This window comes from Virgibacillus sp. 7505, assembly GCF_002272135.1.
In the GTDB taxonomy this organism is placed as follows: Bacteria; Bacillota; Bacilli; order Bacillales; family Amphibacillaceae; genus Terribacillus.
Genome location: NZ_NPBF01000018.1, coordinates 115344 through 172189, shown reverse-complemented (window position 1 = coordinate 172189; position 56846 = coordinate 115344). Strand labels below are relative to the sequence as shown.

General features: G+C 44.5%; 68 protein-coding genes and 1 riboswitch (2 of these 69 cut by a window edge). Of the genes, 6 read left to right on the top strand and 62 right to left on the bottom strand.

Annotated features, from left to right (window positions below; genetic code table 11):
• The 4 genes in view from bshA to CHH91_RS06665 are tightly spaced (at most 10 nt apart) and all read right to left on the bottom strand, a layout consistent with a single transcriptional unit that may run on beyond the window.
• Positions 1–103, bottom strand: partial view of an N-acetyl-alpha-D-glucosaminyl L-malate synthase BshA gene (bshA, locus tag CHH91_RS06680; protein ID WP_095222677.1) — the start only. 1025 nt of this gene lie to the left of the window's left edge; 103 of the gene's 1128 nt are visible here — the first part of the coding sequence; its start codon is at positions 101–103; the stop codon falls past the left edge of the window.
• Positions 100–513 (bottom strand): methylglyoxal synthase, encoded by a 414-nt coding sequence (mgsA, locus tag CHH91_RS06675; RefSeq protein ID WP_093728366.1) that lies wholly within the window; start codon positions 511–513, stop codon positions 100–102. The genes bshA and mgsA overlap by 4 nt, the downstream gene beginning before the upstream one ends.
• Positions 514–523: 10 nt before the next feature.
• Positions 524–1330, bottom strand: coding sequence for a 4-hydroxy-tetrahydrodipicolinate reductase (dapB, locus tag CHH91_RS06670; protein ID WP_095222676.1), 807 nt, complete (start codon positions 1328–1330; stop codon positions 524–526).
• Positions 1323–1673, bottom strand: a complete 351-nt coding sequence (locus tag CHH91_RS06665; protein ID WP_095222675.1) for a nucleotide pyrophosphohydrolase — start codon at positions 1671–1673, stop codon at positions 1323–1325. Before CHH91_RS06665 ends, dapB begins: the two co-directional genes overlap by 8 nt.
• A gap of 144 nt (positions 1674–1817) precedes the next feature.
• On the opposite strand from CHH91_RS06665, the gene CHH91_RS06660 reads away from it, so the two are divergent.
• Complete coding sequence (locus CHH91_RS06660; protein WP_095222674.1) at positions 1818–2690, top strand: YitT family protein; 873 nt, start codon at positions 1818–1820, stop codon at positions 2688–2690.
• A gap of 143 nt (positions 2691–2833) precedes the next feature.
• Here CHH91_RS06660 and CHH91_RS06655 read toward each other — a convergent pair whose 3' ends face one another.
• Positions 2834–3373, bottom strand: a complete 540-nt coding sequence (locus CHH91_RS06655) for a hypothetical protein (RefSeq protein ID WP_095222673.1) — start codon at positions 3371–3373, stop codon at positions 2834–2836.
• A 468-nt stretch (positions 3374–3841) separates the two neighbouring features.
• Here CHH91_RS06655 and CHH91_RS06650 point away from each other — a divergent pair, with 468 nt between their 5' ends.
• Positions 3842–4366, top strand: coding sequence for a type 1 glutamine amidotransferase domain-containing protein (locus CHH91_RS06650; protein WP_095222672.1), 525 nt, complete (start codon positions 3842–3844; stop codon positions 4364–4366).
• Between the two features lie 27 nt (positions 4367–4393).
• On the opposite strand, the gene CHH91_RS06645 is transcribed toward CHH91_RS06650, so the two are convergent.
• The 12 genes from CHH91_RS06645 to CHH91_RS06590 all read right to left on the bottom strand — a co-directional run bounded on the left by CHH91_RS06645 (position 4394) and on the right by CHH91_RS06590 (position 14776).
• Complete coding sequence (locus tag CHH91_RS06645; protein ID WP_095222671.1) at positions 4394–5080, bottom strand: zinc metallopeptidase; 687 nt, start codon at positions 5078–5080, stop codon at positions 4394–4396.
• A 66-nt stretch (positions 5081–5146) separates the two neighbouring features.
• Entirely contained in the window at positions 5147–5467 is a 321-nt protein-coding gene (locus CHH91_RS06640) for a sporulation protein YpjB (protein ID WP_095222670.1), read from the bottom strand.
• A 70-nt stretch (positions 5468–5537) separates the two neighbouring features.
• Positions 5538–6122, bottom strand: coding sequence for a lipoprotein heptaprenylglyceryl N-acetyltransferase LhaT (lhaT, locus tag CHH91_RS06635; protein ID WP_095222669.1), 585 nt, complete (start codon positions 6120–6122; stop codon positions 5538–5540).
• A gap of 152 nt (positions 6123–6274) precedes the next feature.
• Positions 6275–6844 (bottom strand): ReoY family proteolytic degradation factor, encoded by a 570-nt coding sequence (locus CHH91_RS06630; RefSeq protein WP_095222668.1) that lies wholly within the window; start codon positions 6842–6844, stop codon positions 6275–6277.
• 44 nt (positions 6845–6888) lie between these two features.
• The gene (locus CHH91_RS06625; protein WP_095222667.1) at positions 6889–8142 is read right to left on the bottom strand and encodes a tetratricopeptide repeat protein; all 1254 of its coding nucleotides are present in this window, start codon (positions 8140–8142) and stop codon (positions 6889–6891) included.
• A gap of 120 nt (positions 8143–8262) precedes the next feature.
• Positions 8263–9552 carry a 3-phosphoshikimate 1-carboxyvinyltransferase gene (gene aroA, locus CHH91_RS06620; protein WP_095222808.1) on the bottom strand — a complete coding sequence of 430 codons (1290 nt, stop codon included), beginning with the start codon at positions 9550–9552 and terminating at the stop codon, positions 8263–8265.
• Between the two features lie 11 nt (positions 9553–9563).
• Positions 9564–10661, bottom strand: a complete 1098-nt coding sequence (locus CHH91_RS06615; protein WP_095222666.1) for a prephenate dehydrogenase — start codon at positions 10659–10661, stop codon at positions 9564–9566.
• 1 nt (position 10662) lies between these two features.
• Entirely contained in the window at positions 10663–11763 is a 1101-nt protein-coding gene (gene hisC / locus CHH91_RS06610) for a histidinol-phosphate transaminase (protein WP_095222665.1), read from the bottom strand.
• Entirely contained in the window at positions 11760–12134 is a 375-nt protein-coding gene (aroH, locus tag CHH91_RS06605) for a chorismate mutase (protein ID WP_095222664.1), read from the bottom strand. Before aroH ends, hisC begins: the two co-directional genes overlap by 4 nt.
• A complete protein-coding gene (gene aroB / locus CHH91_RS06600; RefSeq protein WP_095222663.1) occupies positions 12131–13210 on the bottom strand; it encodes a 3-dehydroquinate synthase in 1080 nt (359 codons plus the stop codon). The genes aroH and aroB overlap by 4 nt, the downstream gene beginning before the upstream one ends.
• Positions 13210–14376 carry a chorismate synthase gene (gene aroC, locus CHH91_RS06595; protein ID WP_095222662.1) on the bottom strand — a complete coding sequence of 389 codons (1167 nt, stop codon included), beginning with the start codon at positions 14374–14376 and terminating at the stop codon, positions 13210–13212. Before aroC ends, aroB begins: the two co-directional genes overlap by 1 nt.
• Before the next feature lie 106 nt (positions 14377–14482).
• Positions 14483–14776: a MerR family transcriptional regulator gene (locus tag CHH91_RS06590; RefSeq protein ID WP_095222661.1), complete on the bottom strand. Its 294-nt coding sequence runs from the start codon at positions 14774–14776 to the stop codon at positions 14483–14485.
• Between the two features lie 116 nt (positions 14777–14892).
• Between CHH91_RS06590 and CHH91_RS06585 the strand changes: the two genes are divergently transcribed.
• Complete coding sequence (locus CHH91_RS06585; RefSeq protein WP_095222660.1) at positions 14893–15126, top strand: DUF2798 domain-containing protein; 234 nt, start codon at positions 14893–14895, stop codon at positions 15124–15126.
• 21 nt (positions 15127–15147) lie between these two features.
• Here the strand turns inward: CHH91_RS06585 and CHH91_RS06580 are convergent, their stop codons facing one another.
• The 25 genes from CHH91_RS06580 to CHH91_RS06460 all read right to left on the bottom strand — a co-directional run bounded on the left by CHH91_RS06580 (position 15148) and on the right by CHH91_RS06460 (position 38564).
• Positions 15148–15930, bottom strand: a complete 783-nt coding sequence (locus tag CHH91_RS06580; protein WP_286160706.1) for a CheR family methyltransferase — start codon at positions 15928–15930, stop codon at positions 15148–15150.
• Between the two features lie 107 nt (positions 15931–16037).
• Positions 16038–16487: a nucleoside-diphosphate kinase gene (gene ndk / locus CHH91_RS06575; protein ID WP_095222659.1), complete on the bottom strand. Its 450-nt coding sequence runs from the start codon at positions 16485–16487 to the stop codon at positions 16038–16040.
• Between the two features lie 64 nt (positions 16488–16551).
• Positions 16552–17523, bottom strand: a complete 972-nt coding sequence (gene hepT / locus CHH91_RS06570) for a heptaprenyl diphosphate synthase component II (protein WP_095222658.1) — start codon at positions 17521–17523, stop codon at positions 16552–16554.
• Between the two features lie 35 nt (positions 17524–17558).
• Complete coding sequence (gene menG / locus CHH91_RS06565; RefSeq protein WP_095222657.1) at positions 17559–18278, bottom strand: demethylmenaquinone methyltransferase; 720 nt, start codon at positions 18276–18278, stop codon at positions 17559–17561.
• A gap of 2 nt (positions 18279–18280) precedes the next feature.
• Positions 18281–19063 carry a heptaprenyl diphosphate synthase component 1 gene (locus CHH91_RS06560; protein WP_176465703.1) on the bottom strand — a complete coding sequence of 261 codons (783 nt, stop codon included), beginning with the start codon at positions 19061–19063 and terminating at the stop codon, positions 18281–18283.
• A gap of 150 nt (positions 19064–19213) precedes the next feature.
• Entirely contained in the window at positions 19214–19486 is a 273-nt protein-coding gene (locus tag CHH91_RS06555) for an HU family DNA-binding protein (RefSeq protein WP_095222655.1), read from the bottom strand.
• A gap of 227 nt (positions 19487–19713) precedes the next feature.
• Positions 19714–21192 (bottom strand): stage IV sporulation protein A, encoded by a 1479-nt coding sequence (gene spoIVA / locus CHH91_RS06550; protein WP_095217924.1) that lies wholly within the window; start codon positions 21190–21192, stop codon positions 19714–19716.
• A gap of 338 nt (positions 21193–21530) precedes the next feature.
• On the bottom strand, positions 21531–21797 hold the full coding sequence (locus CHH91_RS06545) for a stage VI sporulation protein F (RefSeq protein ID WP_411213864.1): 267 nt from the start codon (positions 21795–21797) through the stop codon (positions 21531–21533).
• A 51-nt stretch (positions 21798–21848) separates the two neighbouring features.
• A complete protein-coding gene (locus CHH91_RS06540; RefSeq protein WP_095222653.1) occupies positions 21849–22886 on the bottom strand; it encodes an NAD(P)H-dependent glycerol-3-phosphate dehydrogenase in 1038 nt (345 codons plus the stop codon).
• 21 nt (positions 22887–22907) lie between these two features.
• Positions 22908–24218: a ribosome biogenesis GTPase Der gene (gene der / locus CHH91_RS06535; RefSeq protein WP_095222652.1), complete on the bottom strand. Its 1311-nt coding sequence runs from the start codon at positions 24216–24218 to the stop codon at positions 22908–22910.
• Between the two features lie 105 nt (positions 24219–24323).
• Positions 24324–24911: a YphA family membrane protein gene (locus tag CHH91_RS06530; protein WP_095222651.1), complete on the bottom strand. Its 588-nt coding sequence runs from the start codon at positions 24909–24911 to the stop codon at positions 24324–24326.
• Between the two features lie 109 nt (positions 24912–25020).
• Complete coding sequence (gene rpsA / locus CHH91_RS06525; protein WP_095222650.1) at positions 25021–26166, bottom strand: 30S ribosomal protein S1; 1146 nt, start codon at positions 26164–26166, stop codon at positions 25021–25023.
• A 108-nt stretch (positions 26167–26274) separates the two neighbouring features.
• Complete coding sequence (locus CHH91_RS06520) at positions 26275–26859, bottom strand: lysophospholipid acyltransferase family protein (RefSeq protein WP_095222649.1); 585 nt, start codon at positions 26857–26859, stop codon at positions 26275–26277.
• A gap of 12 nt (positions 26860–26871) precedes the next feature.
• On the bottom strand, positions 26872–27549 hold the full coding sequence (cmk, locus tag CHH91_RS06515) for a (d)CMP kinase (RefSeq protein ID WP_095222648.1): 678 nt from the start codon (positions 27547–27549) through the stop codon (positions 26872–26874).
• Between the two features lie 84 nt (positions 27550–27633).
• The gene (locus tag CHH91_RS06510; RefSeq protein WP_176465702.1) at positions 27634–28308 is read right to left on the bottom strand and encodes a flagellar brake protein; all 675 of its coding nucleotides are present in this window, start codon (positions 28306–28308) and stop codon (positions 27634–27636) included.
• Between the two features lie 85 nt (positions 28309–28393).
• On the bottom strand, positions 28394–29743 hold the full coding sequence (gene ypeB, locus CHH91_RS06505) for a germination protein YpeB (RefSeq protein WP_095222646.1): 1350 nt from the start codon (positions 29741–29743) through the stop codon (positions 28394–28396).
• A gap of 15 nt (positions 29744–29758) precedes the next feature.
• Entirely contained in the window at positions 29759–30592 is an 834-nt protein-coding gene (gene sleB, locus CHH91_RS06500; protein ID WP_095222645.1) for a spore cortex-lytic enzyme, read from the bottom strand.
• Positions 30593–30700: 108 nt separating this feature from the next.
• A complete protein-coding gene (gene prsW, locus CHH91_RS06495; protein ID WP_095222644.1) occupies positions 30701–31369 on the bottom strand; it encodes a glutamic-type intramembrane protease PrsW in 669 nt (222 codons plus the stop codon).
• Positions 31370–31469: 100 nt separating this feature from the next.
• Positions 31470–32432, bottom strand: a complete 963-nt coding sequence (locus CHH91_RS06490) for an asparaginase (protein WP_095222643.1) — start codon at positions 32430–32432, stop codon at positions 31470–31472.
• Positions 32433–32446: 14 nt separating this feature from the next.
• Positions 32447–33424, bottom strand: coding sequence for a YpdA family putative bacillithiol disulfide reductase (locus CHH91_RS06485; RefSeq protein ID WP_095222642.1), 978 nt, complete (start codon positions 33422–33424; stop codon positions 32447–32449).
• 88 nt (positions 33425–33512) lie between these two features.
• Complete coding sequence (locus CHH91_RS06480; protein ID WP_095222641.1) at positions 33513–34787, bottom strand: Glu/Leu/Phe/Val family dehydrogenase; 1275 nt, start codon at positions 34785–34787, stop codon at positions 33513–33515.
• A 159-nt stretch (positions 34788–34946) separates the two neighbouring features.
• On the bottom strand, positions 34947–35528 hold the full coding sequence (locus tag CHH91_RS06475; protein WP_095222640.1) for a genetic competence negative regulator: 582 nt from the start codon (positions 35526–35528) through the stop codon (positions 34947–34949).
• Positions 35529–35722: 194 nt separating this feature from the next.
• A complete protein-coding gene (locus tag CHH91_RS06470; protein WP_095222639.1) occupies positions 35723–36022 on the bottom strand; it encodes a hypothetical protein in 300 nt (99 codons plus the stop codon).
• A 26-nt stretch (positions 36023–36048) separates the two neighbouring features.
• Entirely contained in the window at positions 36049–37569 is a 1521-nt protein-coding gene (locus CHH91_RS06465) for a RecQ family ATP-dependent DNA helicase (RefSeq protein ID WP_095222638.1), read from the bottom strand.
• Positions 37566–38564, bottom strand: a complete 999-nt coding sequence (locus CHH91_RS06460; RefSeq protein WP_176465701.1) for a YpbB family protein — start codon at positions 38562–38564, stop codon at positions 37566–37568. The genes CHH91_RS06465 and CHH91_RS06460 overlap by 4 nt, the downstream gene beginning before the upstream one ends.
• A 101-nt stretch (positions 38565–38665) precedes the next feature.
• On the opposite strand from CHH91_RS06460, the gene CHH91_RS06455 reads away from it, so the two are divergent.
• Positions 38666–38914 carry a ferredoxin gene (locus CHH91_RS06455; RefSeq protein WP_095222807.1) on the top strand — a complete coding sequence of 83 codons (249 nt, stop codon included), beginning with the start codon at positions 38666–38668 and terminating at the stop codon, positions 38912–38914.
• A 14-nt stretch (positions 38915–38928) separates the two neighbouring features.
• Here CHH91_RS06455 and CHH91_RS06450 read toward each other — a convergent pair whose 3' ends face one another.
• From CHH91_RS06450 to CHH91_RS06385, 14 genes are all read right to left on the bottom strand, one after another.
• Positions 38929–39459, bottom strand: coding sequence for an ECF transporter S component (locus CHH91_RS06450; RefSeq protein WP_095222636.1), 531 nt, complete (start codon positions 39457–39459; stop codon positions 38929–38931).
• A complete protein-coding gene (locus tag CHH91_RS06445) occupies positions 39459–39848 on the bottom strand; it encodes a DUF4430 domain-containing protein (protein ID WP_095222635.1) in 390 nt (129 codons plus the stop codon). The genes CHH91_RS06450 and CHH91_RS06445 overlap by 1 nt, the downstream gene beginning before the upstream one ends.
• A gap of 74 nt (positions 39849–39922) precedes the next feature.
• Positions 39923–40101: riboswitch (cobalamin riboswitch) on the bottom strand.
• A gap of 14 nt (positions 40102–40115) precedes the next feature.
• Complete coding sequence (locus tag CHH91_RS06440) at positions 40116–41876, bottom strand: ATP-binding protein (protein ID WP_095222634.1); 1761 nt, start codon at positions 41874–41876, stop codon at positions 40116–40118.
• On the bottom strand, positions 41876–42592 hold the full coding sequence (locus tag CHH91_RS06435; protein ID WP_095222633.1) for a response regulator transcription factor: 717 nt from the start codon (positions 42590–42592) through the stop codon (positions 41876–41878). Before CHH91_RS06435 ends, CHH91_RS06440 begins: the two co-directional genes overlap by 1 nt.
• A 26-nt stretch (positions 42593–42618) precedes the next feature.
• A complete protein-coding gene (gene ccsB / locus CHH91_RS06430; protein ID WP_095222632.1) occupies positions 42619–43776 on the bottom strand; it encodes a c-type cytochrome biogenesis protein CcsB in 1158 nt (385 codons plus the stop codon).
• Positions 43776–45311, bottom strand: coding sequence for a cytochrome c biogenesis protein ResB (gene resB / locus CHH91_RS06425; RefSeq protein WP_176465700.1), 1536 nt, complete (start codon positions 45309–45311; stop codon positions 43776–43778). The genes ccsB and resB overlap by 1 nt, the downstream gene beginning before the upstream one ends.
• Positions 45312–45328: 17 nt before the next feature.
• Positions 45329–45862 carry a thiol-disulfide oxidoreductase ResA gene (resA, locus tag CHH91_RS06420; protein WP_095222630.1) on the bottom strand — a complete coding sequence of 178 codons (534 nt, stop codon included), beginning with the start codon at positions 45860–45862 and terminating at the stop codon, positions 45329–45331.
• A 56-nt stretch (positions 45863–45918) separates the two neighbouring features.
• On the bottom strand, positions 45919–46659 hold the full coding sequence (locus CHH91_RS06415) for a pseudouridine synthase (protein ID WP_095222629.1): 741 nt from the start codon (positions 46657–46659) through the stop codon (positions 45919–45921).
• Between the two features lie 64 nt (positions 46660–46723).
• A complete protein-coding gene (locus CHH91_RS06410; RefSeq protein ID WP_095222628.1) occupies positions 46724–47257 on the bottom strand; it encodes a spore maturation protein in 534 nt (177 codons plus the stop codon).
• The gene (locus CHH91_RS06405) at positions 47254–47847 is read right to left on the bottom strand and encodes a nucleoside recognition domain-containing protein (protein WP_095222627.1); all 594 of its coding nucleotides are present in this window, start codon (positions 47845–47847) and stop codon (positions 47254–47256) included. Before CHH91_RS06405 ends, CHH91_RS06410 begins: the two co-directional genes overlap by 4 nt.
• Positions 47841–48896, bottom strand: a complete 1056-nt coding sequence (locus CHH91_RS06400; protein WP_095222626.1) for a D-alanyl-D-alanine carboxypeptidase family protein — start codon at positions 48894–48896, stop codon at positions 47841–47843. Before CHH91_RS06400 ends, CHH91_RS06405 begins: the two co-directional genes overlap by 7 nt.
• Before the next feature lie 100 nt (positions 48897–48996).
• A complete protein-coding gene (locus CHH91_RS06395) occupies positions 48997–49857 on the bottom strand; it encodes a superoxide dismutase (RefSeq protein WP_483372388.1) in 861 nt (286 codons plus the stop codon).
• Between the two features lie 45 nt (positions 49858–49902).
• Positions 49903–50475, bottom strand: coding sequence for an SMC-Scp complex subunit ScpB (gene scpB / locus CHH91_RS06390; protein ID WP_095222625.1), 573 nt, complete (start codon positions 50473–50475; stop codon positions 49903–49905).
• The gene (locus CHH91_RS06385; protein ID WP_141234135.1) at positions 50459–51211 is read right to left on the bottom strand and encodes a segregation/condensation protein A; all 753 of its coding nucleotides are present in this window, start codon (positions 51209–51211) and stop codon (positions 50459–50461) included. The genes scpB and CHH91_RS06385 overlap by 17 nt, the downstream gene beginning before the upstream one ends.
• A gap of 136 nt (positions 51212–51347) precedes the next feature.
• On the opposite strand from CHH91_RS06385, the gene CHH91_RS06380 reads away from it, so the two are divergent.
• Complete coding sequence (locus CHH91_RS06380; RefSeq protein ID WP_038561009.1) at positions 51348–51428, top strand: YjcZ family sporulation protein; 81 nt, start codon at positions 51348–51350, stop codon at positions 51426–51428.
• A 48-nt stretch (positions 51429–51476) separates the two neighbouring features.
• On the opposite strand, the gene CHH91_RS06375 is transcribed toward CHH91_RS06380, so the two are convergent.
• Entirely contained in the window at positions 51477–51830 is a 354-nt protein-coding gene (locus tag CHH91_RS06375) for a GNAT family N-acetyltransferase (RefSeq protein WP_095217955.1), read from the bottom strand.
• Positions 51831–52183: 353 nt separating this feature from the next.
• Between CHH91_RS06375 and CHH91_RS06370 the strand changes: the two genes are divergently transcribed.
• Positions 52184–52624 (top strand): peptidylprolyl isomerase, encoded by a 441-nt coding sequence (locus CHH91_RS06370; protein WP_095222623.1) that lies wholly within the window; start codon positions 52184–52186, stop codon positions 52622–52624.
• A 38-nt stretch (positions 52625–52662) separates the two neighbouring features.
• Here the strand turns inward: CHH91_RS06370 and lysA are convergent, their stop codons facing one another.
• From lysA to spoVAD, 5 genes are all read right to left on the bottom strand, one after another.
• Entirely contained in the window at positions 52663–53961 is a 1299-nt protein-coding gene (gene lysA, locus CHH91_RS06365) for a diaminopimelate decarboxylase (RefSeq protein ID WP_095222622.1), read from the bottom strand.
• Positions 53962–54121: 160 nt separating this feature from the next.
• Positions 54122–55597, bottom strand: coding sequence for a spore germination protein (locus tag CHH91_RS06360; protein ID WP_095222621.1), 1476 nt, complete (start codon positions 55595–55597; stop codon positions 54122–54124).
• Positions 55587–56153 carry a stage V sporulation protein SpoVABEA gene (gene spoVAEA / locus CHH91_RS06355; RefSeq protein ID WP_095222620.1) on the bottom strand — a complete coding sequence of 189 codons (567 nt, stop codon included), beginning with the start codon at positions 56151–56153 and terminating at the stop codon, positions 55587–55589. Before spoVAEA ends, CHH91_RS06360 begins: the two co-directional genes overlap by 11 nt.
• 7 nt (positions 56154–56160) lie before the next feature.
• On the bottom strand, positions 56161–56511 hold the full coding sequence (gene spoVAE / locus CHH91_RS06350; protein ID WP_095222619.1) for a stage V sporulation protein AE: 351 nt from the start codon (positions 56509–56511) through the stop codon (positions 56161–56163).
• Between the two features lie 2 nt (positions 56512–56513).
• Positions 56514–56846, bottom strand: the 3' portion of a protein-coding gene (gene spoVAD / locus CHH91_RS06345; protein WP_095222618.1) for a stage V sporulation protein AD. Its footprint extends 678 nt past the window's final position; the window shows 333 of its 1011 coding nt (coding positions 679–1011); the start codon falls outside the window, past its right edge — the gene reads right to left on this strand; it ends in the stop codon at positions 56514–56516.

Genomic DNA, 56846 nt, shown 5'->3' with positions numbered 1-56846 from the left:
TGTCATGTCCCTTTTTGGCTAGTTTTTTCCCGAGTTCTGTCGCAATGACGCCCGATCCGCCAAGCGTCGGATAACAAGTGATACCGATTTTCAGCTTTTTCATAGCTCGGGCTCACGATCGCGTATGATCTTGCGCCAATCGAAATCTCCACGGTCCAATCCGCGAATAAATATTTCGGCCGCTGCCAGATTGGTTGCCAGCGGAATACGGTGCACATCACATAAGCGCATTAGCGCACTTACATCAGGTTCATGCGGCTGGGCAGTGAGCGGATCCCTGAAAAAGATAATCAGATCCATTTGATTCGTTGCAATCCTTGCACCAATCTGCTGATCGCCTCCAAGCGGGCCCGATTGGAACAATTCCACAGGTAATCCTGTTGCTTCTTTGATGCGAGTGCCTGTCGTGCCTGTTGCATACAGGGTATGTTTCTTCAGCATTTCTTTATATGCGACCGTAAAACGGACCATTTCAGGTTTTTTCTTATCATGGGCAATTAAAGCAATATGCATGTCTATCGCCTCATTCCAATATATTTTCTAATCCGTATGCAAGTATGTCCATCTTCATGACACGGTCCACTGCCAGCTCTACACCTGACATAAAGGATGCGCGGTTAAAACTATCATGTTTAACTGTGAATTGCTCGCCTGGTGCACCGAAAATAACTTCTTGGTGGGCAACGAGTCCTGGGAGACGGACACTATGAATCCGCATGCCGTCCACATCTGCACCACGTGCTCCAGCTATCGTCTCTTTCTCATCCGGATGTCCTTGCTTTGCTGGTTCGCGTACTTCCTGGATCAGCTGAGCTGTTTTCACAGCCGTACCGCTTGGGGCATCCAGTTTTTGATCATGATGCTTTTCAATGATTTCTACTGTTGGGAAGTATTTTGCTGCTTGCTTGGCGAATTGCATCATAAGTACTGCCCCAATTGCGAAGTTTGGTGCAATAATTGCTCCGATACCTTTTTCTTCACTAAGCTTCCCTAGCTCTTCTACTTGTTCTTCCGTAAAACCAGAAGTACCGACTACCGGACGCACACCATGTTCAATAGCGAGCTTCATATGTTTGTAGCCTGTTTCCGGAATGGTCAAGTCGATAAGGACATCTGCCTCCACTTCATCTAAACACGCCGCAGCATCTTCGTAGATGAATGCATCGCTCGCTGGCAAACCTTCGATATCACTGATCCGCTTTCCTCCGTTTTTTCGGTCAATTGCTGCCACTAGCTCAAAATGAGCCGTCCGATCGATAAGCTGCAATGCTTCCGAACCCATTCTGCCCCTTGGTCCCGCTACAATAATTTTAATCGTATCTTTAGTCATTATGTATGTCCTCCTGTGTCTTCTTCGTCCATCTGTCTTTATCCCTTGTTTCGAATTTCGTCATCGATTTTTCGAATGCATCCGATAGATCGATATTCAAGGAATTAGCAAAGCATGTCATAACGAATATAATATCTCCGAGTTCATCTGCTACTGTATTAGCTTCTTCACTAGCTTTTTTCGGCTTTTCTCCATATGTATGGTTCACTTCCCTTGCAAGCTCTCCTACTTCTTCCGTCATTCTGGCAAGCATGCTGAGCGGTGAAAAATAACCTTCTTTGAATTGGGAAATATAAGCGTCGACACGTGCTTGTATTTCCTTTGTCGTATATGTAGTATTCATTCGCGATCTTCCTTTCGCTATATCATTACCATGTTAGCTTAAAAATACGGCATTTGACAAATGTTTTTACCTATCTGGCAGATTTGTAGGGATAAGGATAGTTGTCTATAATATAGAAGGAATTGTCATCTTAGGAGGTAGATTATGTTCAGACTGCGTATAAAGAACATCCTGTTCATTCTGTTAGGCGCGGCTATCTTTTCGTTCGGTATCGTCCATTTCAATATCGCCAATAAACTTGGGGAAGGCGGATTCACCGGGATAACGCTTATTTTACTATTCGAATTCGATTGGGATCCAGCAATTATGAACCTGGTGCTGAATATTCCATTGTTCCTGATCGGCTGGAAGTTCCTTGGCCGGACAACTTTCGTTTATACAATCATCGGGACAGTGGCAGTTTCCTTGTTCCTGCGTTTATTCCAGACATATTCATTTAATATTGACTTAGGCAACGATTTGCTGATTGCTTCACTTTTAGCTGGCGTATTCATAGGAGTCGGTCTCGGTATCATCTTCCGCTTCGGCGGTACAACCGGAGGAGTCGACATCATTGCCCGACTTGCTAACAAGTATGCCGGCTGGACGATGGGACGGACGATGTTTCTCTTTGATGCCGTTGTTATTGTCACATCGGTTCTTACCTATCTTGATCTGATCCGCGGTATGTATACACTCGTTGCTGTCTTCGTTGGCGCTAGAGTCATCGACTTTATCCAAGAAGGCGCCTACTCGGCAAGAGGTGCAACTATCATTTCGAGTCAGAGTGCAGATATAGCCAATCAGATACTAAAGCAAATGGACCGGGGTGTAACGGTCCTTGATGGCAGAGGAAGCTTCACAGGCGAAAAACGCGATGTGCTTTACTGTGTCGTCGCCCGGAACGAAATCGTCCGACTGAAAGCGATTATCACCTCAGTCGATCCACATGCCTTTGTCGCCCTTAGCGAGGTGCATGATGTCATGGGAGAAGGATTTACACTGGATGAAAATAAAAAACCGTATAATACAGATTAATGTAGATGAAATAGCAAATAGAATTGGGTCATAAGTTCTCTCTTTTTACAATACGAAAGGTGATCCCTAGTAAGTAAATTAGGAATCACCTTTCATAAAAGATATCATAGTTTTAAATTAAACTATAAATCTATATATAGATTTTAAAAGTAATAAAGTTCGCCTTGTACTAGTTTTTGGGTACCACTACTAGTATTTACAAGCTTTATCTTATAGTTATATCCTTTTCCAGTAAGATAAGAAAAGTCGGTATGAACCCATCCTGAACGATCTTTGATTTTAGTTTTTCCTAGGTATTTTCCTTTACCATCATATATCCACACTTCAAGGTTTTTTCTGTCACCCTTTTCGATATCCATAAATTGTGGACCGTTGAATGTCCTAGAAGAACCCCCAACCCAAATATAGTTTGAGAATGATGTACTTCCAAAATAATACTTTTTGTAAGTTGATTTTGCTGATGCTCTAAGCATATTACTCTCAATATTAGCTTTATTGGTTGCTAACTGCCCCACTGCACTATTTTGCTTAAAATCATCTAACTCTTCTTTAGTATCAAAATAGTAGACCGGAAAGTCTCCCTCGTTATCTTCTGTGTAAGCCTTACTGTCTGTTGGAGAGATTAGAAAGGCTACAAAGCCAAGTAATCCTAAAAGAAATATTTTTCCTATTGTTTTTTTCATAATTATTCCTCCTTTTATATTTTAAGTAAATCTTAACATATTTACTGGATAATATGGATAATATTTTCAAAAAATATGAATTTAATAATTATCTCTATTATATATTCTCAATCTGTTATTATTTATAAAACTCATCGATAGTAAACTTGAACTTTAAAATTTATAACATTGTTAATAAGAGTAAAGTTTTTCTATGAATACATTAGTGATACCGGTTGATTTCATTTAAAACTGATTATAATTCGTAGAAAGCATGAAATCTACCTTTATCGATAAACCTAGCTGCCTATGAAAGCAAAGCAAACTTATGCTTACGAGTTTTTTTAAAGCGTGAAGTAATAATATGTCATGGGAGAAGGGTTTACACTGGATGAAAATAAAAAACCGTATAATACCGACTGACGTTTTGCATGCATTTTGATACTTGAATTGGTAAAGTGGAGAAGAATAATCGAGAGAGGTGAGATCGTGGAACTTACTGGAAAGAAAATACTATCGTTTGTCAGTGATGATTTCGAGGATCTGGAATTGTGGTATCCAATACTTCGGCTGCGCGAAGCAGGATCGGAAGTGTATTTAGCTGGTGAGTCAGCAAATACTGCTTATAAAGGAAAGTATGGGGTTCCAGCGACTTCTGATTTGACGTTTGATGAAGTTGATCCGAATCAATATGATGCCTTGCTCGTCCCTGGCGGATGGTCACCGGATAAACTTCGCCGCTATCAAAGTGTATTGGAAATCACCCGTCATTTCCACACACATAAGAAAGCAATCGGTCAAATCTGCCATGCCGGGTGGGTGCTTATCTCTGCCGGCATATTGGAAGGTGTAAATGTCACTAGTACTCCTGGAATAAAAGATGACATGACGAATGCAGGAGCGATATGGCATGATAAAGCTGTTGTCGTAGACGGTCATATTGTCAGCAGCAGACGGCCGCCTGATCTGCCCGACTACCTCCGAGAGTTGATCAAGGTCATACAAGCACAATAAAAAAGGCATCCCTCGGGATGCCTTTTGTTAATCTTCGTTATTGCTTACAAAGAACATAAGGATGAAGCGTACAAGCTCGGCTACAGCTACTAGAGCTGCCGCAACGTAAGTCATTGCTGCCGCGTTCAAAACCTTTTTAGTTGAGCGCTCTTCATCGTTCCGGATGATTCCTGTTGAAACCAATTGTGTCATTGCACGGTTAGAAGCATTGAACTCGACCGGCAGAGTAACAACCTGGAACAATACTGCGATAGCAAAGAACGCAATACCAAGTCCGACGAATTGCAGGGATCCAAAGATAGCACCTGCTATGATAAGGAACATGGAAAGGTTGCTGCCCCATGCAGCTGCCGGAGCAAGAGCTGTACGGAACTTCAGGAATCCGTATCCTTCTGCATGCTGAATTGCGTGTCCAACCTCGTGGGCTGAAACCGCTGCTGCAGCCATGCTGTGACCATGGTAGTTGTCAGTGGATAAACGAACTACTTTATGACGCGGGTCATAGTGATCAGATAACATACCGCGTGTTTCTTCAATTTGCACATCATATATTCCATTATCATCTAAAATCTTTCTTGCGACCTGTGCACCTGTCATTAGAGATGACGTTTCTACTTTCGAATACTTCTTATACGTGCTTTTTACCTTCGATTGAGCCCATAAAGGGATAATCAGAAGAAGTGCTATATAGATTATATAAGCACCTAGTGACATATACATTCCTCCATAAAAATATTTGGAACTTATTAAGGTCAATTTTAGTCAAAAATTCGAAAAAAATCAACTATTAGGATCGTTGTTCACACTTTTGTCATTTTCAGCTCGATACTTCTTATAACCAACATAAACAAGTGTTCCTACAATGCTTGCACTAATACCAAGTATTCCCCAGAATCGTCCTGTTCCATAACTGTTTTTGTCCGGTACGGCAACACTGTACAAATATGCAGGAAGCGCTTCGAACTGTTGATCAAACGTTTGACCTGTTTTGTCGGAAGATGACGACAGAGCCTCTGTATGCGGCTGCAGAAGTAGTTCAGCAAGATTGGCAAGTACAAAAAAAGAGGCTGTCAGAACAATGACGAGAAGCAGCTTTTTCATAAGCATCCCCTCTTTTTTAAATGTTCCTACAGCCTATGCTTAAAGACGTATTTGTATGTCGGTATGTGCCTTATTTGTTTAGATTTCGTAAAGATGATTTTTGCTGCGTGGCTATGTATCCAACCAGGATGGAAACGATACTGAGCCAGAATGTGAAATAGCCGATATTATCGCTATAATCCATCAAGTTGCCGTAAATAGGCATCATGTCGAATACATAATCGATGATGTCATTATGTAAAACGACGATGGCAGCTACAGCAAGATGCCGTAACTTCACTCGGTAAAGTGGTGCATACAAAAGGCCTTGAATCGCCATTCCCAAATGAGAGGCAATCAGCATATACCCCTGCCAGGAAAGTGACCCTGCTACGGCTATGGTGAGCAAATTCATGACGACCGCCCATATACCGTATTTGAATAATGAAACAACTGCCAGCGCTTCGATATAGCCATTTTGTCTTCCAATCAGGTATAACCCAAGGAAGATAGTGAAGAAGAGACTGGCTGTCGGACTATCCGGTACAAAGGGAAGGAAAATCGGCGGTGTAATCTCAAGCTGCCAGCCATACCATATGTACCCGTAGATCGTCCCAATAAGATTAATGATAAACAATATCAGCATGCTGTAACGGTGAAATAGAAGACGATACATTCTGTGTATTTCCTTTCATGAAGTATTTTCTTTTATGTATTCCAGCCTGCTTCTTAATAAGCAGTCACTTTATTTTAGCAGAATCTTTCTTCTCTATTGAAATTTTTAACTAGAAAGATAAAAAAATAGATGCGCTATAACAGCGCATCCAATTAAATGTGTTCAATTGTGTCTTCAGCTTCTTCTTTCAATTGTCGCATCGCCTTGCTTAATAAACGGAATTTATCTTCGTCTCTCTTATCAAGAGCTAAATCAATTGCTTCTTGCAGCTTCTTCTTCTTGTATTGATGGTGTGACGCATCCAGAAGTTTCGCTGCCAGCTGCCGGTCTTCTTTCGTCACATAATGATCTTCCGGCAAGAAAGGATTGTCTTCCAGCACTGCAACATATTCCATACTTTGATGGGAATTCTTGAAATTGAGTTGAATATAGACAGGATCTTTCTTGTTCATGCGAATATCATGGAATGATTTCTCTGCATCGGTTGTAACGATGTTGTCCTTGTAGAAACGGAACGGCACTTCTTCAGAACAATGGGCGGATATGATGATTCCTCTGGGACTGAATCTTGCTTCACGGATAAAATGCACATTATCAAGAAACGAATCATGATTTATCAAGTAGTTCAAGATCCAGACACTTTCCCTGCGCTTCAATTGGTAATTATCTAAGAACCAGCGAATGAACGTCTTCTTATCCTGCATGGTAACGGAAATATTCATATGTGCCCCCTCCCAGAAAGCGAAATGATTTCAATTCAATGCATTTATTGAGACAAGAGCCGGTTGATATTCTCCTCTACTTCGATATCTGATGGCTCCAGGCGAAGATACTCTTTTAGTATTTCGACAGCCTCTTGCATCCTCCCTTCTTCCAATAGGAAATATCCGTATTCTTTTAGAAAATCGCTATCATCTTTGAAGTTAGTATATGCTTCCCCATATGCCTTTAATGCCTCATCAAACATTTCAGTTTCATTATAGGCACGCGCAAGCTCCCAACGGTACGCTGCATCTTCTTCATCTGTCTCCAAGATATGCGTCAATAATTCGATGATAGCCTCGTGGTCTTCATCCAGCTTGAAATTCTCAATCAAATAGAGAATCGCTTCTTTATAACCCGGGTCGAGTGCAATTGCATGACGAATAAGGAAATAGCTGCGATCATTTTTGCCAAGCTGTCTTGCAAGACGGCCCGCAGTGAAATAGAGCTTCTGGTTATACTCATCCAATGACAAACCTTTTTCTGCCTTTTCGAATGCCTTCTCCATCAATCCCTCTTCTTCATAGGCCTTGGCAAGATACTCATAGACAGACAGATAATCCGCTTCCTCTTTAAGAAGTTTCTCCCATGTACTGATAGCAATATCGTATCTGGCTAGCTTGAAGGCCGTGAACCCAAAACTGAACAGCTGTTCCACATCATCGACATCTGTTTCCTGGTAATAAGTCAATGCTTTCTCGAATTCACCTGTAGCAGCATAAGCTTCTGCGAGGCGAAGGGCGATATCGATATCACCCATGACAGTCTGCTTTTCGTAGACTTTTTCATAATAAGTGATTGCTTTCAAGTAGGATGCAGTCGATAAAGCAAGCTCTCCTAATGCCAAATCAATGACAGGTTCAGAAGGATCGAATCGTTTTGCTGCCAACAGCTTTTGCTCAGCGACTTCAAATAAACCTTGCGCCTCATACAAATCAGCAAGCTGCATTTGAGCTGGGATAAAATAGTCCTCATCCTCCACAATCTGATCCAGCTTATCAATTGCTTCCTGGTCTTCATTCAGATCAATGAAAAGTTCAGCAAGCATCATTTTAAGCTCCATCTCATCCGGGAACATTTGCTCGAGCTGAAGCAGGACTGCTTTTGCTTCTTCATGCATACCCCACTGCATATATAATTCTGCTATCGTGAATTTCTCTTCCTCGTTGGCAGCCGGTAAATAAGCCTCTAATGTATCAACCGCTTCCTGTGGCTGATTATTCTCCATATAAGTTATTGCTTTTCTTATTTCTTCCATTTTTTTACACTTCCTTTTATTTACACGCCTCTCGGCTTATCCATCTGTCTTCAGTGTAACCTAAAGCAATAGCTTTAGAACAGCAAAAAAGTCTGATTCCCGGTTGGGAATCAGACATAATCAATCCTGCAGCGCACGTAGATCCGCAAAAAATGATGGGTAAGAGATATTGATGCTGTCCGCATCAGTTAAAACTGTCTCCCCTGTTGCAATCAAGCTGGCAATAGCAATCATCATCCCGATTCGGTGATCACCGAAAGAATCAGCAGTTGCACCTGTAAGGGATTGATTTCCAGGAATTCTCATTCCATCAGGTGTCGATTCCACTTCAGCACCAAAACTCCGCAGTGTAGCTGCAATCGCCTCGATTCGATCGGTTTCCTTGTACCGAAGTTCCTCCGCATCCTTGATGATTGTTTCTCCCTCAGCCTGCGTAGCCAGTAATGCCAGGATAGGCAGCTCATCGATAAGCCGGGGGATTATGTTTCCGCCTATCTCTGTACTTTTCAAAGGACGATATCGTATCGTGATATCTCCGATTCGCTCGCCTGCCTGAATGTCATGCTCTTTGATTTCCATATCAGCTCCCATTTGCTGCAGCACATCCAAAATGCCGGTTCGGGTATCGTTCAAACCTGTATTCGTCAGTACGATTTCACTGCCTGGAACAAGACATGCCGCAACCAGGAAGAAAGCAGCCGATGAAATATCTCCTGGAACATAGACATCTGTGCCGACGAGTTGCTGGCCGCCTTTGACCGTGACTGTCGTTCCTGTTACATCAATGCTCGCCCCGAAGCTTCTCAGCATCTGTTCGGTATGATCCCTCGTCTTGACATCTTCAGAAATCTGCGTTTCGCCATTTGCCAACAAACCAGCAAGCAGCAAAGCTGATTTCACTTGTGCACTTTTTACTGGGGTGTGGTATGTAAGAGCTGAGAGATTTTGTCCGTCAATGGCCAACGGCAAATACTTCCCTTGCTCACGCCCATTTATTTTTGCCCCCATCTGTCGCAAAGGAATCACAACACGATCCATCGGTCGTTTAGTAAGTGATGCATCCCCATATGCTGTTATATGAAATGGCAAGGCTGCAAAAACACCAAGCAATAGGCGGGCCGTTGTTCCAGAATTACCAAAGTAAATCGGAACAGTCGGTTCTGTAAAGCTGTCTTTCCCTGCGCTATCGATGATAACCGTATCCCCATCCTGTTGAATCGAGACACCAAGCGCTCGAAAAGCATCTATCGTCCGAAGACAATCCTCTCCAGTCAAGAAATGACGGACAGTAGTTTTTCCTTTGGCCAAAGCACCGAAAATGATGCTTCGGTGGGAAACCGATTTATCGCCTGGAACGGTAATAGAACCAGAAAGTCCCTTTGCTGTAGGTTTGAGTCGTACATCTGTCACTGCTTCCACCTTCAATCTTCTATCTTTACTTCATATCCGAAAACTTCCAGCACACCTTTTGCCTTCAGCTGGATTTTCTGCTCTGAAAAGCTGAGGCGAAGAACACCCGTCAGTCCTTCACGCAGCTCAAGTATTTGGATATTCACAATACTCAAACCAGCATCAGCGACAATGGTGAGAACTTTCTGCAAAGCTCCGGGCCGGTCAGTAATATCGACATACAAATCGTAATACCCTGGGATTGCACCTTTTTTCCGAGGTTCTAAACCGTCCCGATATTGCTTCGCCTCTTCCAGGTAGGTATGAATCTGCTGTCCCTGATCTTCTGCCAAAAGCTTTCGAAAAGCCTGCATTTCCTCAATCCAATCGTCAAGCAGGACCCCCATCTTCTCTTTGTTCTGAAAGAAAATGTCCTGCCACATACCGGGATTGCTCGAGGCAATCCGGGTGATATCACGGAATCCGCCTGCAGCGAGTTTAGGAAGGAAGCTATGTTTCGCTTCCCATTTCTTTGCCTGCTGTACCAGTGCAGATGCAATCAAATGAGGAAAATGAGAAACAACTCCGGTCATCTCATCATGCTCTTCTGCCGATAACGTGATAAAACTACTTTTCGTACCATCAAGCAAGTTCTCCAACCGCTTGATATCACTTTCCCTAGCCCTCTGAACAGGTGTCAAAACATATATGGCATTCTCAAACAAATGCGCTTTTGAAGCCTCTATTCCGTGTTTATGGGAACCTGCCATCGGGTGGCCGCCGACGAAGTATACTTTGTCGGACTGAAGGGACGCAGCCTGCTGGAAAATCGGACCCTTAACTGATGAAACATCGGTTACAAGCACATCTTTTTCCAGTTTCATACTATCAAGCTCCTTAAGTAGCTCGACAGACTTGGAAACTGGTGCAGCAAGTATAATGATATCTGCCTTGCGTGCTGCTTCTTGGAAAGAAGACGACGCTTCATCGATGATCTCATGCTTCAGGGCATACTCCAACGTACTTTCCCTTTGATCTACTCCGATAAGATGAACTTGCTTGTGCGTTTGGATATTACGAGCAAGCGAGCCGCCTATCAAACCAAGTCCCGCGATTACGACCGTCTCCATCTTAGCTTTCTTTCACGCTAGTCAAGAATTGATCAAGTAACACAGTGAATTCCGTCATATCCTGTTCATTACCAATTGTGATTCGGACACTGTTCGGAATACCGAGAGCGTCGCCGGAACGAATGATAAAGCCTTTGGAAAGCATATGCTGGAAGACAGTATCTCCGCTGACAGGCAGGTCGTATATCAAGACGAAGTTTGTATGTGACTCATAATATTTGATTTGGTGAGCATCACAGAATGCCAGGAAGTTATGCTTCACTTGATTATTCTTAGCGATGGAATCCTTGATGAATTCTTGATCATCAAGAGCCACAATCGCTGCCTTTTGTGCAATTGTCGTATTATTGAACGGACTTCTTACTACGTTAATCTTATGAATAACTTCCGGATGACCGATACCGTAACCTACGCGCAATGCAGCTAAACCATACGCTTTAGAGAAAGTGCGCAGTGTGATCAAATTCGGGTATTCACTCAAAGCAGCTAGTGTATCAAAATAGTCATCAGTTTCCAGAAACTCGACATAAGCCTCATCCGCTACTACCAGAACCTCTTTTGGAACTTGACGAAGGAAGTTTTCAAAGTCTGCTTTGGCAATATGGTTTCCTGTTGGATTGTTAGGTGTACACAGCCAAACGATTCCTGTTTTCTCGTCGATTGCTTCCAGCATTGCTGGAAGGTCGTGGAACCCGTTCTTTGTTTCAATTGCCCGGACTTCTGCCCCTTCAATCAAAGCATGATGCGGGTATTGCGAAAAAGAAGGATGTGCCATTACCGTGTTAAGGCCAGGCGCAAGGAATGTGCGGCAAAGCATCATAATGATTTCATCAGAGCCCGCTCCGAGAACGATTTGATCTAAGCCTACGCCAAAGCGCTCTGCCAATTTCTCTTTCAATGCTGTACCATATCCATCAGGATAGATCTCTTGTTCATCTGCGAATGACGGCAAGGCCTCTTTTACTTTAGCTGAAAAACCGTAGGGATTTTCATTGGATGCGAGTTTTACGATGCGGTCCAATCCAAATTCCTTCCGAACCTCTTCCATCGGTTTTCCTGGTTTGTAAGCTGTCAATTCATTCAAAATCTGTTTTGCTCTCATTGATGCTCCTCCTTTAAGTCGGGACGTAATTTGATTGCTTCCTCATGATAAACATGATGAATGTCCTTCTGTGCCAAGTCAGTCCGTGCTGTCAGCATCACACGAATGCATTTAGGCAGCCCGCCTTCGATTGCCAGCTCCTGCATACACATGACAGGTACATATGTCCAGTCATCGCGAAAGACGCGCAATGCTTTTGCCGGAAATGTTTTTGTCAAATCGGGAGTAGCCGAAATGAGTACTTGGACAACATCCTCCGGGTCTATCGCATTCTCCGAGACTATTTCATCCAGCATAGCTGCAGTTGCTTCGATAATTTGTTTCTCATCATTCTCAGCTACAGTTGTTGCTCCTCTAAAACCTCGTATCATGCTCTGCTCATCCTCTCAAGGAATGATCTAACAGCGTCATGAAGCGTATCATGATCGATTCTTTCAGTCACCGGTTCCCCGATTTCACGAAGCAGCACCATGTGTACTTCTTTGTTCTCCGATTTTTTATCCATTTGCATTCTCTTAACGAGTCTTTCGGGAGAAAGATCAGGCAATTGCAACGGATAATCGTTTCGTTCCATCCAGCTGCGGAATTCCTCTAAACGCAAATCAGCTCCGAATCGTTTCTCACTCAACTCCAAAGCAAAAAGCATACCAATTGCGACAGCTTCTCCGTGAGTGAATGTGCCGTAGCCTGCTTCAGCTTCAATTGCATGACCGAGTGTATGACCGAGATTCAAAAACTTGCGAAGGTCATTTTCTTTTTCATCCGCCTCAACGATCTTCGTTTTCACACGTATTCCATAAGACAAATCCTGAATAAGCAGTTCCTGATTTTCTTTGTCTAGTTTTTCACGTTCCAGCAGCTGGCTGAGAAAGGCAGCGTTTCCGATATAAGCTTCCTTGATTAGCTCAGCATAGCCGCTTCGCACTTCTTTTTCTGGTAGTGTGGTAATAGTGTCTACATCGTAGACGACAGCAACTGGAGGATAGAAGCTTCCAATAAGATTTTTCCCAGTTTCATGGTTGATCGCAACCTTACCTCCGACACTCGAATCATGGGCAAGGATTGTTGTCGGCAGCTGAACGAAGTCGATTCCTCGCATATATGTACTTGCCACAAACCCGGCTAAGTCACCAATAACTCCTCCGCCCAAGGCTAGGACCAGGGCCTTTCGGTCAAGCTCAGCCTCGAACATACTATCCAATATGTCAAAATATACATCCTTACTTTTAGCCGCTTCCCCTGGCTCGATGATTTTCTTTGTTATCTTAGCATCTGGCAAGAGCGAAGATACATAATCATCCAGATAATGAGGTGCGATACTAGTATCGGTGACAACAAATACATTTTGATAGGACTTAGGCAGGAACTCAGACAATTTATGCCTGATTCCCGCACCTACAGAAACTTTGTAACTTGACTGACTTGCCTTTACCGTTATCTGTTCCATCAGAACACCCGGATTTCTTCCCGGTAGTTTTTGATCGCTTCCTGAAGCTTTGGAAACTGATCATTCGGGAACTGTTCCAAAATCGCCTTTGCTATCTCGAATGCCACTACATGCTCCATTACTAGAGCTGCAGCCGGAACGGCACAGCTATCGGAACGTTCTATACTGGCATTGAACGGCTCCTTAGTCTCTATATCCACGCTCTGCAGCGGTTTATAAAGAGTCGGGATTGGTTTCATGACACCTTTGACAACGAGTGGCATACCAGTTGTCATGCCGCCCTCCAATCCGCCAAGACGATTCGTTTTGCGGTAATAGCCATTTTCTTTATCCCATGCAATTTCGTCATGTACTTGACTTCCTGGAAGTCTTGCTGCTTCAAAGCCGATTCCGAATTCCACACCTTTGAATGCATTGATGCTCGCGACAGCTCCTGCAATACGTCCATCAAGTTTACGGTCATAGTGCACGTAAGATCCAATACCTGCTGGCAGTCCTTCTACAAAGACCTCCACGACACCGCCGATAGAATCTCCGTCTTTCTTTGCTTGATCAATCGCATTTACCATTTGTTCAGAAGCCTGTGGATCAAGGCAGCGTACAGATGATGCTTTTGAAATACTATCTCTTTCTTCATATGTATAATCTGGGAATTCAACTGCTTTAATGCCCGCAATCTCTTTTGTATAGCCAACAATATTTATATCCAATTCCGCAAGAAGCTTTTTAGCTACTGCACCAGCTGCCACCCGTGCTGCTGTTTCACGAGCCGATGAACGCTCCAATACATTTCGCATGTCGCGATGGCCGTATTTCAAGGCACCGTTTAAATCCGCGTGTCCGGGTCTTGGACGTGAGACGATTCGACGCACAGCTTGCGGATCTTCCACTGGGTCCTCACCCATTACATCAACCCAGTGCTTAAAATCATCATTATGTATGACAAGTGCGATAGGAGATCCCAGTGTATATCCATGACGGACACCACCTACAATGTCGACCAAATCTTTTTCAATCTGCATTCGCTTGCCCCGGCCATGACCTTTCTGCCTCTCAAGCAAGGATGCGTTGATATCATCGGTAGTCAACGGTAAATAGGAAGGAACACCTTCTACAATTGTTGTAAGCTGTTTACCATGTGATTCACCTGCAGTTAAGTAGCGCATGTATATTCCTCCGTTGTCTCTGTTCTTTGTAATTTTATTTACTATAACATAACTTGTTTCTTAAGTGGGAACAATTCTGACAATATTTTCGAGCAGTAACTTATCGTTATTTTCGGCTGCTCTCCTCGAATACGTGACGCAATGTGCCGAGACGGGCTTCCGCTTTTTTAGAGGCAGCTTCCACGGTATAACCGTCTTCCAACAATTCCTTCATAAGGACAATTTTCTTGATCATGTAATAATCGAACCGCCTTGTCGTATTCGTCTTTTCCTCTACACTATCGATATAACCTTTATCTTCCCAGTATCTAAGCTTTCGAATCGGAATATCAGTGATTTTAGCTGCGTCTCCAATAGTTACCGCCATCTGCCGCAGCAGTTTATAATCAATTTCATCCATTCAAAATTTTGCCCCCTCCATGCAGCTTTAGCATCATTATACGTCATTTAATCCATTTGACAACTTTTGAAGATAATATATAATTATTGGAGATTAGTTACAAAAGGAGTACGAACATGATTGTCAATTCAAAAATTCATCGCGTTCTTTGCAGCGCTGTCACTGCTGCCATAATGACCGCCATTATTTCTTTTACATTAACAGCAGTGAATTCAGGATTACAAGCTTTCCAATTATCAAACTGGCTGCGTGCTTGGATCATTGCTTTTACTTTAGTATTCGCCATCTCTTTCTTTCTTCCGGCATTCGTCAATCGACATGTGTCGAAGATAATACGGATTAAAGAATAAGAAAACAGACTAGGAATTCTCCTAGTCTGTTTTTTGTTTTTGATAGAAAAATGTGTCGACTGCACCCAAGCCATAGATGCCGGGATTGAATATTTGTTCTGTACTGCCGACAAAGAGATAACTATCAGATGCCAAGGATTTACTGAATTTATGATATATATCTGCCTTCGCTTCTTCTGTGAAGTAAATTAGTACATTCCGGCAAATGATTAAATCGTAATTCGTATCATAAGCATCGGCCAGCAGATTATGCTGCTTGAATTGAATATGCTGCTTTAATTCGTCTTTTATTTGGAATACGGATCCGTCTTGATTGAAATAAGCGGATTTGATTGCTGCAGGCATTTCTTTCAATGCCCTTTCATTATACTTTCCGAGCTTAGCCGTATCCAGCACACGCTGATCTAAGTCGGTTGCATGGATGGTGTACGAAGTTCCCTTAGCGTAACGATCAAGAAGGATTGCTAATGTATATGGTTCTTCACCGGTAGAGCAAGCGGCACTCCATATTTTCAGCGGCTTCTTTTTCTTGAGCAGTTCGGGTAGTATCCGTCGCTCCAACACTTCCCAGCGCTGATAGTTTCGGTAGAATTCAGAGACATTAATGGTCATGCGATCAAGGAACTCATCCATCAAAGCAGCGTCATCCTTGATTGCCTGAGAATATGCCTTAAAATCTTTAAAGCCTCTCTTTTCACGAAGCGTCGTCAAACGCCTCAGCATCTGCGCTTCTTTATATTGTGATAAATCGATACCCGTATGTGCTTTGATTTGCTGTACAAAGTAATCATAATCAGTTGCCACGTCATGTTCCCCTGTCTATATGTATCTAGTTCTATTTTACTGTATATAGACGATTGTTGGTAGATGTAAATAAAAAAAATGCAGGCATGTACGCCTGCATTTTTCATTTATTCATATAGCCATTTCGCTGTTGCTTGTTCATATGAAACCAGTTCATCGGCTTTAAACATATTTGCGATTTCCCGTTCAGCACTTTCTGGGCTGTCAGAACCATGGATAAGGTTACGGCTCATCTCGACTGCATAATCGCCTCTGATAGTCCCTGGTGCTGCAACTGTTGGTTTAGTCGCCCCAATCATGCTTCTCGTAAGTGCGACAGCATCTTTGCCTTCCCAAACCATTGCAAATACCGGACCGGATGTAATATAGCTGATCAAAGAACCGAAGAAGGGTTTGCTTTCATGTTCTATGTAATGCGTCTTTGCTTGCTCTTCTGTTACAACCATTATCTTACCTGCCAGAAGCTTCAAGCCCTTCTTTTCAAATCTTGTTACGATTTCCCCAATCAATCCGCGTTGTACGCCATCCGGCTTAACCATCAAAAATGTTTTTTCCATACTAAATACAGCTCCCTTTTCTGAACTTTACTGTCATCATACCAGTTATGTAAGCGTTTTACAATCAGGAGCTGCGCTTACCTATATGTCTAGCAATTTGTTTCAGTGTATTACGATCTCTTGTTGGCGGCAATTTATCCAATTCCTGATATGCTTTCTGTAAGTAGCGGTCACTGATTTCCAACGATCGCTTGATGCTGTCTGAAGCTTTTATGTGCTGGATAAATGGCTGCAAAGTTTCCCGATCCAAGGTTTCCGGATTGCGAAAGGCCTGTGTAAGCCGTTCTTTGAAGAAACGATCTTCGCATGCAAGCAAAGCAGGAAGTGTCATATTCCCCTGAAGTAAATCACCGCCAGCCGGCTTGCCCAAATCAGCTTCAGATGCCGTGAAATCGAGCACATCATCGATGATCTGATAACTCATCCCCACAAAATAACCGTACCGATACAATGCACGCTCATGCTGAAGTGACGCTCCGGATGCAATTGCACCAAGCCGTGCACTGGCTGCAATAAGTATCGCTGTCTTACGGCGTATGCGCCGGAGGTAATCTTTCAAGTGCTGCTCAATCCGGTATTTATCCCGAATCTGCTCCACTTCACCGATACAAAGCTCGACAATCGTGTGCGCAAGAATCTGGTGCGCCCTTGGCTCTTCCAGCTTAGAAAGGTACTCCAGGGATCGAGCGAAGATATAATCACCCGCATACATGGCCACCTTATTGTCCCATTTCGCCTTTACGGTCGGTTTCCCACGTCGGAGTTCCGCATCGTCAATGACATCATCGTGGACAAGCGAAGCCATATGAATCAATTCGAGTGCGACGGCCACGGTTTGGATCCGAGGCAGTTCATACGTTCCGAACTTACCGCTCAGCAAAACGAAAACCGGTCGGATCCGCTTGCCTCCGGCTCGGAGAAGCTGTACCGACGCATCCTCCAGGACAGGATGCTCAGCGCGAATCGTGTTTGTCATCGCATCCTCGATTCTGTCCAAGTCCTTTTTTAAATATGAGTAGATCATCGGTAATTTCATTCACGTCACCTTCATCCGTCCAGACATTTTGCCAGTCAGTTCCTTACCGCCGGCTTTTCTCCCATATGCATAGCTGCTACGCCGCCTGTATATGTCTTAATCTTCACATTCGTCAGTCCAGCTTGCTGGAATAGCCCGCGAAGTTCCTTCTTGCCTGGGAAATCCTTTGCAGATTCCTGCAGCCAGCTGTACTCATCATAACTTTTCGCCAGAAGCTTACCTAATACTGGCATGATTCGTTTGAAATAAAAATAATATACTTGTTTGAAACCGAACATCGTCGGCTGTGATGTTTCCAGGCAAACTACTTTGCCACCAGGTTTGACCACCCGATACATCTCCTTCAATACTTGGAGATAATCAGGGACATTACGCAGGCCGAAGCCGATGGTCACGAAATCAAAAGAATTATCCTCAAACGGCAGCTCCATTGCATTTCCCCATGTGAACGATAGCTGATCGATTGATTTTTCCGTGTTTTTCTTTTCTGCTACTGAAAGCATATTCTTGCTGAAGTCAAGACCTGTCACTTGCCCTTTCGGACCGACAGCCTTAGCAAGCGAAAAGGACCAGTCACCAGTTCCACAGCAAACATCCAATGCTGTATCTCCTGGCTGTACCTGCATTTTCTTCATCACACTCCGTCTCCAAGCACGGTGACGCCTGAAGGAAATGACAGAGTTCATAAAATCATAGCGGTCATATATCTTTTCGAAAACGTGGTGTACACGCTGTTCTTTCGTTTCTTGTGCCATAATTACCCTTCTTCCAGAAATAACTCTTCCTGCCGATTCCCCTGAAGCAGCAGCTTACGGGATAACTTTGCAAAGACCGGCGGCAGTATATCCAGTCTAGCTTGAAGCCGATCTTTAGCAGCTTCTATCTCCTGATGTATCGCTTCCATCACAGTCAGTCCGCTCTTTTCCGTTTCTAGAATTGCAGCAAGCTTTGAAAGCAAGGACGTCTGTTTCTTTTCCCTGGCCTCCTGCTGTAGTCTGCTAATCAGGAAATAGTCATTCAGCGGCTCAAGTATTGCTGTTCCCATATAACGGGAAGCTGCAGTTCGGAACAAGCTGCTTTCCAGCCGTCCTAGCTTTGTAAAGAACGCTTCCGTTGCAGTCGTATCATAATGCAATGACATTTTCTGTTCGTTGATTTCTTTAATGCTGCTTGCCAGCAGCGCCACCATATCAATTTCTTCCAGACCGGCAAGAATCTGATAATACAGCGCACTATAATAATTACCAGCCAATACAGTCAGCTGTCGGTTTTTCCGTTCATCAGCTGTCTCGTCAGATTTAGTGGTTATGATCACTTTATCATGTGTGTCCAGCGCCATCTGGATTAGCATGATTGTGATCACGTAGTCTGTCTGCTGCTTATCGGGCAGGTTCGTTTGACCAAATAGCGTCTGCAGTATCAGCAGCTTATTTTCGTCCAAGAATGGCGCTTCCGTATTCTTGTCCAGATAAGTCTGCTGCATGCGCTTCTCTATTTTATTTCGTAATGTGTGTAGCTCTTCCATGGATGCATAGGACAAAACAATCACCTGCGCCCTTTTTCGTATTTCAAACTGTATAAAAAGTATTATAGCATAGCAAGTCCTATTTCGTCTTGTCTGCAAGCTTGTCAAATAAAAATGAGGGACACCTGATGTATTCAGGCATCCCTCATCACAGCCCATATGTAATTACTTCACGTTATCCTTAAGGGCCTTGCCGGCTTTGAACGCTGGCACTTTGCTCGCTGGGATTTCGATTTCTTTCCCAGTCTGCGGGTTACGGCCTTTACGTGCAGCACGCTCGCGTACTTCGAAGTTACCGAAACCGATCAATTGTACTTTGTCACCTTGTTTAAGAGAATCCATGATTGAATCGAAAACTGCGTCAACAGCTTTCGTAGCATCCTTTTTAGAAAGATCGCTTTTCTCAGCAACAGTATTGATAAGATCTGTTTTGTTCATCATTACACCTCCCTGACATTACCTTGAACAGTAAAGACAATAGCATTTGCTATCATTTGTTCACTATAAAGATAGGTTTTATACCTATCAATACCGCTCACGGAGCGATATCAACGCTTATAATATACGACTTAGCGTCATAATTCAACACAAAACGCCAGAAAACCTTAAATTTATCGCATTTCAGCATATTTTTTGACAAAAAAATAAAGCGGCTCATTTGCCGCTCATAGAATGATCGCTATCAATCCGCCCGATCCTTCGTTAATGATTCTTTCCAATGTTTCTTTCAATTTATATCTGGCATTTTCCGGCATCAAGCTGATTTTGCCTTGAATTCCTTCTCTTACAATGCTATTGAGGGAACGGCCGAAGATGTCTGAATCCCAGATGGAAAGCGGGTCTTCCTCGAAGTCCTGCATCAAGTACCGAACCAGCTCTTCGCTCTGCTTCTCTGTTCCGATAATCGGTGCAAATTCGGAATGGACATCTACTTTGATCATATGGATACTCGGTGCAACAGCCTTCAGCCGAACTCCGAAGCGAGAGCCTTGACGGATGATTTCAGGTTCATCCAAAGCCATATCCTGAAGACTAGGTGCCGCGATTCCATAGCCTGTCTGTTTTACCATATGCAGCGCATCGGATACTTGATCATACTCACGTTTCGCATGGGAGAAATCCTGCATCAGCTGCAGCAGGTGATCTTTTCCGCGAATTTCTTCCCCGACAATTTCCTTCAGCACTTGATCGTACAAAGCATCCGGAGCATGTAAATCTATTTCTGCTACTCCTTCGCCCAGTTCCATTCCAGCAAGATTTGCTCTTTCAATATAATCATATTCATCAAAGTACCCCACAACACGATCAACATCACGAAGCCGTTTGATATCCTTGACTGTTTCCTGGATGGCTACTTGATAATTGGAACGAAGCCAGTGGTCTTCTTTCAGCACCATCACCCAGCTCGGCAAATTGACGTTCACTTCCAGGACCGGGAATTCATACAGCGACTCCCGAAGCACATTATATACATCATGTTCCGTCATGCTTTCTACACTCATTGCGAGTACCGGGATATCATATTTTTCACTCAATTCCTGACGGAGCAGCTCGGTGTTTTGGTTATGCGGAGTTACCGAATTGATCACCATGATGAACGGCTTGCCAACTTCCTTCAGCTCAGATACGACTCGCTCTTCCGGCTCCACATAGTCAGTTCGCGGAATTTCGCCGATCGAACCGTCTGTCGTCACAACGACACCAATGGTGCTATGCTCCTGAATCACTTTGCGGGTTCCGATCTCGGCAGCATCATGGAATGGGATAGGCTCCTCATACCATGGCGTGTTTATCATGCGCGGCCCATTTTCATCTTCAAACCCTTTTGCACCTGCCACTGTATATCCTACACAATCGACGACCCGGACACTTACTTCCAGACCTTCGTCCACTTGAAGGGAGACAGCGTTGTTCGGAACGAATTTCGGTTCTGTCGTCATGATCGTCCGACCAGCTGCGCTTTGCGGCAGTTCATCTTGGGCTCGGGCCCGCTCTGCTTCGTCCTCCATGTTAGGCAGGACAACCAATTCCATGAACTTCTTGATAAATGTCGATTTCCCTGTTCGGACAGCCCCTACCACCCCAAGGTAGATATCGCCGTTTGTCCGTTTCGAGATATCTTTAAAAATATCTACTCTTTCCAAAAGATCCCCTCCCGATCTACTTTCGATGCATGGACAGTCTTAGCTACATACACTAGCAGTTTATGATGTTGTCCTATCCAAATATGCTAGAAATAATGGATTCCTTGCCTGCTGGCATCAAAGGGCGGTTTTGCAGGAAAGGACGAACAGCATATTGCCCTCTGCGGATAATCTATGCGCTGCAGTCGGGGATCATACCAATAAAAAAAGAAGAAGCAGACGCTTCTTCTTGAAATAGACTAAATTATACCCAAGGCAACCTAGAAAAATATGCTGGTGCGAGTTAGTTTATGCGTAAAGGGCAAGGAATGGTAAGTTGTTCTGCCCAATTGCCGCTGTTAGTTTTTGAATAATTTGCTTAGCGTGTTCATATCAGTCGGCATATTGTTACCGATGATGGCTTTGACGATTTTATCTTCTTTCGCCTGTGTAAGCGGCTTGCCTGCCATTGCAGCCAATTGCTTCACTAAACCACGCACTGTTGCTTCGTCTTGGAAATTCGCACTTTTAACAGAGTTGGCTACCTTGTAGATATCATCAGCCTTCACATTCGATTTTTTCTGAATCTGGTCAATCAAGTTCTTTTGAAAGTCTGCCACGTTCATTCCTCCTTGCAGATTAGCTACGAAACAGTATATGCAAGGAGAGAAAAAATGTTAGCGGGCATTCAATACATCTTGAAGATCATCCATTTCATGTTTTGGCAAACGTGTCATAAGCTGATCAACAATGTCCTTGGCTTTTGCACCATGGAAGAGGACTTGATTGATACCCTGGGTGATTGGCATATCGACACCAGCCTTGTCAGCAAGCTCAGCCACAGCTTCGGTCGTTCGGACACCTTCTACAGCCATACCCATTTGGGCGAGCGCTTCATCCAATGTCATACCTTTACCGAGCATATTACCAGTGCGCCAGTTACGGCTATGGACACTCGTACAAGTCACAATGAGATCTCCCATGCCGGATAAGCCAATGAATGTGAGAGGATTTGCTCCAAGCTTTGTTCCAAGGCGGGCAATTTCTGCGAGACCCCTTGTGATCAATGCTGCTTTCGCGTTATCCCCATAACCCAGGCCATCGGAAATACCTGCTCCAAGGGCAATGATATTCTTCAAGGAACCGCCAAGTTCCACGCCGACCATGTCCGTGATGGTGTAAACGCGGAAGTATTCATTCATGAACAGCTCTTGGACCTTCTTCGCTTCTTCCATTTCGACAGAAGAGGCACTCAGCGTCGTCGGCTGTCTTTTCGCTACTTCCTCTGCGTGGCTTGGACCAGACAAGACAACGACTGGACGATGTGTGACATGCTCCAGTTCTTCTTCGATCATCTGGGAGACGCGTTTACTAGTTTTTGGTTCAATTCCCTTCGTAGCATGCGCAATAACGGCTTCGGCAGGAATGTGTCCCGCAAGCTTCGCAGCCACTTCGCGCGTTGCTTTTGCAGGTACGACGAGGATCACAGCAGCTGCATCATGTACAGCCTCTTCTATATCTGCATAAGCAGTAATAGCCTCAGGAAGTGTCACTCCAGGCAGGTATTTCTCATTCTGGCGCTTCTCGTTGATTTCAGCAACCTGATCCGGATTATGAGACCAAAGTCTCACATCATGTCCATTGTCCGCCAAAACCATGGCAAGGGCGGTTCCCCAACTGCCGGCACCGAGTACTGCTGCTATCTGTTGTGTCATAAAAATCCTCCTCGTCCCTGTTTATGATCTTCTTCTAGGGAAAATCTTTATTGGTGTACCAGTGAATCCGAATGCTTCTCTGATTCTATTCTCAAGGAATCGAACATAAGAGAAGTGCATCAGTTCCGGATCATTGACGAATACAGCAAACGCTGGCGGCTTGACTGCCACTTGCGTAGCATAAAGCACTTTCAGACGCTGGCCTTTGTATGTCGGAGCTGGATTCATTGCCAAGGCATCCATGATAACATCGTTCAAAACATTTGTCTGAATACGTTTCGCATGATTTTCACTTGCTGTCAGAATTGCAGGCAATAGTGTATGGATCCGTTTTTTCGTTTTAGCAGACAAGAAGACGATTGGTGCATAATCCAAGTAAAGGAAATGCGCGCGAATTTCGTCTGTGAATTCCTTCATCTTCTTCTCATCGGATTCAACAGTATCCCACTTATTGACGACGATAACGATTGCTTTACCAGCATCATGCGCATATCCGGCAATTTTCTTATCTTGTTCGATGATGCCCTCTTCTGCATTAATAAGCACGAGGACGACATCGGATCGCTCAATCGCTTTCAATGCACGAAGGATACTGTATCGTTCAGTTGTCTCATATACTTTTCCGCGTTTACGCATACCTGCGGTGTCGATGATGACAAAGTCTTGTCCTTCTCTTGTGAAGGATGAATCGACTGCATCACGCGTCGTTCCTGCAACGTCACTTACAATTACACGTTCTTGATTAAGCAGTGCGTTCACTAGGGACGATTTTCCGACATTCGGTCTGCCGATCAAGCTGAAATGAATCGTTTCTTCATCTTCCTGCATCTCGGCACGCTCAGGGAAATGCTGGACAGTTGCGTCAAGCAAATCACCCAGCCCTAAACCATGTGTACCAGAGATTGGGAATGGTTCGCCAAAGCCAAGGCTGTAAAACTCATAAATCTGATCTCGCATTTCAGGGTTGTCCACTTTATTGACAGCCAGTACAACAGGCTTATTGGAACGGAATAGAATCTTCGCTACTTCTTCATCCGCGCCCGTGATACCCTCGCGCCCGTTCACCATGAAAATGATGACATCCGCTTCTGCAATGGCAAGTTCTGCCTGCTCACGGATTTCCACTAGAAATGGTGCATCTCCGATTTCGATACCGCCGGTGTCAATTATGTTAAACGGCTGGTTCAGCCATTCAGCTTCCGTATAGATTCTGTCACGTGTCACACCAGGTGTATCTTCCACAATGGAGATCCTTTCCCCGGCCAGACGGTTGAATATTGTTGATTTTCCTACGTTTGGTCTGCCTACAATGGCAACTACTGATTTCCTCATGAAAGGAACATCCTTTCCTACTTTCCTTTATGTGCTGGTTCTTCTGTTGCAACCTAACTGTTTTATTCTAGCAAAAGCGCCATAGGGAAACAATATTTTTCGACATCATGTTCGTCCGGGAGTCCATTTCGACTTATTTCGCAGATACTTTCTGAGCATACCAAGCAGTTTTGCTGAGATTATTAACAGCAGGATCGTTCCCAGTACATCCATTGCTTTAAAGCTGCCAGCATCTTGCTGCAGACCATAAATATCCAATAGTAACAGATAAATGACTTCCCCGATAGCAAAGCCCAAGCAGCTAATGCCAAGCTGTAAATGGAAATTCCGAGTCAGATAGATAACAAGGGCAAATAATGTCAATGAAAACAAAAGGATACGCGGAATAAGCAGTGCGACGGGATTTGTCAGTTCCCAAAGCAGCATTCCCGCATAAGCAATTCCTAAACATATGCTCCCAAATGTCCCCCTTCCAACTCGCTTACTGGAAAAAATGAATAGGTAGCCAATGACAGCAAGCAGAAAAACGGTAGCAAAAATTCGATGTCCAGCAAAATTAACGGAAAAACCTGATAATGATATGGTAAGCAATATAGCGAATGCAAAAAGTGTCCGAGCCAATGAATGACGCATGAAAAAGGTTACCAAGATCCAGCTGATCCATGTAGCCCAATAAAAGTAAAACCCGTCCATTTTTCACTCCTCCTTGTATCAGCATTATGACAAGTGAGGAGAAAAACTATACACGGATCACAAAAAAAGACCAAGGCTGTCCTTTTGAGACAGCCTTGGTCTTTTAAGATTATTGCTTGTACTTATTCAATTTGTCACCGAGAATATCTCCAAGCTGGAAGCCGGAATGCTCTTCTTCTTTTTCGTATTCCTTGATGACTGCATCGTTTTCATCTTGTTCTAATTCCTTGATGCTCAAGCTCATGCGTTTTTCGCTTTCGTTGACATCAAGAACTTTCACTTGCACTGTTTGACCTGGCTCAAGCACTTCCTGCGGCGTACCGATATGACGGTTAGCAATTTGGGAAATGTGGACAAGGCCCTCAACACCAGGGAATACTTCAACAAATGCACCGAAGCTTACCAAGCGCTTCACTTCGCCTTCCAGTACATCCCCTGCTTGTGCTCGATCACTGATGTTCTCCCAAGGTCCTGGGAGTGTCTCTTTCAGGGATAGGCTGATGCGCTCGTTTTCTTTGTCGACACCAAGCACTTTGACTTTGATTTCTTGACCTTCTGTCACGACATCAGATGCCTTTTCCACATGCTCATGAGAAAGCTGGGAAATGTGTACGAGACCGTCAATTCCGCCGCCAATGCTGACGAAGACACCAAAGTCAGTCAAACGCTGTACTGTACCGTCAATTACCTGGCCAGCTTCTAGGCTGTCAAGCACTTCCTGTTTCTTGGAAGCTTCCTCTTCCTCGGCTACCGCACGGTGAGAAAGGATGACACGGTTCTGTTCGCGGTCAAGCTCGACCACTTTCAGCGTAAGCGGTTTTCCTTTGTACCCTTCAAACTCTTCCACAAAATATGTTTCCACGAGGGAAGCAGGGATGAATCCGCGAAGGCCGACATCTACAACAAGACCGCCTTTGACGACTTCCTTGACTTCAGCTTCGAAGACTTCTCCGGATTCGAATTTCGCTTCCAGGTCATCCCATGCAAGCTCAGCAGTTACTGCACGCTTGGATAAAACGACTTCTTCGTCATCTACTTTTTTCACTTTAAGTGTCAACTCTTCACCTTCACTCACTGCATCAGCAGCACGCTCAACATGAAGACTGGATAATTCGCTGATTGGCAGGATACCTTCCACTTTGTAGCCAATGTCTACCAAAGCTTGTTTATCTTCCACTTTCACCACTTTACCGGTTACAGTATCGCCTACAGACAATTCCTTGAAATCCGTAGCTTGCTCATTCATTTCATCCATCAAAGAGACCTCCTTCAGTTTACGAGACAAAACATTAGTAAAAAAACATAGAAATGTCCTTTTTTCTAACTTCTAACATTTGAAGATATTTGTCAAGTGATAGGGCATCTATCCGACATGCTTATTCATTAGAAGTTGTATTTCATCCATGATCACCTGTGATACTTCTTTAGCCGGCGCTTTACGCTCTCTCAGCTCTTCCATATCAATTGGCGGTCCATAGATTACTTTCAATGCTTTTACCCCTTTATAGGAGCCAATAATCGCACAAGGTACAACTTTCGCTTCCGAGCGCATGGCAAAGAAACCTATTCCAGGAAGGGGCTCCCCGAGCTTACCGTCCTTACTTCTAGTTCCTTCTGGGAACAAACCCATCGTCTTGCCTTCGGCTAATATGTCCAATCCTACACGAAGTGCTCCTCGATCCTGCATGCCCCGCTTCACTGGAAAAACATTTAGGTTCTTCATGAGCCAGCCAAGCGGCTTAGGCTTGAAAAGCTCACTTTTTCCCATGAAGGCGATGTCACGCGGACAGGTAATACCTAGTATTGGCGGATCGAAATTGGAGATATGATTGGAACAGACCAGAACAGGTCCTTCTTTAGGAACATGTTCCTTGCCATATACTTTTATACGGAACATTGGGTAAAATGCAGCACTAAGGATCATTTTACCTATGGTATATAATGACATAATCCCTACTCCTTATCTTCCGAGAGCCTCGTGTACGGCTTTAAGGATTTTTTCTACAACACCATCGATCGATAGTGCAGTTGTATCGATTTCAACAGCGTCTTCGGCTTTGACTAATGGAGATGCTTCCCTTTCAGAATCGAGCTTGTCACGAAGACGAATTTCCTCTTTCAGCTGTTCCAGATCTGCCTCGAATCCTTTGGCGATATTTTCTTTGTAACGGCGCTCTGCACGTTCCTCTACAGAAGCTATCATGAAAATCTTCACTTCAGCATCCGGAAGCACTCGAGTCCCAATATCACGGCCATCCATGACAATACCATTATCGGCTGCAAGTTTCTGCTGTCGTCTCACCATTTCTTCGCGTACAAGCGGATGCTTAGCGACAATGGAAACATTATTTGTCACTTCATTGGTGCGGATTGCTTCGGTTACATCTTTACTATTTACAAGTACTTTTTGACCGTCTTCATGCTGCATCAACACAATGTCAATTCCTTGAAGCAAGGATAGTAAGGCTTCCTCTGATTCCAAGTCAGCTCCAGCCTCAAGTGCAGTCAGTGTAAGTGCTCGGTACATTGCACCAGTATCCACATATACAAATTGCAATTTCTTAGCGACTAATTTGGATACCGTACTTTTGCCTGCAGCTGCAGGTCCATCAATTGCGATAGCGATAGTTTTCGTCATTCAATTCAATCCTTTTTCTCATCATAATCGGAAATAAAACCTAATAAAGCATAACACAGGAAAGCGGCTTGGTCTATTTGAAGTCTACCTGATTCGGACCCCTTTTTTCCGCTGTTCCCGCTGACGCTCAAAGCAGAAACGGATGATTGCTTGTCTGTCCCGTTCCTTGATTTCATCGAACTGAATGCTGGCGATTATTTTGCCGGATTTCTCATTACGGACGATTCGAATGATATTTCCTGAGGCTGTCAGAAAAGCAGGACCCTCTTTCTGCAGGGAGTAGGCAATATACAGCGTTACGTTCATTCCCTCCTTGAATCCATGCTTCTCAGGCAGCAGCAAAGACAGCCCCCCTCCGCTTATATCAAGTGTAATGGATGAAATCGGGGATACACCAGCTTCGTTGCTGTGAAGAGCCACATCCGTACTCGTCATAATTCGCACATATTGGCGGCGCTGAATCTTCCGGATAGCATCTTCCTTCGGCATTGATAGTTTCAATGCCGGAACTTTCAGCATTTCTCTGCCCATTATTGATGTTCCGAATGTAAATGCATTCTCGTCTTCTGTCACATATAATGCTTTAAAAGCAGTACCGACTGGAAAAATATCTGTCCGTTTTGTCTGTTCGTTTACCGGATAATCGATATAAATCGCATCTTCTGCCAAATCGATTACTTTGGCCCGATATCGCAGCCATTCGTCCCGATTTAATGTATCTGTTTTCTCTAATACTAAAGTACTACCGATTTTCAGCAAGCACCTCGCCTCTTCCCTTGAATCGTTCTTTCTTCCTATTATTACAAAAATATTCAAAAAGGGGAAGGCTGTTTGCCATTCCCCTTTACGTACTTTGCAGAAAACGTGCTTCTGTTGTTGTTTGTTTCTCGATTTCTTCTTCTTTTCCTGTATCGGCATTTACATAAATTCGGTAAGTTTCGTCATTTCTAGTACCCATTATTTCATAGACAAGTGTTTCTTCATGGGTATCGTTCTCGATCAAAGCAAGATGCGTCTCCTGTACCTGAACATTTTGATTCAGTTTTTCTGCTGCTTGGTCTTCTGTAAGTTTTGGTTCCTGTAAATCACGCTCATGGTGATTCATAAAATAGTCACGGGCATTATAGCCTAGGATATCTCCATTATCGAGAGCTACTTTCACTTGGACAATATCTGCATAAATACGAACGTCGTTTTGGACAGGTACAAAGAAGAAGATACCGACAGAATCATACTGGCTGCTCTGCACCATTTCCATATCCTCCAGTTTCTGCTCTTCCAAGAAGTCCTGTGCCTTTTGCTGGGCATCGTGCAATCCCAGCTTTGGCTCCTCCCGATCACGCTGCATCATTAGTGTAAGAATGTGACCGCCTTTTTGACTGATATCTGCATAGCCGCTTTCGCCATCCTTTTGATAGGAGAGACTATATAGAGGTACATCAGATCCTTTACCCGATTTTCCGCCTTCTATGCCGCTTATCGTATTCAAATCAAAAGCTTTTGCAGCAACTGTCTTTGCTTGTTTTTGATTGATTCGTTCACCGGTCACGCCTTCAAATTTATGCTCTTCATTGGAGGCTGGCAATGCACCGTTATTGAAATCTTTTTCGTCAGAAAATCCTCCTGAGGTATCATCTACATTTTTAAAGCTTGAAATGATGGTATTATCTGAATGATCTGGTTCATCATCTGATAACGCAAGCTCCACATCAGTCCAGTGCAGGTTATCTCCCAGAACTGTATTTTGGACATTCCGCAGCTCATCTTTAATTTGCCCCGCATTATCATGCAGCTTCTCCAAGCGCTCCATTTCTTCTTCAGACAATGGTTCCTTGTCCAAATCCCGGACAGCTGTTTTGTACGTAAAATCACCAATGTTCGTTAAAAATTTCTCTGTTTTTTCAAACGGTAAAAGTGCTAATGGAAGCTGGCCGACGTCTGTATGTGCTTCAGATGATAAACGCCAGATTTCCGCTAATTGTGGGGAAAGGGAATCTCTGGAGTTCATTGCCAGTGTCGCTCCGATCTTATCGTGCAGCGTATCAATCCGATACGTCAGCTCGTGGAAAGAACGCTGATAATTATTCTCTGCTTGCATCTTGATATCATTCTTTTCCTGGCGTTCATTATAGCCCCAAAAAGCTGTTCCTGTGAGTGCCAAAGCCAGAACGCCGATAATAACCCATTTGTACATCCTTCGCTCTCCTTTCTACATACAGAAAATGTGTTCACCGATCGTTTTAATCTGAGGTCTGCCCCAAATCCATGGCGAAGTTGCCGTGTTTGGGTTGAAGTAATAAATGGCTCCTCCGGAAGGATCCCAGCCGTTTATTGCATCCAATACTGCTTGTTCCGCTGTTTCATCGGGTGTCAGCCATATTTGGCCATCTGCAACAGCTGTGAAAGCTCTCGGTTCGAAAATGACACCAGAAATGGTGTTGGGGAAAGAAGGATCTTCCACCCTGTTCAGGATGACTGCTGCTACTGCTACTTGCCCAACATACGGTTCTCCTCGCGCTTCTCCATGGACAGCATTAGCCATTAGTTTAATATCATTCTGAGAATAGCCATTTGGAACATTGACTGCAGACGTAGTTGGAGCATTAGAATTAGCATTATTACCGCCTCCGCCTCCATTACCACGCTTCTTCACCTGATTTTCCTGCGGTGTTCCACCATAATAAGTGAATGTATTACCTTCTTGAATCTGACGCATAACGAAAGCTTTGTCGTACTTCGTCATGGAAACTAGCTTGTCTTTCGCCTGCTGGCCTGCAACACCGTCAATCTCCATTCCGAATTCATATTGAAAATTACGAAGTGCCCAGTACGTGCTCCACCCGAAAACACCATCAATTGTTTTATTGTAGTACCCTGCATATTGTAAGCGAGCTTGCAGTTCCACTACGTCGTCACCTGTGGCTCCATGCTGGATCACCTGATCGGAAAAGGCTTTAGTCTCTACAGGTGCCGATAGGATTGCGCCTATCAATATCAGACCGGCACATAACAATTTGCAAAGCCGAAACTTTTTACTTTCCATCTGTCTTTTTCCTCCAACCTAACTATGATCTGATACCGATAGCTTTCTTCTCGTGTGCTCATATTATGCAATAAAAAAAGAGCCAGGCAGATTCACTGCCTGACTCTTTTATTTCGTTGTATGTATCTGTTCAATAGGATGCTGAATTGCTGATCGCACCTTACGAAGTCCGATTATCCAAAGGATGATCATGAAGGGAACCAGTACGTAAATCCAGTTGAATGTAACAATCAGTAAAATATAATCGTACAATCCGTGCAGCAAAAACGGGATCAGCATCGCTCCGAAAATACGCATACGAGGATGATAACTGCCGAATTTAGCTCTTCCGAGATAATATCCCATCAGCACTCCAAAAAGAGCATGGGAAGAAACCGGGAAAAGTGCCCGAGTGAAGGCATAGTCTACCCCATGCGCAAATAAGTAGAGTACATTCTCCACCGTAGCAAAGCCCAAGCTGATACTGACACCATAAATGATCCCATCATATACCGAATCCATCTCAGTGTGCCGGAAAGCTGTGTATAGGAAGATGAACCATTTGAAGAACTCTTCCATGAATCCGACAGTGAAAAATGAGTAAACGATCGGATGCGTGCTTAATCCTTCAGCTTTCATCGCATATTGGATGAACATGATAGGAAAAACAAGCAGAGCGCCATATAGGAAAGTCCGCAGTACCATGCTGAGCGGCTCGGGCTCCAGACGATCCTTCAAATAGAAGAAGGTGAGAAGCGCGAGGGCTGGCGCAATAGCTGCGGAAAGGATGGTAAGCATGATAGCACCTCTTCCAACTAACAATCTTCCTTTATCGTACCATGTGGTCTATTTTTTTGGAATATGTTACTGGAAAGAAACAGGAAATAATTCCTGCGGTCTATATAAGCCTGTCGGTCTGATCAGATGCCAAAGCAACGGCAAGCTCGATACGGGCTTTCTTACTATCTTGATCCTTTCCTAACAGAACACCAGCCTTATACAGATCATAGGCACTTCCCTCATAATCATATGTCGTATAAACATTACCTTCTTCAGAAGCAGTCGTTAGAATGATTTTGATACCATCCTGTAAGGCTTGAAGGATTTCTTCTTTCATTTTTGGAGCTACTTGTCCTCGCCCAACGCCCTCTAAGACAATGCCTTTCACCCCTGCTTCACGCGCTGCTTTAAGAAATTTGCCGTCCGCCTGCAGATAGCACTTGATAATATCCACGTCAGGAAGCCTGCTTTTCAGCTCATACGTATTCCGTTTGACCGGTTTTTGATAGAGATACACTTTATCATTGTCAATAATACCTAAATAACCGAACCCGAAAGCATTGAAGCCTTGGATATTGGAGGCATGCTCTTTTTTAACATATTTTGCTGGGAAAATACGCTCATTGAAGACAACAACAGTCCCGCAATCCAACAATTGGTCATCAAAAGCTGTCAGAACAGCGTGGCGCAGGTTGATGAACACATCAGAACCAAGTTCGTGGATAGCACGCTGAGAACCTGTGACTACAACTGGACGGGCATCCGCTATGGTCAAATCAAGGAAATAAGCCGTTTCCTCCAGCGAATCTGTGCCATGTGTGACAACAACCCCTTGGACTTGCGGATCCTTTAGCTGCTGTTCGATTATTTCTTTTAATGACAGCAGGTCATCAAACGTAATGTGCATACTCGGTTTCTGAAGTGCACTTACCACTATGACTTCGATATGATCCGGCAGATCAATCTGGCTGCGCAGTTCCTCACCCGTCATTTCACCGGATGTAAGTTTCCCGCTTTCTTCATTCGGAACACTGGCAATTGTGCCGCCAGTAGTGATCAATACAACTTTCCCTTTTTTCATCTATTTTCTTCCTTTCAGTTACGCGAAGCAATGGATTGGGCAATCTGTCCACCATGGAAACGTCCATTTTCGATGAATACTTCGTTGTTATTATTCCCAGCTGCGATTACTCCCGCAATGAAAATACCCGGTACGTTAGACTCCATTGTTTCCGGATCATAGTCAGGCTTTCCTGTTTCTGGATGAATGGAGATACCCATGCTTTGCAGCAGCTTCAAGTCGGGCCGGTACCCAGTCATCGCAAAAACGAAATCAGCGTCGACTGATTGAGTCTCGCCATCTGCTTCATAAATAACCTGTGTATCGGTGATCTCTTTAATATGTGCATTGAATCTATGGTCGATGTATCCATTACGAGCCAATGATTCGTATTCTGGGAGGATCCAAGGCTTTACACTTTTGGAATATGTACTGCCGCGATAGAGTGCAGTAATATTCGCTCCTGCTTTATGAAGTTCTAACACAGCATCGACGGCGGAATTTTTCCCGCCAATTACCGTCACATTTTTACCGAAATAAGGATGAGCTTCTTTAAAATAATGGAATACATGCGGCTGATTCTCACCAGGCACATTCATCAAGTAAGGCTGATCGTAGTATCCGGTTGCTACAATAACATAATCTGCTTTATAGTGTTTTTCTTCCTCCTTCATCGTCTTCGTAGTTAACGTAAAGTCATGAACACTTCCAGACACTTGCATCACTCGCTCAAAAGTATGTATACGCAAATTCTGCCGCTGAGCCACTGTTCGATAATAAGCCAGCGCCTGGTTCCTGACTGGTTTCTTCATTTCGGTTACAAATGCGATGTCGCCTACCTCCAGCCGCTCACTGGAACTGAAAAAGGTTTGATGTGTAGGATAATTATAAATCGAATTAACGACATTGCCTTTTTCGATAAGAAGCGGTTCGATACCAACTTTTTGCAGCTCAATTGCTGCGGATAATCCGCATGGACCGGCTCCTATAATGATTGCTTGTTCTTTATGCATTGTACTGCTCCTTTCTATCCCTCTTCCCGAGAAAAGAGAAAGCTCTTATCCTTTTTGCTTCAGGATAAGAGCATAATTTCCAATATGATTAGATCCAGCCTCTGAATCTGGATGCTTCCGCCATTTTCCGGACACCTACCATGTATGCAGCCAGCCGCATATCGACCCGTCTAGTTTGTGCAGTCTGGTATACATTTTGGAACCCTTTCAGCATCACTTTCTCTAATCTTTCTTCTACTTCCTGCTCCGTCCAATAAAAGCCCTGGTTGTTCTGCACCCATTCAAAATAGGAGACCGTCACACCGCCTGCCGATGCAAGCACATCCGGAACTATCAAGATACCGCGTTCTGTCAGGATCTTGGTCGCTTCAAACGTTGTCGGTCCATTTGCAGCTTCAATCACAATCTGAGCTTTAATTTTATGTGCATTATCTTTGGTGATTTGGTTTTCTACCGCAGCTGGTACAAGTATATCGCAATCAAGCTCCAATAATTCCTGGTTGGAAATTGTGGACTTGAACAAGTTGGTCACTGTTCCGAAGCTGTCCCTTCGATCAAGCAAATAGTCGATATCCAGGCCATCCGGGTCATGAAGCGCCCCGTAAGCATCTGAAATACCGATTACCTTCGCACCAGCTTCGTGCATGAATTTAGCTAGGTAACTGCCAGCATTTCCGAAGCCTTGAATGACAACACGCGCTCCTTCGATTTTGATGCCTCGCTGCTTGGCAGCTTCCTTCAAGCAGATTGTCACGCCTTTAGCTGTAGCTGTTTCCCTGCCATGTGAACCTCCCAATACAATCGGCTTTCCGGTGATGAACCCTGGATTGTTGAATTCATCCATCCTGCTGTATTCGTCCATCATCCATGCCATTATCTGAGAGTTGGTCATCACATCCGGTGCTGGTATGTCTTTCGTCGGACCGACAATCTGACTGATTGCCCGTACATATCCACGGCTGACACCTTCCAGCTCCCGAAAACTCATTTCACGGGGATCACAGATGATACCGCCTTTACCGCCTCCATAAGGTAAGTCGACGATACCCGCTTTCAGACTCATCCAAATGGACAATGCTTTTACTTCATTCTCACTCACTTCCGGATGGAAACGAACGCCACCCTTGGTTGGACCAACTGCATCGTTATGCTGAGCCCTGTACCCTGTGAATATCTTCGTACTGCCATCGTCCATTCGAACTGGAATACGGACTGTCATCAACCGTACTGGTTCTTTCAGTAATTCATAGACTTCCTCAGGATAGCCAAGTTTCTGCAAAGCCGTTTGTACGACCCTCTGTGTCGATTCTAATACGTCCTTATGCTTGTTGTTGGTAGATTCCGCAGCGTTGTCGGCCACTATTCTGTACCTCCTAAATGTTTCCCCATCTTGTTTAGCGATATTACCACATCAAATCTTCCCCTCCATTCTAACAAAAAAGCAGCCAGATGGATAATGAGAAACATGTATTTAATCAAAAATCAAAAAGATACCGGCAGATGCTCCGGTATCTTCGGCAACTTATGCAAAATACGTGCAGATCTGCCGTATTGCATCCTTATCGAAAATCTTTTTGCCGTATTCATTCAGCCGAACCGAGGTGACAATACTCGGGTTAGCGAATTCCGACATGACTGCAATCAGGTTTTCCCGCGCCGCAGGATGGAGCAGCGTTCGAATTTCCATATAGTAAAGATCGTTCATAAAGTACACAGCGGCATCTTCAATGCCGATTTGGTCCAGCTGACGTGAAACGCTGATGATGTCCTCAAAATCTGTGAATGAGAAGATAAGCTCCCTGCTTTCGTCAAGTGTCACTTTCATCTCGATATAATCCTCTTCTTCTTCGAAGTCTTCCGTCTGTGGATACTGTGTTACGATGATCTGCATCCCTTGTGCTTGAAGAATATGCACTTGAACAAGAAGTGTGCCTTCCAATTCAAAGCCCAATTCATCGCTTGCTTCATACATCATATCGTGAAAAAGCTGATGAACGCCTGGAAGATCATGCCACAGATCTTCTTTAGTCAAGCCTCTCTCGATTAAATCGTCGAAGGTAAGAAAGATCTTGAATTGATTTAATGAAACGCGCTCTAACTTCATCACTTTTCCCCCTTGGATGCCATTCTAGATATAGATAGCATATGATTCGCTTTATGTTTTGTACGCGGCACCCTCCCAATGGGAGCGTCCATTTTCGTGATAGTTTACAACCTCGAACAGAAAGGATTTGTACGTATAGTTAGTATATTAATCTTTGAGTTAAAAATACCCTTGTTGTCCAAACTGAAAACGGACTAAAATAGGGCTGGTATCGACAGCGGCACATCTGTGTACAACAGAATAAATCCTATTACTGCCAGCACGATGACCGTCAGGAGGATGAACCTGGCAATACCTCCATTCCAGCGCAGACGGAAGCTTGTCCGCTGTCCGTCATGGACTGTCCGGCGTGGGGGTAAATTAAGAACATCGATACGCTGAACTGCTGGTTCCGATTCTTCTTGATCTGGTTTAAATTCCTCGGCACCCGGAGACTGTGTCACGGATGCCACCAGCTCCTCCAGATTCTGATCCTTCTCTTCTGTCTTTACCATGAAGTGTCCATCCTTCCATTTCCTTTTTACTGCTGCAGGAGGTGATACAGCTGCTCCCGCCAGCCAGTACGTTCCGGCTGTGCATTCGTCAAACCTGCCTGCCATTCCGCAAGGGTATCACCGCAATTATCACAGCATCTGCCTTTTGCTGGGCGCACTTCAGACTGAAAGTCAGCAAAAAGCACTTGGCGTCTGCATGTATCTGTATAAACCCATTCCTTCATACGCTGCAGCTGCTTCAGCTTATGCCTTTTCCTGTCTCCAACAAACTTCTCTATCTGGTTAAGGAATTCCTTCCAGGCATTTGCCTTATAATGCAGATGATTTACCTTAACTATATCATGTTTCTCCATTTGATAAAGTAAAAATCGCCATTGCGTCTCACTAATCGGAATATGCTGGATGAGCAGCTCGTAAGATGGAAGTTCTGTCTGACCTGCTTTTACGCGCTGATAAAGGAAACGCAGCATTTGCTGAATCGAAGCTTGCTCTGGAAGGTCCTGCTCAATCAGATGGATGGGTATTTGCCAATCGCCCGGACTATAAAGAACAGCACTTACACTTTCCTCGCCATCACGTCCAGCTCTGCCGACCTCCTGAATGAAAGATTCCTTATCACTTGGCAAATGATAATGAACGATCAGACGAACATCTTCTTTATCCACTCCCATACCAAATGCACTCGTACAGCAAATGATCTGCAGCTGGCCGGCAAGGAACTGCTGCTGGATCAATATCCTGTCTTCATTCTCCATGCCTCCGTGATAGTAAGCACACGGCATGTCCGGCATATTTGCCCGAATGATAGCTGCCGTACTTTCGGCCATATTCCGGCTTGAAAAATAAATGATTGTCGGAGCTTGAATCTTTCTCAGCAAGGCTAGCATCGTTTCATTCTTTTCCTGCTGGTCCTGTACTTCCTTGACGAAGTAAGAGATATTTTCCCGATCCATCGGATAGATATGCTTATCCATGTCCAGATCCCCAAGCAAATGCTGAATATCCGCTTGGACTTCTGGAGTAGCAGTTCCCGTCAATGCAAGAACTGGCGGACTGCCCAGGTTTCTTATCACTTCTGCCAAGCGAAGGTAATCCGTCCGGAATTCCTGCCCCCACTGCGAAATACAATGGGCTTCATCCACTACAAACAATTGAATATGCAGTGTCTGCAGACGATTAATCAGGAATTCGTTTTGCAGCATCTCCGGAGAAACATACAGCAGATCGTAATGCTGAAGTTTCCGCATGATCTGCTGCTTGTCTTCAAAATCGAGAAAACTATTCAGTGCAGCCACTCGCTTGAAACCTCTGGCACGCAGCTGCTTCACTTGATCTTCCATCAGAGACAGGAGGGGAGAAACAACAATGACTTGTCCGCTCCGCATGAAAGCAGGCAGCTGATAACAGATAGATTTCCCCGTTCCTGTCGGCAAGACTCCCAATGTATGATGGTTCGCTAGGACACTGCCCAGTATTTCCTCCTGCCCAGTACGGAACTGATTGTAGCCATAGAACTTCTGCAATGCCTTTTGCAAATCTGCTTTCATGCTTTCACCTCCTGTTCTTTCCGTAATGCTAATGCCAATCTGATCTGAAAATAATCATATTTCCCTTCCAGCAAAGCATGTATTTGTTTTAGTTTGTTTGTACCAGCCTGCATAGCGCTCGCTAAAATGATACTGGCATCGTTATCGGAAATGAATTTACTGGAAAGTGCTTCTCCATCTATCCAAGTGATTTCCACAATATGATCTTTAATTGTGTTCTCTGACAAACCTCTGACTAAAGCGATTTGCTCTACTGACATACCACGCTCAAGCATTGTCCGAGTCTTTTGCGCAGTAGTTGTGATGGAACGGATCTGCTGCTGTGGTCTATCCATGAGTGCAGCAAGATATGGATAAGCTGCCCCATCGCTCTCAGCATGCTGCAAAAGATGGTGGACAGTCGACGTCTGATATAGGAGCACATCTGTTTCATGCACGTGATATTTTTCTGCCAGCTGAACAGTAGTCAAGCCGATATGATGGTAGCCGGTCATTCGGTCAACGAATAAATCTGCCTGTATTTGCGGCAGCTTCCCGAGCAATCCATATAGCTCCTTATATACTCCGTTTCGCCAATCTTCCAAGTGATGCTGTTCCTGTCGATACAACTGCTTTATCCAATGTTGGATAGCTGGGTTATCCGTTACAGGAATATACTGCTTCTCCTCTTTCGCTAGATTGGAAAGCAGTTGAACGAGCAGAAGCAGCCGATATAAGAATGGCTCTGTTTGAGTCTGATAGGTCATACCATTGAAATATGGCAGATTTTTTAGTATATCTTGGCTTTCTTCCTGCATGGCATCCTCGGCCACCTGGTCGAAAAACTGTCTGGATAGCTTCGGATAGATGCCAAACAGATGGGTAAGACCGTACATATGGGCATCCTGCAATGTTTGGGCGGAACGCTTGCCTTGCAGAAGATGATAGATGGACGCCGAACTCCGTTCATGCCTGATGGGCTGAGCGGCATGTATGATGATAGAAGCCAGAAGCATGGCAATCAACCTTTCTGTAAGCTTGTATTCCGTTTCGGGACGCGCTACACTTAGTATAAAGCAAGAAGCAGCTTTGTTGAAAGCGGAAGGGGGAAAGCGGGATGGCAATGTATACATATGTCGATCAGGATACTTGTATCGCCTGCGGTACATGCGGAGCTGTCGCGCCCGATGTATACGATTATGATGATGAAGGTCTGGCATTTGTCCTGCTCGACCGCAATACTGGTACCTTTGCTGTACCGGAGGAATTGCAGGAAGATGTAACAGAGGCATTTGAAGAGTGTCCGACCGAGTCGATTAAACTAAGTGATTTGATTATCGCAAAAGAAGCATTATCCCATATATGAAGAACCACTTCCCTTTAAGAGGAAGTGGTTCTTTTTCCTTCTGCAGGAATCCACTTGCTGAACAGCTTTCGCAGAACAGGGTACAAAATGAAAAAGAAAATTCCATTACCGATTGCATGCATCGTATCGAAACTAAGACCAGCAAGATAGTACGCCAGAAAATGTTCCATTATGAATACATTCGGCAGTGATATCAAGATGCCATATACATAGCCTGTAAAAACGCTGGCAGCCGTCATGACAATTAGTGGCGGGTCATTCCATAGCTTGCCTATCAGTCCGAATGTCAGACCAATCAATCCCCAAGCGAGCATCTGCCACAATGTCCATAATCCCATACCCAAGATCATATTGGATAAAAGCGTGGACAAAACAGCAATAACAACACCTGCAGCCGGACCAAGCAAAAGCGAACAAATGATGATAACACTCGTCAACGGCTGCATATTCGGCAGAAACGGAAACAGCACATTCGCATATATCCTGCCTACCGCAGCAAGTGCCGTCAGCATTGCCAGCAGCGTCAGCTTACGTGTTGTAAACATTAAGTTGCTTGAAGATCGAAGACGACTTCATCGCCGTCTTTCAATTCAAGCTCATTCGCTCCGACTTGTGACATTTCCCCATTAACCGTGAAAAGCCAGTATTTATTGGCATTTTCATCCTGGGAATGGCCATCAATTGCCGTGATGAATCCACCATCTTCCTCGATTTCAAAGTTCTCTTTCATTACATCCAAAAGATTGTCGCCTTCCTCGAAGCTGACTTCCTTGGATGAAATCTCTTCTCCATCTTCAGATAAGGTGATAGTGACCTGCTGTTCGGTCTTCTGCTCTGCCTGCTGGTTTTGCTGCGGCTGTTCGGTCGTCCCGCAGCCAGCCAGTATGCCTGCTGCCAGCAATAAGGCAGATAACATATGTAATACTTTTTTCATAAAAAAATCCTCCCTTTTAATAAAGGAAAGAGCATCAGAAGCTGCCGCTCCAACCGCTCAGTCCTCGAAGCGGTGAAACACAAGCACACAGGGCAGGTCTGCTGACTGATACCTTCATCTACTAAGAACCCTTCCCATCGAATAGGACAGTGGATATGTTCTTTTCGGCGGTAATCACAGCTGCGAGGACAGTCACGGAATCACACCGTGTTCCCTATCAAGTCTGTTCGACACCTTGTACGCTTTGATTCAGCTTATTTTATCATATTATGTCAGGTTTGTATCCTGAGGGAGACGAATAGTAAAGGTTGTTCCCTCACGCAGTTTACTCGTCACTTTGATAGTACCATTGTGAGCTTGAATGATATTTTTAGCGATAGCAAGTCCTAAGCCATTTCCGGTTTTAGCGGTTTTTCTTGTTCTCGATTTGTCGGCCTTGTAGAATCGTTCGAATACAAAAGGCAAATCTTCTTCCGGTATCCCGCTCCCAGAGTCTTTGACGATTATAACAAGCTGATCTTTATCGTCGGATACCAATACCTGTACAGCACCTGCATGCTCTGTATGGGTTATGGCATTATCAATCAAATTCGTCAGTACTTGCTCCAGTGCATCAGGCGCAAAATGATAGGTGCGTTTATCCACTGCATTGACGAGCCCAAGTTTGATTTCCCTTTCATCGGCCAAGCCTTGGAACTTACGAACAATCCGCTCCAGGAAAGGATTTATTTCTACGTCTTCCATCACGAGATTTGTATCGCCTGCTTCCATCCGAGCAAGGTCAAGCAGCTGATTGACGAGTCTGCCGATTCGCAAAGATTCATCGTGGATGATTTGAGCCAGCTCGTTTTTTGCTTCGACTGTATCGGCGATATCATCGATGATTGCTTCACTATAGCCTTGCAGTAAGGAAATCGGAGTGCGCAGTTCATGCGTGATATTCGTTATAAAATCTTCGCGAAGCTTATTCAATCTTCGTTCCTGTGTCATATCCCGAACGACAGCAACCGCACCGCGAATAGCTGCATCATCATAAAGGGGTGTTGCTATAATCACCCATTCGCGTCCCTGGATCGTCACCTCTCGTGTAACCTCCGATGCAGTTGAGACAACACTTTCCATGATCTCAAGCCAGACACCTGGCACTTCATGAAATGTTTCGCCATTCTCAAACTGCCAATCATGGATAAATGCTTCAGCCGGCGGATTCGTCACGGTTAGTTCACCCTGCCGATTGATCATGACGACGCCATCCACCATGGCATTTACAACACGGGCAAGATGCTCTTTTTCCTGGCTTAGTGCATTGATATTGAATTCCAGCTGTTTACCCATCTTGTTCAAAGCAGTTGCCAGCATGCCTATCTCGTCATGTGTAACGACAGGCACTTCTGTCCCGAATTCACCTCTGGCGACGTTCAGTGCTGCATCCTGCATTTTAATCAGTGGTTTCGTGATTCTGGATGATAGGAAAAAGGCAAACACGGTTGTCAGCACGAAGGCGATCCCTGCTCCTAAGAGGATGATCTGTGTCGTCTGATTACCTGTCTCTTTTACGACAGATAGTGATTGATAGACATAGACCGCACCAGAACCATCCTGCAGCGGTGTACCGACAACGATTACGCTTCTATCGGTATTAGGCAGAATTAGCTGCTTGGATACATCTTCACCATCGGTTACAGCCTTATTTAATGTATCATCATTCAGCAGCCATTGCTGGTCAACATCAGGCAATGGCTCCGCCTCATCTGGATTTGATATCCAAAGCTCATCATTCTGTAGGATAGCTATGCGGGAATTCGGGTCCTGCACACGTTCTGCTGTATCATATACAGTATTTCGGTCATCGATTTCTTCCAGTAAAATGGACACCTTCGTAGCTGTCTGCATAAGGCTTTCTTCGGCCTCTTCAATATGGAAATTACCAAAAAACTCCAGCAGCAAAAAAGTAAGCAGACCAAGGACGACTGACACAAGAACCAGGATAGTCAGCCATAACTTGTTAACAACACTTCCCCACAGCATCAGCTTTTATCCGCTTCGAATTTGTATCCGACACCCCACACTGTCACAATCATGCTAGCAGCTTCTTCTGAAACCTTGCTTAATTTTTCACGTAACCTTTTGACATGTGTATCTACTGTACGCAAGTCTCCGAAGAACTCATATTTCCAAACCTGTTTGAGCAGCTCTTCTCGGCCGTACACTTTATCTGGTGTCGAAGCAAGGAAGTGCAGCAATTCATATTCCTTTGGTGTCAATGTAACTTCCGAATTATCCGCCGTCACACGGTGGGCATCCTTATCGATAGTAAGATGGGAGAATACAAGCAAGTCCTTCGCTTTTGCATCGGTATGCAAATATTTAGTCGTGGAAGACCGTCTCAATAGTGCTTTTACACGCAGGACGACTTCACGAGGACTGAAAGGTTTCACGATATAATCATCCGCACCGACTTCAAAGCCTTCTACCCGGTCAGCTTCTTCCCCCTTGGCTGTCAGCATGATGATCGGCGTGCCTTTTTCTTTGCGGATCTCCTGACAAACCTCTATTCCATCCTTGCCGGGCATCATGACATCCAATAGGATAACATCATAGTCTGTCTCGTTTGCCATTTGAAGTCCCTGGTCTCCGTCAGCGGCTTCATCAAGCGTGTAGCCTTCCTTCTCCAGATACATGCGCACGAGCCTGCGGATTCTTTCTTCATCGTCTACTACAAGAATATGTGCTTCTGTTTCCATGGTCCTTCCCCTTTTCTCTTTTTATGTTAAGCATACGCGTGTAATCCAACGATAAGCAAATTTACTGCCAGCAAATTGAACATGATGATACAAAAGCCGATCACTGCGAGCCATGCTGATCGTATGCCCTGCCAGCCTCTCAGCATACGTATATGTAAATAAGCAGCATAGAAAAGCCACGTAATCAGCGCCCATACTTCTTTGGGATCCCAGCCCCAAAAGCGATCCCATGCCTGCTGGGCCCAGATCATCGCAAAGATAAGCGCACCAAGTGTGAAGATAGGAAAACCGACTGCTACAGAACGATAGCCGATATCATCCAGCATATCCTTAGGCATTCTGCGCACTAGCGGCTGCAGTGCTGCTCCGATTCTCTTTTTAGTAAAGAGACGAATGAGAACATAAAGTACACAACCAGCGAGCAAGGACAAGCAGATTGTATTTAGCTTCATTGCCGCATTTTCACCGCGCAGCCAGTCGGGAACAGATATACCGATCGGAAATGGTGAGGATATCGAATCATTTGGAACAAAGACAGGAGGCAGCTGATAGATGATGCTTGCCTCTGCTGTCGTCACACTAGCAGTATATCCGAATGTTCGGAAAAGAATAGCAAGCAGCATGTAGCCTGCAACTGATAATATAACAACGATTATGCTTTCAATCAGCCATACCCTCTTATGCTGTTTGTCTTGATTCGTTTCATGCAGGATATAAAGAAACCCAGCGAAAAAGCTGACAGCAAGTACGGCTTCCCCTAGTGCAGCCGTTGTTACATGAATATACAGCCAATGACTTTGCAGCGAAGGCACAAGCGGTGCTACTTCCCGCGGAAACATGGCTGCACATCCAATGATCAGTATACTGATAACCAATGCCGTTACCGCTAAAATCGGGTAGCGGTAAAACCGATACATAATCAGCAGAACCAATATGAGCATCATGCCAAAGAAGGTCATGAATTCAAATAAATTGCTTACCGGTGCATGTCCGCTGTACACCCATCGAAGGATGAAAAAACCGAGCTGTGCAATCCATCCGGCAGCAGTGACAGACCAAGCAATCCGCTCAATAAGGTCATGCCTATGCTTTGCCGCTGACCATGTGAATAAGATGATACCAAGCAGGTAACTGATAAAAGCAGCTTCCAGCAAATGACCGCTAATGATAGATAACTTTTCCATCAGCTGCTCTCTCCTTTATCATAATTGTAGAAAATACTATCCAATTCTCTTTCAAAGGAGGACGCATGCTTATTCGTATGTCCTGCAATAAGATAGGAGCCATCAGGTTGTCTTTGAAGCCAGATCCTGCGATGCTGCCAATAAAGTCCCTGGACAAGACCGATCATGAATATGAGTCCTCCGAGCAGGAATACTGGTAAAGTCAAATCGCGTTTCACGGACAATCCAGTCACATTATGCGTATCATAATCCACTGCACGTACGTTGTATTTGTTCGTTTCTGTCTCCGAAACAACCTCATCAATTGCTATGAAAAGTCTTTGCGTATTATCGCCTTCTGAAATATCAAAAACGAATGCAGGATTTCGAGGGTATTTAGATGCAGTAGTCATTTTGTCCCCGTCCAATTGATAGTCCGGATAATAATCAACTAATGTTGCTTGAAGACCGTTATCAAGCGTATAATTCGCTTGGGGATTATCGGTATCGACTTTAAAATCAGCTGATATACCTTCTTCATTTTCAGCGCGGAGAGACAAACTGCTGAACTCATTCAGCTGATAGCCTGATTGATAGATCGTAAACCCAGCTGCTTTGACTGGATGGTTAACGGACACCTTCAATTGTGTCAATACCCTTAAACCAGGAGTATCACCGGCTATATGATCCTCACCTTCATAAACAATGATATCTGTTGTGAAGCTTTTCGGGATCGACCTGCCTTCTTGTTCGATAGCAGCTTTGAACTTTGGATCATCCTTATCGTATGTATCGACATTGAATTGTTCATTTTTGATAAACAATGATTGATCGGTATCGGGCACTACCGCTGTTTCACCATCCCTTATCCATACAAATTCATCTTGATAAAAATAAGGAAACAGCCTAAGGAAAGCTGCCAGCAGCACCAGGAGCAGACCGATATGATTCACATATGGACCCCACCTGGCAAACCTGTTTTTCTCAGCCAGATAATCCTGTCCATCTTGGCGGATACGATAACGTCTTGCCCGTATTTGCTTTAACAAGATCTCATGATCACTGATTTCCAAATTCCGAACATACACTTGACTTATCAGGAAATGTTTCTTGCGCTTCACTGGCTGCAGCTTCAATGCACGGTACAAAGGGGAAAAACGGTCGATACTGGCAATCAGGATACTTGCACCAAGCATCCCGAGGAGCGTCATATACCACCATGAGCTGTATAACTGATCAAAACCTAATGCATAATACAGACTTCCGAAGTTGCCATATTCTGATTCGTAAAATTCCTGAGCCAGTCGATCAATAGGTATGTATGCCCGCTGCGGAAGAATGGTGCCGAGCGCCGTTGCAAGCAAAGTCAGGAAGAGGATATACATACCGTTCCGCACAGATGCGAAAAAACGCCAAACCTTGTCGATCATCGTCTGGTTGCGCTGCTGGGAGCGGCGGTCTGCATTTTCATAACGCATGTCCATTTTTTCGTTTACGTAGCTTCCGCAATGGTCGCACTTTTCGTTTTCATGCTTACATTTAGAACATTTCTGCACAAACATCGCCTCTTTTCTCAAGGCACAATCTCATCTAAATATTCCTCCAGCCGCTCCGTTTCCAACGGCCCATAAACAGTCCTGCTGACTGTTCCATCTGCTGAGATGAAAAACGTAGCCGGCAGCGCATCTACTCCATATGCTTCCATCACTTGTCCATTATCCTGCAAAATTGGAAAAGTAAGATCATACTGCTTTCGGAAACGATCAATGACAACGCTGCTTTCGTCCACATTGACAGCAGCAAGAATCACATCTTTGTTTTCATATGTATCGGATGCCTCTTCGAACAAAGGCATTTCCTGCTTGCAAGGCTCGCAATAAGTTGCCCAAAAATTGATTAGGACACCTTTGCCGCGCATATCAGATAGTTTGAACTCTTGGCCAGTCCGCATATCCGTCAGCTTGAATTCAGGTGCCTGTTGTCCTTCTCCTACCTTTTCTGCCTTTCCTTCTCCCAACAGCTGCCAGCACGCTGTCAAAACAAGGCCAGCCAGTAAGACAAGCACAGTCAGACGTACAATGAAACGCCTCTTACGAATAGGTGTCATGTATCCTCACCTCTTTGCCAAGTATAGCATCTCTTCCAGCCAGCAATTTTGACAAATTATTTACTTTTTTCTTTGTATTCCATTTTGAACCGATGTACTTCTTCTGGTGTCAGCTTACGATATGCACCTGGCTGAAGCCCTTCAAGTGTCAAGAAACCATATCTTTCGCGCTTTAGCTTCTGAACAGGAAATTGAATTCTTTCCATCATTTTTCTCACCTGGCGATTGCGTCCTTCATGCAGGATAATTTGAACAAGGCTTGTATTCTTCTTTCTGTCAGCACTCATCAGCTTCGCATAAACAGCTTTGCATTTATGTCCGTCAATCATAATGCCACGTTTCAGCTGTTTTAATTCATCCGGGGTAGGTATGCCTTTGACTTTGGCAACATACACTTTGTCGATCTTCTGGCTTGGATGCATGAGCATATTGGCAAACTCTCCGTCATTCGTCAGAAGCAGCAAACCTGATGTGTCATAATCAAGACGGCCAATTGGATAGACTCTTTCCAATACTTCCGGCATCAAGTCGAGCACTACTTTCCGGTCTTTCTCATCCTGCACGCTTGAAATGACGCCGCGTGGTTTGTAAAGCATATAATAGACAGACTTTTCCTTTTCAAGCGGTATTCCATTTACTTCTACAGTGTCTCTATCGGTCACTTTGATACCAAGTTCCTTCACAACCTTGCCATTTACCTTGACTTTGCCTTCCAAAATCATCGTCTCGGCTTTTCTTCTTGATGTAATCCCGCTGTGGGCAATTACTTTCTGCAGGCGTTCTGCTTGTTTATCCATTTACTGATCCTCACTTTTTATCATCAGGAACAAAAGAAAGAGCGTTAACGGTTGTCAACGCCTCTCATGCTCCGAATATAATCGTTACTACTATTATTGATGCCATTATACCAATAACATCAGCCAACAGTCCAACTTTTAATGCATCCCCCATCTTACGGATACCGACGGCACCAAAATAGACTGTCAGTATATAAAAAGTGGTATCCGTACTTCCCTGTAGCACGGAAGCCAATCTGCCAATGAAAGAGTCCGGACCATGGGTTGCAATCAGTTCTGTTGTCATTCCGAGTGCTGCTGTTCCGCTGATCGGCCTTACGAGTGCCAGCGGGACGATATCAGCAGGCATTCCGATAAAGCTCAGAAAAGGTGTAATCAGGCCGATAATGGCATCCAATGCACCAGAAGCCCGAAGAATCGCAATCGAGACTAGCATTCCGAGCAGAAAAGGGAGTATCGAGATAGCCAAACCGATACCTTCCTTGCCGCCATCCACAAACAGTTCGTAAGTCGGCAGTCGTTTCGCAGTCGCGATAGTTAGTACAACAAGTATGAGACAAGGAATGATCCACATACTGGCGGTAGTAAGCAGACTCATACATGCCGCTCCTTCCGTCTCCTGATTTCATAAAAGAGCCTATCAATCAGAATGGCTCCAATGAAAGAGATGATCGAAGCCAGTAAGGTAGCGCTGACAATCTCGGTCGGTGATTGCGAATCATATTTCATCCGCACAGCAAGCACGGTCGTTGGAATCAGTGTCAAACTGGATGTGTTGATAGCCAGGAAGGTTATCATCGAACGGCTCGCTTTGGGGCTGCCGCTTAGCTTCTTCATCTCTTCCATCGCTTTTATTCCCATAGGTGTCGCTGCATTTCCCAAACCAAAGAAATTAGCAGTCAGGTTGGACAGGATATATCCCATTGCCGGGTGATCCTTCGGAATGTCTGGAAACAACCTGGCAATGAACGGCTTGGACAGTCGTACCAGACCTTTTAAAAGTCCGGCGGCTTCTGCTATCTTCGTCATACCGAGCCAAAACACCATCACACTGATCAAGCTGATGGCAAGTACGACTGCATCATCTGCACTTTTGAATATTGCCTTATTCACTTCATCCATCGTCCCATTGATCATGGCATAAATAATGCCTCCGATCGCCATGATTGCCCAAATATAATTCACCATAAGCGGACACCCGCCAGATCGTCAAACACTTGCTTTGTCTTACCGGCCAGTGTCGGGTTCTCTGGAACTGCGAAGATCGGCACTGTACCGATTTTCTTTTCATCCAGATAATAAATATCCGCACCTATCTGCTGGTTTTCTTTTTGCTTGTCCTGTTTCAGAAGCTGTGTCTTCGTATGCGCTTGTTTCTTCTCCTGTTCGGAAAGCGGATAGATTAGGGAAGTGCCTGTCCCAGACTGTTTTAGCTTGGTAAGCTCAAATTCATCGAATCCCCATTCAAAAAGATTCATATGATCCTGCCAGTCATCCGGGTCATTTATCGTAACAACCACCAGTTCCATTCCATCTTTTTCAGCGGTACTAACGAGTGTCCGACCTGCCTTTTTCGTGTAACCTGTCTTACCGCCGGTAGAGTATTCGTAATAACGCGTGAGCATTTTATTTTTGTTTCCCCAGGCATACATCTTGGTATCTGCTTTATATGTTTTCGTTCCGCTGATCTTACGGAATGTCTCATTTTGCATCGCATACTTCGTCAATAACGCCATGTCATAAGCGGAACTGTGATGTGTCTCTGTATCCAGGCCGTGCGGATTATCAAAATGGGAATCCTGCATGCCAAGCCATGCCGCTTTCTCATTCATCAAGTGGGTAAACCCTTCTTCACTGCCGCCCACATGTTCAGCTATGGCTACGGCTGCGTCATTTCCGGATCGAAGCATTAGCCCATAAACAAGATCTTTTAACGGGATTTCCTCTCCTTCCTCTAGATAAATAGAGGATCCCTCCGTATATACAGCATTTTTGCTGATATGGACCTCTTCATCCATCTTTCCAGATTCTATCGCGATAATAGCAGTCATGATTTTTGTGATACTGGCGATTCTTTTCGGCTCAGATGCGTTTTTTTCATATAAAACCCTGCCAGTAGAAAGCTCCATCAGAATTGCTGCATCTGCAGATACGCCAGGTTTTGCGGCCGCTTGCCCTGGCAGGAGCATCGCACAGAGGATTATGGCAGTCATTACAACCAGAACGCGCTTGAACATGTTTCAAACCCTCCCTTAATCATCTATCATCAGTGTATGCACAGAAGACAAGCTTATGAATAAGTGAAAAACCCCTATCCTTATTGGATAGGGGTTTTTCTTAAAATGGTGCCCAGTTCACTTGCTTGGCAGTTTGGAATCTTTGGGCGACATTCGCCCAATTGACGACGTTCCACCAATTTTCCACGTACTTCTTTTTCTCTGTTTTATACTGCAGATAATAGGCATGCTCCCACATATCCAAGACTAACAAAGGAATAGTATCTGCCAAACTGAAGTGCTGGTGCTTTTCAAGCGTCTGAATAGCTAAGTGGTGCGACCTGGGCTCCCAAACAAGAATGGCCCAGCCGACCCCTTCCACACTGTCAGCAGCCTTTGAAAACATTTCCTTGAACCTCTGGAAGGAACCAAAGTCTCTCCGGATCTGCTGCGCCAGCTGTCCGGAAGGTTCTCCGCCGCCATTAGGCGACATATTGTACCAGAAAATCGTGTGGAGGAAATGACCAGAACCATGGAAGGATTGCTCTCTTAAATAATGCTTATAGTCCGAGCTGGTTTTGTTCCCCCGATTCAGGTAAAGCATTTCTTCTGCTTTATTGAGACCATCAACATAGGATTGGTGGTGTTTTGTATAATGCAGTTCCATGATTTCCCTGCTGATGTGCGGCTCCAGTGCATCAAAGCGGTAAGGAAGCGGCGGAAGTCTGTGCTGCCCCCAGCTGACACTATTCTGGCGGCTGGCCTGCCCTACCCGGGCTGCAATCCTCTCTGCATCCTGACGAAACTGCAATACTGCCTCCTGTGCAATATTTTCGGAGTCTAAAAGCTTATGCTGCAAATTATGCTGCAGCTCACGAAGGTCGGCTTCCCATTCCTGTATTGAAGTCTCCCCCACATGTACTTGCATTGCCTTGCTCCATTCCAGCAATGCTTCCAGATAATTTCTGTTGTTCAAGATCACTCACCTCGCCCTAGCATATGTGCCCATCCAGCTAAGGGAATCTTGTCAATTCGATTCGGCAGGGAAATCTTCGAAGAACAGGTCTGCGGCTCCTTCCGGGTCATCGGTTCCTTCCGGCAGAGGAGGCAGATCATCCAATGTATGCAAACCAAAGTAAGCAAGGAAAGCAAGTGTCGTAACATATAAAATCGGTCTGCCTATACCTTCCTTACGGCCGCTTTCTTCTATGAAACCTCTGGCAACAAGTGTCTGAATCGGCCTCTCGCTTTTAACCCCACGCACTTCCTCGACCTCGACTCTTGTGATTGGCTGTTTATAGGCTATGATAGCAAGCGTCTCGAGCGCTGCTTGAGATAATTTGCTGTTTTGCGGCGAATCCAGCAATTTCCGATGATAAGCTGCATGCTCTGATTTGGTTGTCAGATGGTAGGCACCTTTCATTTCCATGATGGATAAACCGCGATCTGGAGATTCGTAGGCTTCCCTCAGAGCTGCTAATTCCTTTTCAACTTCTTTTTCTCCTATTTCCAATGCATGCATGAGCTGTTTTTTTGTCAACCCTTCATCTCCAGCTGCAAACAATAGCCCTTCCAAAATACTGTTATACGGTACTTCCATCGTGCATCCCCATTTCAAATACGATTAACTCATCAAAATGCTGTTTTTGCTTACAGAAAATCTGCTGTTTTTTCATCAATTCCAATATAGCCATAAAGGTAACGACGATGTGCTGCTTCGTCCGTTCCGGAAATAATTCGAAGAAATCGACCCCTTCTTTTCTGGCTTTAACAGATTGCAGCACTTCTCCCATCCGATCCTCCAGCATAATTTCTGCGCGCTGAATTTTCGTATCGAGCGGCTGACTCCATTCCCTTCTGCGGAAAACACGCTGCAAGGCAGCTACCATATCATAAACAGTAACTTCACCTGGCTCGAGCGGTTTCAGTTCCGGCTTGTCCGGAAGCGGAGCCGGCGGCCGCGTATAAAGCTTGTCAGCAGACAGCTCTTTCTCTTTCAAATCTTCTGCTGCTTCCTTGAACTTACGATATTCAATCAAGCGGTTCATCAGCTCATCCCGTGGGTCTTCTTCCTCCATCGCTGATTCTTCATCAAGTGTTGCTTGATTCGGCAAAAGCAGCTGGCTTTTCATAGCCAGAAGCGTTGCCGCCATCACCAAATATTCACTGGCAATGTTCAATTCCAATTGCTGCATCGTATGTATATAGTGCATATATTGCTCGGTGATCACAGCCACCGGTATATCATAAATATCGATTTCGTATTGATTAATCAAATGCAGGAGCAGATCGAGCGGGCCTTCAAATCCATCCAGTTTCACACTGTATCCTTGCACAAAATCTCCTCCTTCCGAAAAAAGTTCACTACCGCCCATACCCTGACTAACTTTCCGTCATACCTTATACCGTAAGATAAATGTTCAGACATCTGGCTTTTATCTGAGTCTTAACTTATAAAGGAGGAATTTCACCATGGGTAGCTACGGCGGAGGATTTGCTTTGATCGTTGTGCTTTTCATTCTTCTAATTATCGTAGGTGCTGCTTGGCTATAAGCCGAGCGCACAAAGAAAACCAGCCCTCTTAGGAGGCTGGTTTTTATTTTAAGCTTCTGTTTCGCATTTCTCAAGGAAATTCTTTGTTTCATCCGTCGCAGTGACTTGATGCATTGGCGAATACATATTACGTAATTCACAAACCATCTGTTTTCCGATGCCATTGCCCCGGTGAGATGGATCGACCGAAATATGCTGCACGATAGCCTTATCCTCATCGATTACGACTCCCAGCGCCCCGAGGATATCATCTTCATCTTTCCAAAGAAACAAGTGCCAATTCGGATTGTTATTGTATTCCTGAATTGTCTGCTGCAATTTTTTCACTTCTTTTACATCGGGCATGAAAGATAAAAGTCCCATTGCGATTTTTTCCATTGACTTCTTGTATCGTATTAGCATAATAACCCCTCATTAAGAAAATAACCTTCTGGCCATAGAGAGAAGAAAAAGCAAACTAGCCCCCATCATGATCCAGAAAAGCACCTTCTCTTGTTTGTCACTATCCTGCAACTGTTTTCAACTCCTGCCGTACGTAGTCTTATTTAAAACCTATCTACGTTTTTTGTCAACTTTACTTCCTGTATTTCTCTCCCATATACTTTCTGCCGGACTACAACAAGGAAATTCCATGATAGTTTCTCCTACATTCCATACTCCATACAAAGGATAGAAGCAGAATCTGGCGAGAGTGAGGGTTTATGTGGTAGAATCATGACGAGTACATACTCACTTCAATTTAGGAGGACAAGCAAATGGCTAAAAAAGGTTACATCCTGATGCTGGATGGCGATAAAATTGAATTCGAATTATATCCGGAGGAAGCACCAAACACAGTAGCGAACTTCGAGAAGCTCGCAAATTCCGGTTTCTATAATGGCGTAACGTTCCACCGTGTCATCCCAGGCTTCGTAAGCCAAGGCGGCGACCCGACTGGCACTGGTGCCGGCGGCAGCGGTACAACAATCAAATGTGAAACAGAAGGAAATCCCCATAAGCATGAAGCCGGCAGCTTGAGCATGGCGCACGCTGGTAAGGATACAGGCTCCAGCCAGTTCTTTATCGTGCACGAGCCACAGCCGCATTTGAACGGTGTTCATACTGTATTCGGAAAAGTAACTTCAGGTCTTGAAGTTGCTCGTAACATGAGAAACGGCGACACAATGGAAACTGTAGAAGTTTTCGACGAAGAATAAAAAAAATCCTGTATGCATGATGCATACAGGATTTTTTTTTATTCATAAGAAAGATCCAGCCTTGTCAATTCCTCAGCTTCTTCTCTTCTGACAACTAGTCTGTCAACTCCATCTTCCACAAAGACGACAGCAGGTCTGCCAAAGCGGTTATAGTTATTTGCCATCGCATAGCCATATGCTCCAGTACTGAAAACCGCAAGCAAGTCTCCAGCCTCTGCTTTTGGCAGATCAATATCCCAAATAAGCATATCACCTGATTCACAGCACTTGCCTGCAATGGAAACTGTTTCTATTGCTTCCTCATCTGCGCGGTTAGCGATTTTCGCTTCATATACAGCTTTATAGAGTGCAGGACGAAGATTATCCGTCATTCCGCCATCGACAGAAACATATTTGCGCACACCAGGAATCTCTTTTACTGAACCGATTGTATAAAGGGTAACTGCCGCATTCCCTACAATCGATCTCCCTGGCTCAATCCAAATTTCCGGCATGTCGATTGACACTTCATCGGCTGCTGCTTTGATTCGTGTTACCAGTGCATGGATATAATCAGACAATGGAAGCGGTTCGTCGTTTTCCGTATAACGGATACCAAAGCCGCCGCCCACATTAAGTACTGCAGGTGCATATCCATAATCAGTCTGCCAAGCTTTAATGAGCTCAAACAGTCTGTCTACTGCCATCAAGAACCCGTCAGTTTCAAAGATCTGGGAACCGATATGACAATGCAGCCCCTTCATTCTGATCACTTCGCTGTCCTTTACTCTGCGAAATGCTTCTTCAGCTTGTCCATTGCTGATATCAAAGCCAAACTTCGAATCCTCATTGCCAGTCAAGATATAATCATGTGTATGTGCTTCGATGCCTGGTGTGACGCGCAGCAGGATATCAATCTGTTTTCCTTGTTCCTTCAATACTGCTTCCAATAAGGCGATTTCATGGAAGTTATCCACAACCACACAGCCAATATCATGTTCAACAGCCATGGAAAGTTCTTCATAGCTCTTGTTATTGCCATGCAGATGGATTTTCTCAGTCGGGAAACCAGCTTTCAAAGCAGTATGCAGCTCGCCGCGGGAAACCACATCCAAACTGAGTTTCTCCTGCTTCGCTACCTGCACCATGGCTACTGAAGAAAAAGCCTTACTGGCATATGCTACTTGCGCTTTGACCCCCAATGTTTCAAACGCTTCGACAAATGCCTTGGCATTTTTTCGGATAATGCCAACATCATATACGAATAAGGGTGTACCATATTTTTCAGCTAATGTGACGGCATCTATTCCGCCGATTTCCAAAATGTGCTGATCATTGATTACAAAAGGATGCTGCATAAAATAACCTCCAAACAACGGCTTCATCGGATAAGCATAAAAACGAAAGCCCATCTTTCCGCATAGGAAGAAGATGAGCTTTCGCATCACACGCTACACTACCCGTACTGTCGTAAAAAATAGATAGAGTAAACGTACCATATTCTCATTTTTCTAGCAACTAAGAATTCGGGGCCCTAGTTTTATCAGGAGAATTGGTAATGGTTGGACGATATTTTGTAAGCGGAACCGGTGTACGGTATGCAATTTCCAACAGTGCTTTCAAATTGAAAGGAATGAACGGCCACATATATGGCGTATTAAGTGATTTGGTGCCTACAAGAATCAATATAGCCAATGTGATACTGATGACGAACCCTGGAACCCCGAATATAGCAGTTGCAACCAGGAAAAAGATTCTCGTTATTTTGTTTGATACACTAAGCTCAAAGCTAGGCGTAACAAAGGAACCGACAGCAGAAACCGCTACATAAAGGATTACTTCGGGAGTGAACAACCCTACATTGATGGCTATTTCCCCGATCAGGATAGCCGCGATTAGACCCATTGCCGTAGATAGCGGGGTCGGAGTATGGATCGCAGCAAGTCTGAGGAATTCAATACCAAGATCCGCTAGCAGTATTTGCAGGAATAATGGTATATGTCCATCATCTTTATTGGGTCCGATAAAATCAATGCTTTGCGGCAGCAATTCCGGATGAACCGTGATCAGATACCAAAACGGCAGGAGGAATAGTGAAACAAAGATACCTATCAGGCGGACCCAGCGTATGAATGTTCCTGGTGCTGGTGATTCCCTGTATTCCTCAGCATGCTGCAAATGGGAAAAATAAGTTGCAGGTGTGATGATGACACTTGGTGACGTATCAACAATGATAAGCACGTGCCCCTCAAAAAGATGGACGGCGCCAATATCTGGTCTCTCAGTATATCTGACAAGCGGAAACGGTCTATTTCCTTGCTTCACGAGATATTCTTCCACTGATTTATCCGACATTGGAAGTCCATCGATTTCGATTTCCTTCAATTCTTTTTTTATCAGCTTCACTAATTTAGGGTCAGCGACGTCCTCGATATAAGCGATGCAAATATCCGTCTTCGATCTTTCTCCTACTTGCATCATTTCCAGCCGAAGCCGTTCGTCACGAATCCTTCTGCGTGTTAAAGCGGTGTTGATAATGATATTTTCCGTATACCCGTCACGAGGACCGCGAATGACTTTCTCCGTGTCGGGCTCTTCCGGCTGTCTTCCTGGATAGGATCTTGTATCGACAACAAAAGCAAAGTCACAGCCGTCGATGAATACAACGATCAAACCTGATAAGAACTGATCGACACAATCATCAATGCTTTCAGTCCGCTTCACCTGCATGTGTACCAGTCGGTTTTCGATGATTTCAGGGATTTTGTTCGTGTTTTTTTCGTCATCATTGATACTCATCAATTTAGAAAGTACACGCTGCACAACTTCAGCATCCGCAAGACCGGTCGTATAGTAAATCTCCACTTTTTTCTTGAGAATGATCAAGGTACGATGACCGACGTCGAAGGAGACACCTACACCTACACGTTCCTTCATAAATTCATTTACGTCATCGACCTTAGACGGAATGGGCATTTTTTGTTCATCTGCCATTTCTGCTTCCCTCCCTTTCTAGAATGAGGCGGATCGCTTGTTCTGTTATTGGGGAGCCGATCTCGATTGCGTCTTTCCCATGCATTTTCCCGATATCTCCGATCGCGACTACTAAAGGGAGATCAAGCTGGTCTAGCAGATATACCGTATCGCCATTAATACGTCCGATTTCCTCTGTAATGACGCCTTCCTTATCGACGCCGAATGGCTGTAATTCCCCATCCTGGTCGATGGAAAAGCTGATGCGGCTCCACTCCCGGTTCTGCGTATGAGATGCAACCGCCAAGGCACCAATCACATCAATTTCCGCATCATCAATAATCGATTGGAGCAGCAATTCACCACTGCCCACACCCGGTACACCTCCATCATCAAGCAGGACATAAACCGGTTCGACTTCTGCAGCATGGATGGCATCGATCATGGCTTTCGCATCCACTGTCATCGGATTATCAGCCAAGTAAGATAGAGACGTTCCGCCTATTTTACCAGCTAAGTAATCGATCGTGCGTTTTGCATAAGCGTCTCCGTCTGTAACCAGTATTACTCTCTTCATAAAGGGCTCATCCCCTTGGTTTAAAGAATACAGACACTAGGAACCCGAAAAGAATTGCCGCAGCAATACCTGCGGATGTCAGCTGAAACATGCCTAGTGCAATGCCCCAAAAACCATGTTTGTCAGCTTGTTCCATTGCACCATGAAGTAAAGAGTGGCCGAAACTGGTAATAGGGACCGAAGCACCGGCACCTGCGAATGAAATCAAATTATCATACAGATCAAACCCATCCAGCACACAGCCTAGTACGACGAAGGTACTCATCACATGTCCTGCATCCAATTTAGCAACATCCAAAAGCAGCTGACCGACAACACAAATCAATCCGCCGACTACAAATGCCCAAAAAAAGTCCATGCTTACCCCTCCTCCCTTACGAGAACGACACTATGTGCAATTGCTGGTATGGATTCCTTCTGCCGCAGCAATGTCGGGTTCATTAAAGCACCCGTTGCAGTCACCAATATCCTTTTATAAGTTCCCTTCCGCATCTCATCCAGAAGATGGCTATACGTTACAATGGCAGAACAAGCCGTACCGCTTCCGCCAGCGAGCATTCCTTGATCGCTGTTATAAAGCAAATTGCCGCAATCTTTATGTACGGCATCAATGTTTATTCCATCACTGCGGAGCATATCTTTCAAAATAGGGGAACCGACACTCGACAAGTCACCAGTCACAATCAAATCATA

Coding starts and splice junctions, on each gene's coding strand:
- mgsA (WP_093728366.1), bottom strand. CDS start 513: ATGCATATTGCTTTAATTGCCCATGATAAGAAAAAACCTGAAATGGTC.
- dapB (WP_095222676.1), bottom strand. CDS start 1,330: ATGACTAAAGATACGATTAAAATTATTGTAGCGGGACCAAGGGGCAGA.
- CHH91_RS06665 (WP_095222675.1), bottom strand. CDS start 1,673: ATGAATACTACATATACGACAAAGGAAATACAAGCACGTGTCGACGCT.
- CHH91_RS06660 (WP_095222674.1), top strand. CDS start 1,818: ATGTTCAGACTGCGTATAAAGAACATCCTGTTCATTCTGTTAGGCGCG.
- CHH91_RS06655 (WP_095222673.1), bottom strand. CDS start 3,373: ATGAAAAAAACAATAGGAAAAATATTTCTTTTAGGATTACTTGGCTTT.
- CHH91_RS06645 (WP_095222671.1), bottom strand. CDS start 5,080: ATGTCACTAGGTGCTTATATAATCTATATAGCACTTCTTCTGATTATC.
- CHH91_RS06640 (WP_095222670.1), bottom strand. CDS start 5,467: ATGAAAAAGCTGCTTCTCGTCATTGTTCTGACAGCCTCTTTTTTTGTA.
- lhaT (WP_095222669.1), bottom strand. CDS start 6,122: ATGTATCGTCTTCTATTTCACCGTTACAGCATGCTGATATTGTTTATC.
- CHH91_RS06630 (WP_095222668.1), bottom strand. CDS start 6,844: ATGAATATTTCCGTTACCATGCAGGATAAGAAGACGTTCATTCGCTGG.
- CHH91_RS06625 (WP_095222667.1), bottom strand. CDS start 8,142: ATGGAAGAAATAAGAAAAGCAATAACTTATATGGAGAATAATCAGCCA.
- CHH91_RS06615 (WP_095222666.1), bottom strand. CDS start 10,661: ATGGAGACGGTCGTAATCGCGGGACTTGGTTTGATAGGCGGCTCGCTT.
- hisC (WP_095222665.1), bottom strand. CDS start 11,763: ATGAGAGCAAAACAGATTTTGAATGAATTGACAGCTTACAAACCAGGA.
- aroH (WP_095222664.1), bottom strand. CDS start 12,134: ATGATACGAGGTTTTAGAGGAGCAACAACTGTAGCTGAGAATGATGAG.
- aroB (WP_095222663.1), bottom strand. CDS start 13,210: ATGGAACAGATAACGGTAAAGGCAAGTCAGTCAAGTTACAAAGTTTCT.
- aroC (WP_095222662.1), bottom strand. CDS start 14,376: ATGCGCTACTTAACTGCAGGTGAATCACATGGTAAACAGCTTACAACA.
- CHH91_RS06590 (WP_095222661.1), bottom strand. CDS start 14,776: ATGGATGAAATTGATTATAAACTGCTGCGGCAGATGGCGGTAACTATT.
- CHH91_RS06585 (WP_095222660.1), top strand. CDS start 14,893: ATGATTGTCAATTCAAAAATTCATCGCGTTCTTTGCAGCGCTGTCACT.
- ndk (WP_095222659.1), bottom strand. CDS start 16,487: ATGGAAAAAACATTTTTGATGGTTAAGCCGGATGGCGTACAACGCGGA.
- hepT (WP_095222658.1), bottom strand. CDS start 17,523: ATGAAATTACCGATGATCTACTCATATTTAAAAAAGGACTTGGACAGA.
- menG (WP_095222657.1), bottom strand. CDS start 18,278: ATGGCACAAGAAACGAAAGAACAGCGTGTACACCACGTTTTCGAAAAG.
- CHH91_RS06555 (WP_095222655.1), bottom strand. CDS start 19,486: ATGAACAAAACAGATCTTATCAATACTGTTGCTGAGAAAAGCGATCTT.
- CHH91_RS06545 (WP_411213864.1), bottom strand. CDS start 21,797: ATGAACGTGGCAGACTTTCAAAAGAACTTGATTGACCAGATTCAGAAA.
- CHH91_RS06540 (WP_095222653.1), bottom strand. CDS start 22,886: ATGACACAACAGATAGCAGCAGTACTCGGTGCCGGCAGTTGGGGAACC.
- der (WP_095222652.1), bottom strand. CDS start 24,218: ATGAGGAAATCAGTAGTTGCCATTGTAGGCAGACCAAACGTAGGAAAA.
- CHH91_RS06530 (WP_095222651.1), bottom strand. CDS start 24,911: ATGGACGGGTTTTACTTTTATTGGGCTACATGGATCAGCTGGATCTTG.
- rpsA (WP_095222650.1), bottom strand. CDS start 26,166: ATGGATGAAATGAATGAGCAAGCTACGGATTTCAAGGAATTGTCTGTA.
- CHH91_RS06520 (WP_095222649.1), bottom strand. CDS start 26,859: ATGTCATTATATACCATAGGTAAAATGATCCTTAGTGCTGCATTTTAC.
- cmk (WP_095222648.1), bottom strand. CDS start 27,549: ATGACGAAAACTATCGCTATCGCAATTGATGGACCTGCAGCTGCAGGC.
- ypeB (WP_095222646.1), bottom strand. CDS start 29,743: ATGTACAAATGGGTTATTATCGGCGTTCTGGCTTTGGCACTCACAGGA.
- sleB (WP_095222645.1), bottom strand. CDS start 30,592: ATGGAAAGTAAAAAGTTTCGGCTTTGCAAATTGTTATGTGCCGGTCTG.
- prsW (WP_095222644.1), bottom strand. CDS start 31,369: ATGCTTACCATCCTTTCCGCAGCTATTGCGCCAGCCCTCGCGCTTCTC.
- CHH91_RS06490 (WP_095222643.1), bottom strand. CDS start 32,432: ATGAAAAAAGGGAAAGTTGTATTGATCACTACTGGCGGCACAATTGCC.
- CHH91_RS06485 (WP_095222642.1), bottom strand. CDS start 33,424: ATGCATAAAGAACAAGCAATCATTATAGGAGCCGGTCCATGCGGATTA.
- CHH91_RS06475 (WP_095222640.1), bottom strand. CDS start 35,528: ATGAAGTTAGAGCGCGTTTCATTAAATCAATTCAAGATCTTTCTTACC.
- CHH91_RS06470 (WP_095222639.1), bottom strand. CDS start 36,022: ATGGTAAAGACAGAAGAGAAGGATCAGAATCTGGAGGAGCTGGTGGCA.
- CHH91_RS06465 (WP_095222638.1), bottom strand. CDS start 37,569: ATGAAAGCAGATTTGCAAAAGGCATTGCAGAAGTTCTATGGCTACAAT.
- CHH91_RS06460 (WP_176465701.1), bottom strand. CDS start 38,564: ATGCTTCTGGCTTCTATCATCATACATGCCGCTCAGCCCATCAGGCAT.
- CHH91_RS06455 (WP_095222807.1), top strand. CDS start 38,666: ATGGCAATGTATACATATGTCGATCAGGATACTTGTATCGCCTGCGGT.
- CHH91_RS06450 (WP_095222636.1), bottom strand. CDS start 39,459: ATGTTTACAACACGTAAGCTGACGCTGCTGGCAATGCTGACGGCACTT.
- CHH91_RS06445 (WP_095222635.1), bottom strand. CDS start 39,848: ATGAAAAAAGTATTACATATGTTATCTGCCTTATTGCTGGCAGCAGGC.
- CHH91_RS06440 (WP_095222634.1), bottom strand. CDS start 41,876: ATGCTGTGGGGAAGTGTTGTTAACAAGTTATGGCTGACTATCCTGGTT.
- CHH91_RS06435 (WP_095222633.1), bottom strand. CDS start 42,592: ATGGAAACAGAAGCACATATTCTTGTAGTAGACGATGAAGAAAGAATC.
- ccsB (WP_095222632.1), bottom strand. CDS start 43,776: ATGGAAAAGTTATCTATCATTAGCGGTCATTTGCTGGAAGCTGCTTTT.
- resA (WP_095222630.1), bottom strand. CDS start 45,862: ATGACACCTATTCGTAAGAGGCGTTTCATTGTACGTCTGACTGTGCTT.
- CHH91_RS06415 (WP_095222629.1), bottom strand. CDS start 46,659: ATGGATAAACAAGCAGAACGCCTGCAGAAAGTAATTGCCCACAGCGGG.
- CHH91_RS06410 (WP_095222628.1), bottom strand. CDS start 47,257: ATGAGTCTGCTTACTACCGCCAGTATGTGGATCATTCCTTGTCTCATA.
- CHH91_RS06405 (WP_095222627.1), bottom strand. CDS start 47,847: ATGGTGAATTATATTTGGGCAATCATGGCGATCGGAGGCATTATTTAT.
- CHH91_RS06400 (WP_095222626.1), bottom strand. CDS start 48,896: ATGTTCAAGCGCGTTCTGGTTGTAATGACTGCCATAATCCTCTGTGCG.
- scpB (WP_095222625.1), bottom strand. CDS start 50,475: ATGGAAGTACCGTATAACAGTATTTTGGAAGGGCTATTGTTTGCAGCT.
- CHH91_RS06380 (WP_038561009.1), top strand. CDS start 51,348: ATGGGTAGCTACGGCGGAGGATTTGCTTTGATCGTTGTGCTTTTCATT.
- CHH91_RS06375 (WP_095217955.1), bottom strand. CDS start 51,830: ATGCTAATACGATACAAGAAGTCAATGGAAAAAATCGCAATGGGACTT.
- CHH91_RS06370 (WP_095222623.1), top strand. CDS start 52,184: ATGGCTAAAAAAGGTTACATCCTGATGCTGGATGGCGATAAAATTGAA.
- lysA (WP_095222622.1), bottom strand. CDS start 53,961: ATGCAGCATCCTTTTGTAATCAATGATCAGCACATTTTGGAAATCGGC.
- CHH91_RS06360 (WP_095222621.1), bottom strand. CDS start 55,597: ATGGCAGATGAACAAAAAATGCCCATTCCGTCTAAGGTCGATGACGTA.
- spoVAEA (WP_095222620.1), bottom strand. CDS start 56,153: ATGAAGAGAGTAATACTGGTTACAGACGGAGACGCTTATGCAAAACGC.
- spoVAE (WP_095222619.1), bottom strand. CDS start 56,511: ATGGACTTTTTTTGGGCATTTGTAGTCGGCGGATTGATTTGTGTTGTC.